The 57671-nt window shown below is 45.3% G+C and carries 52 protein-coding genes (1 of these 52 running past the window's edge); 35 read left to right on the top strand and 17 right to left on the bottom strand.

The genetic code is table 11. The features are described from left to right. The 9 genes from dnaA (at position 1) to pyrE (ending at position 8911) form a co-directional block, all read left to right on the top strand. The gene (gene dnaA / locus AC8GFK_RS00005; protein WP_506625194.1) at positions 1-1404 is read left to right on the top strand and encodes a chromosomal replication initiator protein DnaA; all 1404 of its coding nucleotides are present in this window, start codon (positions 1-3) and stop codon (positions 1402-1404) included. 359 nt (positions 1405-1763) lie between these two features. Beyond that, the gene (gene dnaN / locus AC8GFK_RS00010) at positions 1764-2894 is read left to right on the top strand and encodes a DNA polymerase III subunit beta (RefSeq protein ID WP_506625195.1); all 1131 of its coding nucleotides are present in this window, start codon (positions 1764-1766) and stop codon (positions 2892-2894) included. Between the two features lie 12 nt (positions 2895-2906). Further along, positions 2907-3992 (top strand): DNA replication/repair protein RecF, encoded by a 1086-nt coding sequence (gene recF / locus AC8GFK_RS00015; RefSeq protein WP_506625196.1) that lies wholly within the window; start codon positions 2907-2909, stop codon positions 3990-3992. Then, on the top strand, positions 3989-4441 hold the full coding sequence (locus AC8GFK_RS00020; RefSeq protein ID WP_506625197.1) for a DciA family protein: 453 nt from the start codon (positions 3989-3991) through the stop codon (positions 4439-4441). The genes recF and AC8GFK_RS00020 overlap by 4 nt, the downstream gene beginning before the upstream one ends. Positions 4442-4660: 219 nt before the next feature. Next, a complete protein-coding gene (dnaK, locus tag AC8GFK_RS00025; RefSeq protein WP_506625198.1) occupies positions 4661-6496 on the top strand; it encodes a molecular chaperone DnaK in 1836 nt (611 codons plus the stop codon). Between the two features lie 43 nt (positions 6497-6539). After that, positions 6540-7037, top strand: coding sequence for a nucleotide exchange factor GrpE (grpE, locus tag AC8GFK_RS00030; protein WP_506625199.1), 498 nt, complete (start codon positions 6540-6542; stop codon positions 7035-7037). Between the two features lie 3 nt (positions 7038-7040). Then, a complete protein-coding gene (locus AC8GFK_RS00035; RefSeq protein WP_506625200.1) occupies positions 7041-7970 on the top strand; it encodes a DnaJ C-terminal domain-containing protein in 930 nt (309 codons plus the stop codon). Then, positions 7967-8362, top strand: coding sequence for a heat shock protein transcriptional repressor HspR (locus AC8GFK_RS00040; RefSeq protein ID WP_506625201.1), 396 nt, complete (start codon positions 7967-7969; stop codon positions 8360-8362). The genes AC8GFK_RS00035 and AC8GFK_RS00040 overlap by 4 nt, the downstream gene beginning before the upstream one ends. Before the next feature lie 15 nt (positions 8363-8377). After that, on the top strand, positions 8378-8911 hold the full coding sequence (pyrE, locus tag AC8GFK_RS00045) for an orotate phosphoribosyltransferase (protein ID WP_506625202.1): 534 nt from the start codon (positions 8378-8380) through the stop codon (positions 8909-8911). A gap of 3 nt (positions 8912-8914) precedes the next feature. On the opposite strand, the gene AC8GFK_RS00050 is transcribed toward pyrE, so the two are convergent. Continuing rightward, positions 8915-9565: a DedA family protein gene (locus AC8GFK_RS00050; RefSeq protein WP_095672936.1), complete on the bottom strand. Its 651-nt coding sequence runs from the start codon at positions 9563-9565 to the stop codon at positions 8915-8917. 23 nt (positions 9566-9588) lie between these two features. Between AC8GFK_RS00050 and AC8GFK_RS00055 the strand changes: the two genes are divergently transcribed. After that, on the top strand, positions 9589-10890 hold the full coding sequence (locus tag AC8GFK_RS00055) for a glycoside hydrolase family 32 protein (protein ID WP_506625203.1): 1302 nt from the start codon (positions 9589-9591) through the stop codon (positions 10888-10890). On the opposite strand, the gene AC8GFK_RS00060 is transcribed toward AC8GFK_RS00055, so the two are convergent. Beyond that, positions 10853-11854 (bottom strand): LacI family DNA-binding transcriptional regulator, encoded by a 1002-nt coding sequence (locus AC8GFK_RS00060; RefSeq protein WP_506625204.1) that lies wholly within the window; start codon positions 11852-11854, stop codon positions 10853-10855. The genes AC8GFK_RS00055 and AC8GFK_RS00060 overlap by 38 nt on opposite strands. A gap of 256 nt (positions 11855-12110) precedes the next feature. Here AC8GFK_RS00060 and AC8GFK_RS00065 point away from each other — a divergent pair, with 256 nt between their 5' ends. The 3 genes from AC8GFK_RS00065 to AC8GFK_RS00075 all read left to right on the top strand — a co-directional run bounded on the left by AC8GFK_RS00065 (position 12111) and on the right by AC8GFK_RS00075 (position 15475). Beyond that, positions 12111-13409, top strand: coding sequence for an ABC transporter substrate-binding protein (locus AC8GFK_RS00065; RefSeq protein WP_506625205.1), 1299 nt, complete (start codon positions 12111-12113; stop codon positions 13407-13409). Between the two features lie 138 nt (positions 13410-13547). Then, positions 13548-14531, top strand: coding sequence for a carbohydrate ABC transporter permease (locus AC8GFK_RS00070; RefSeq protein WP_506625206.1), 984 nt, complete (start codon positions 13548-13550; stop codon positions 14529-14531). 2 nt (positions 14532-14533) lie between these two features. Continuing rightward, positions 14534-15475, top strand: a complete 942-nt coding sequence (locus tag AC8GFK_RS00075; protein WP_506625207.1) for a carbohydrate ABC transporter permease — start codon at positions 14534-14536, stop codon at positions 15473-15475. Positions 15476-15525: 50 nt separating this feature from the next. On the opposite strand, the gene AC8GFK_RS00080 is transcribed toward AC8GFK_RS00075, so the two are convergent. Then, positions 15526-16899, bottom strand: a complete 1374-nt coding sequence (locus tag AC8GFK_RS00080) for a GH1 family beta-glucosidase (RefSeq protein WP_506625208.1) — start codon at positions 16897-16899, stop codon at positions 15526-15528. Between the two features lie 135 nt (positions 16900-17034). Between AC8GFK_RS00080 and AC8GFK_RS00085 the strand changes: the two genes are divergently transcribed. The 5 genes from AC8GFK_RS00085 to AC8GFK_RS00105 all read left to right on the top strand — a co-directional run bounded on the left by AC8GFK_RS00085 (position 17035) and on the right by AC8GFK_RS00105 (position 26393). After that, complete coding sequence (locus AC8GFK_RS00085) at positions 17035-19320, top strand: sodium-translocating pyrophosphatase (protein ID WP_506625209.1); 2286 nt, start codon at positions 17035-17037, stop codon at positions 19318-19320. 71 nt (positions 19321-19391) lie between these two features. Then, a complete protein-coding gene (topA, locus tag AC8GFK_RS00090; protein ID WP_506625210.1) occupies positions 19392-22154 on the top strand; it encodes a type I DNA topoisomerase in 2763 nt (920 codons plus the stop codon). Positions 22155-22179: 25 nt separating this feature from the next. Further along, positions 22180-23148, top strand: coding sequence for a UDP-glucose 4-epimerase GalE (galE, locus tag AC8GFK_RS00095; RefSeq protein ID WP_506625211.1), 969 nt, complete (start codon positions 22180-22182; stop codon positions 23146-23148). A gap of 41 nt (positions 23149-23189) precedes the next feature. Further along, complete coding sequence (gene tmk, locus AC8GFK_RS00100; protein WP_506625212.1) at positions 23190-25238, top strand: dTMP kinase; 2049 nt, start codon at positions 23190-23192, stop codon at positions 25236-25238. Further along, a complete protein-coding gene (locus tag AC8GFK_RS00105) occupies positions 25239-26393 on the top strand; it encodes a DNA polymerase III subunit delta' (protein WP_506625213.1) in 1155 nt (384 codons plus the stop codon). Here AC8GFK_RS00105 and AC8GFK_RS00110 read toward each other — a convergent pair. The 6 genes from AC8GFK_RS00110 to AC8GFK_RS00135 form a co-directional block, all read right to left on the bottom strand. Continuing rightward, positions 26390-27088 (bottom strand): HAD family hydrolase, encoded by a 699-nt coding sequence (locus AC8GFK_RS00110; protein ID WP_506625214.1) that lies wholly within the window; start codon positions 27086-27088, stop codon positions 26390-26392. The two genes, AC8GFK_RS00105 and AC8GFK_RS00110, sit on opposite strands and share 4 nt — an antisense overlap. Beyond that, complete coding sequence (locus AC8GFK_RS00115; RefSeq protein ID WP_506625215.1) at positions 27081-29081, bottom strand: glycosyltransferase 87 family protein; 2001 nt, start codon at positions 29079-29081, stop codon at positions 27081-27083. The genes AC8GFK_RS00110 and AC8GFK_RS00115 overlap by 8 nt, the downstream gene beginning before the upstream one ends. Then, positions 29078-29665, bottom strand: a complete 588-nt coding sequence (locus tag AC8GFK_RS00120) for a PI-PLC domain-containing protein (protein WP_506625216.1) — start codon at positions 29663-29665, stop codon at positions 29078-29080. The genes AC8GFK_RS00115 and AC8GFK_RS00120 overlap by 4 nt, the downstream gene beginning before the upstream one ends. Next, positions 29652-30359 (bottom strand): glycosyltransferase family 2 protein, encoded by a 708-nt coding sequence (locus AC8GFK_RS00125; protein ID WP_506625217.1) that lies wholly within the window; start codon positions 30357-30359, stop codon positions 29652-29654. Before AC8GFK_RS00125 ends, AC8GFK_RS00120 begins: the two co-directional genes overlap by 14 nt. Positions 30360-30458: 99 nt before the next feature. Then, entirely contained in the window at positions 30459-32021 is a 1563-nt protein-coding gene (locus AC8GFK_RS00130; protein WP_506625218.1) for a sugar phosphate nucleotidyltransferase, read from the bottom strand. Then, positions 32021-32905, bottom strand: a complete 885-nt coding sequence (locus AC8GFK_RS00135; protein WP_506625219.1) for a class II aldolase/adducin family protein — start codon at positions 32903-32905, stop codon at positions 32021-32023. Before AC8GFK_RS00135 ends, AC8GFK_RS00130 begins: the two co-directional genes overlap by 1 nt. Positions 32906-32996: 91 nt before the next feature. Here AC8GFK_RS00135 and AC8GFK_RS00140 point away from each other — a divergent pair, with 91 nt between their 5' ends. Next, positions 32997-33641 carry a VOC family protein gene (locus AC8GFK_RS00140; RefSeq protein ID WP_506625220.1) on the top strand — a complete coding sequence of 215 codons (645 nt, stop codon included), beginning with the start codon at positions 32997-32999 and terminating at the stop codon, positions 33639-33641. Positions 33642-33685: 44 nt separating this feature from the next. On the opposite strand, the gene AC8GFK_RS00145 is transcribed toward AC8GFK_RS00140, so the two are convergent. The 3 genes from AC8GFK_RS00145 to AC8GFK_RS00155 all read right to left on the bottom strand — a co-directional run bounded on the left by AC8GFK_RS00145 (position 33686) and on the right by AC8GFK_RS00155 (position 36425). Next, positions 33686-34420, bottom strand: coding sequence for a 3-hydroxyacyl-CoA dehydrogenase family protein (locus AC8GFK_RS00145; RefSeq protein WP_506625221.1), 735 nt, complete (start codon positions 34418-34420; stop codon positions 33686-33688). Next, positions 34417-35196, bottom strand: a complete 780-nt coding sequence (locus AC8GFK_RS00150) for an acyltransferase (protein ID WP_506625222.1) — start codon at positions 35194-35196, stop codon at positions 34417-34419. Before AC8GFK_RS00150 ends, AC8GFK_RS00145 begins: the two co-directional genes overlap by 4 nt. A gap of 185 nt (positions 35197-35381) precedes the next feature. Next, positions 35382-36425 carry a hypothetical protein gene (locus AC8GFK_RS00155; protein ID WP_506625223.1) on the bottom strand — a complete coding sequence of 348 codons (1044 nt, stop codon included), beginning with the start codon at positions 36423-36425 and terminating at the stop codon, positions 35382-35384. Positions 36426-36902: 477 nt separating this feature from the next. On the opposite strand from AC8GFK_RS00155, the gene AC8GFK_RS00160 reads away from it, so the two are divergent. From AC8GFK_RS00160 to dmpG, 4 genes are read left to right on the top strand one after another with little or no spacing between them, the layout of a single operon-like run. After that, positions 36903-37862: an NAD-dependent epimerase/dehydratase family protein gene (locus AC8GFK_RS00160; RefSeq protein ID WP_506625224.1), complete on the top strand. Its 960-nt coding sequence runs from the start codon at positions 36903-36905 to the stop codon at positions 37860-37862. Beyond that, entirely contained in the window at positions 37849-39702 is a 1854-nt protein-coding gene (locus AC8GFK_RS00165) for a thiamine pyrophosphate-binding protein (RefSeq protein ID WP_506625225.1), read from the top strand. Before AC8GFK_RS00160 ends, AC8GFK_RS00165 begins: the two co-directional genes overlap by 14 nt. Beyond that, on the top strand, positions 39699-40604 hold the full coding sequence (locus AC8GFK_RS00170; RefSeq protein ID WP_506625226.1) for an acetaldehyde dehydrogenase (acetylating): 906 nt from the start codon (positions 39699-39701) through the stop codon (positions 40602-40604). The genes AC8GFK_RS00165 and AC8GFK_RS00170 overlap by 4 nt, the downstream gene beginning before the upstream one ends. Continuing rightward, entirely contained in the window at positions 40601-41593 is a 993-nt protein-coding gene (gene dmpG / locus AC8GFK_RS00175) for a 4-hydroxy-2-oxovalerate aldolase (RefSeq protein ID WP_506625227.1), read from the top strand. The genes AC8GFK_RS00170 and dmpG overlap by 4 nt, the downstream gene beginning before the upstream one ends. Positions 41594-41596: 3 nt before the next feature. Here dmpG and AC8GFK_RS00180 read toward each other — a convergent pair whose 3' ends face one another. Genes AC8GFK_RS00180 through rfbH form a run of 3 tightly spaced genes read right to left on the bottom strand, consistent with a single transcriptional unit; the run spans position 41597 to position 44636 of the window. After that, the gene (locus tag AC8GFK_RS00180) at positions 41597-42562 is read right to left on the bottom strand and encodes a glycosyltransferase family 2 protein (RefSeq protein ID WP_506625228.1); all 966 of its coding nucleotides are present in this window, start codon (positions 42560-42562) and stop codon (positions 41597-41599) included. After that, positions 42552-43334, bottom strand: a complete 783-nt coding sequence (locus AC8GFK_RS00185) for a sugar phosphate nucleotidyltransferase (protein ID WP_506625229.1) — start codon at positions 43332-43334, stop codon at positions 42552-42554. The genes AC8GFK_RS00180 and AC8GFK_RS00185 overlap by 11 nt, the downstream gene beginning before the upstream one ends. Beyond that, positions 43335-44636, bottom strand: a complete 1302-nt coding sequence (rfbH, locus tag AC8GFK_RS00190; protein ID WP_506625230.1) for a lipopolysaccharide biosynthesis protein RfbH — start codon at positions 44634-44636, stop codon at positions 43335-43337. A 69-nt stretch (positions 44637-44705) separates the two neighbouring features. Between rfbH and rfbG the strand changes: the two genes are divergently transcribed. Continuing rightward, entirely contained in the window at positions 44706-45764 is a 1059-nt protein-coding gene (gene rfbG / locus AC8GFK_RS00195) for a CDP-glucose 4,6-dehydratase (RefSeq protein ID WP_506625799.1), read from the top strand. A 6-nt stretch (positions 45765-45770) separates the two neighbouring features. Next, positions 45771-46490 (top strand): FkbM family methyltransferase, encoded by a 720-nt coding sequence (locus tag AC8GFK_RS00200; RefSeq protein WP_506625231.1) that lies wholly within the window; start codon positions 45771-45773, stop codon positions 46488-46490. Positions 46491-46503: 13 nt separating this feature from the next. Here the strand turns inward: AC8GFK_RS00200 and AC8GFK_RS00205 are convergent, their stop codons facing one another. Beyond that, positions 46504-48273 (bottom strand): hypothetical protein, encoded by a 1770-nt coding sequence (locus AC8GFK_RS00205; protein WP_506625232.1) that lies wholly within the window; start codon positions 48271-48273, stop codon positions 46504-46506. Positions 48274-48429: 156 nt separating this feature from the next. On the opposite strand from AC8GFK_RS00205, the gene AC8GFK_RS00210 reads away from it, so the two are divergent. From AC8GFK_RS00210 to AC8GFK_RS00255, 10 genes are read left to right on the top strand one after another with little or no spacing between them, the layout of a single operon-like run. Next, positions 48430-49416 carry an NAD-dependent epimerase/dehydratase family protein gene (locus AC8GFK_RS00210; protein ID WP_506625233.1) on the top strand — a complete coding sequence of 329 codons (987 nt, stop codon included), beginning with the start codon at positions 48430-48432 and terminating at the stop codon, positions 49414-49416. A 9-nt stretch (positions 49417-49425) separates the two neighbouring features. After that, the gene (locus AC8GFK_RS00215; protein ID WP_506625234.1) at positions 49426-50967 is read left to right on the top strand and encodes a PfkB family carbohydrate kinase; all 1542 of its coding nucleotides are present in this window, start codon (positions 49426-49428) and stop codon (positions 50965-50967) included. 7 nt (positions 50968-50974) lie between these two features. Next, positions 50975-51967, top strand: a complete 993-nt coding sequence (locus AC8GFK_RS00220; protein ID WP_506625235.1) for an NAD-dependent epimerase/dehydratase family protein — start codon at positions 50975-50977, stop codon at positions 51965-51967. Then, positions 51964-52572 carry a hypothetical protein gene (locus AC8GFK_RS00225; protein WP_506625236.1) on the top strand — a complete coding sequence of 203 codons (609 nt, stop codon included), beginning with the start codon at positions 51964-51966 and terminating at the stop codon, positions 52570-52572. Before AC8GFK_RS00220 ends, AC8GFK_RS00225 begins: the two co-directional genes overlap by 4 nt. Continuing rightward, entirely contained in the window at positions 52569-53510 is a 942-nt protein-coding gene (locus tag AC8GFK_RS00230; RefSeq protein ID WP_506625237.1) for a hypothetical protein, read from the top strand. The genes AC8GFK_RS00225 and AC8GFK_RS00230 overlap by 4 nt, the downstream gene beginning before the upstream one ends. Then, positions 53503-54357: a transketolase gene (locus tag AC8GFK_RS00235; RefSeq protein ID WP_506625238.1), complete on the top strand. Its 855-nt coding sequence runs from the start codon at positions 53503-53505 to the stop codon at positions 54355-54357. Before AC8GFK_RS00230 ends, AC8GFK_RS00235 begins: the two co-directional genes overlap by 8 nt. Next, positions 54354-55274 (top strand): transketolase family protein, encoded by a 921-nt coding sequence (locus tag AC8GFK_RS00240; protein WP_506625239.1) that lies wholly within the window; start codon positions 54354-54356, stop codon positions 55272-55274. The genes AC8GFK_RS00235 and AC8GFK_RS00240 overlap by 4 nt, the downstream gene beginning before the upstream one ends. Positions 55275-55288: 14 nt before the next feature. Further along, a complete protein-coding gene (locus tag AC8GFK_RS00245) occupies positions 55289-55954 on the top strand; it encodes a class I SAM-dependent methyltransferase (RefSeq protein ID WP_506625240.1) in 666 nt (221 codons plus the stop codon). Between the two features lie 12 nt (positions 55955-55966). Beyond that, the gene (locus AC8GFK_RS00250) at positions 55967-57016 is read left to right on the top strand and encodes a zinc-binding dehydrogenase (RefSeq protein ID WP_506625241.1); all 1050 of its coding nucleotides are present in this window, start codon (positions 55967-55969) and stop codon (positions 57014-57016) included. 10 nt (positions 57017-57026) lie between these two features. Then, positions 57027-57476 carry a WbuC family cupin fold metalloprotein gene (locus tag AC8GFK_RS00255; RefSeq protein ID WP_506625242.1) on the top strand — a complete coding sequence of 150 codons (450 nt, stop codon included), beginning with the start codon at positions 57027-57029 and terminating at the stop codon, positions 57474-57476. A gap of 7 nt (positions 57477-57483) precedes the next feature. On the opposite strand, the gene AC8GFK_RS00260 is transcribed toward AC8GFK_RS00255, so the two are convergent. Beyond that, positions 57484-57671 carry the 3' end of a CatB-related O-acetyltransferase gene (locus AC8GFK_RS00260; RefSeq protein ID WP_506625243.1) on the bottom strand. The gene runs 475 nt beyond the window's last position, so 188 of the gene's 663 nt are visible here — the last part of the coding sequence; the start codon falls outside the window, past its right edge — the gene reads right to left on this strand; the stop codon is at positions 57484-57486.

Consider the following 57671-nt stretch of genomic DNA (forward strand, 5'->3'; position numbering starts at 1 on the left):
ATGGCAGTAGTTGGCGTTGAGCTAACCGAGCTCTGGGATCGAGTCGTCGAGCATGTCTCGGCTGGCGAACCTCAGCATCGCGCATTTTTAGCGATGACTAAGCCCCTAGGTCTTCTACAAAACGAAGGTGGCGCCACCAGTCTCTTGGTCGCAGCGCCCAATGCCTTCGCAAAAGATGTTCTCGAATCCCGACTTCGCACTGTTGTAAACGAAGTGCTGACAAAAGAGCTCGGTGAGAAAGCAAATATCGCAGTGATGGTCGATGAAACTATCGAGCTCGCAGATCTGCCGGCACCAACTGTTGCAATTGAAGCTGCAGCACCACGTCCGGGCACAGGCCGTGAAGATGAAAGTGTTCGCAAATCTGACGAACCATCACAACTTAATGCGCGCTACATCTTTGAAACATTTGTTATCGGTGCATCAAATCGATTCGCACATGCCGCAGCAGTTGCAGTCGCTGAAGCGCCAGCGAAAGCATATAACCCGCTCTTCATCTACGGCGAATCAGGTTTGGGTAAGACTCACTTGCTTCACGCAATTGGTGCATATGCAAAAGAGTTATACGGCAACGTTCGCGTGCGTTACGTTTCCTCTGAAGAATTTACCAACGACTTTATTAACTCAATCCGTGACGATAAAGCAACAGCTTTCCAGCGCCGTTATCGCGACCTTGACATCTTGCTCGTCGATGACATTCAATTCTTAGAGAATAAAGAACGTACCCAGGAAGAGTTCTTCCATACTTTCAATACGCTTTATAACGCTAATAAACAAATAGTTATTTCATCAGACCGCCCACCTAAGCAGTTAACAACTCTTGAAGATCGTTTACGTTCACGATTCGAGTGGGGTTTGATCACAGATATTCAGCCGCCTGAACTTGAAACCCGTATTGCGATTCTTCGTAAGAAAGCTGCGCAAGATAAATTAAACGCACCCGATGATGTTCTTGAATTTATCGCGTCAAAGATTTCTACCAACATCCGCGAGCTCGAAGGTGCGCTGATTCGCGTTACCGCTTTCGCATCACTCAACCGCCAAGTTGTTGATATGGGTCTTGCTGAGATTGTTTTGAAAGATTTGATTCCAAATGAAGTTAACTCTGAAATCACTGCGCCAACGATCATGGCTCAAACCGCGGCGTATTACAGCCTGACTATTGATGACCTTTGCGGAACATCTCGTTCACGCGCGCTGGTAAATGCGCGCCAGATTGCGATGTATCTCTGCCGCGAGCTGACTGAACTTTCCTTGCCGAAGATTGGCCAGACATTTGGCGGACGCGATCACACCACTGTGATGCATGCCGACCGAAAGATCCGCGAGCTCATGGCTGAGCGCCGCTCGATCTACAACCAGGTCAATGAGTTGACCACCCGCATCAAGCAGCAGACTAAATAACCCTAGAAAGCGGTTTTGTCCGTTTTCACCCTCTTTACCCCCAGATGGGGATAACCTGTGGATAACTGTGGATATTGGCGCTATTTATGTGGGTAACCACAGTTGATAAGCACACTAAGAGATCGGAGGGTAGGAATGGCTACAACACCACACATCTTTACCCACAGCTCACTCGGCGTTTCCCACAGCGCTGCACAGGTAAATCAAGGCTCTGACCAGCACTTTTACCTAATTTCCACAGCTTTCCGCCGCGGTTACTACTACTACCTTTATATATACAAATCCCGTTTCCAAGCGGACCGCTTCCACATTAGATTTCCACTACTACAAATCACTTACATGGATCCGAGGGCTACGGCGTGAAATTTACTGTTGATCAAAATTCTCTAACAGATGGAGTGAATTGGGTTTCTCGAAGCCTCTCCACACGCCCTATTAAAACCGAGCTCCTCGGAATCAAGATTGATGCAACCGGTGATGAAGTAATCCTTAGCGGTTCAGATCTAGAAACATCTTCTAAAGCAAACTTTAAAGCAGACATCTTTGAAAAAGGCGCAGTGTTAGTTCCTGGAAAGTTGCTTGCGGAAATCTGCCGCTCACTTCCGAATAAGCCAATCACTATTACTTTGGATGGCTCACGAGTATTAGTGACATCAGGTTCTGCAAAATTTACTCTTCCAACACTGTCACTTTCTGAATACCCAAATCTTCCTGAACTTCCTGAAACAACCGGAACAGTTGCAAGCGATACTTTCGCAACAGCAGTTGCGCAAGTTGCAATCGCTGCCGGCCGCGATGATTCACTTCCAACACTTACTGGTGTTCATGTTGAAATCACTGAAGAGACAATCACTCTTGCTGCAACAGATCGCTACCGTCTTGCAGTCCGCGAATTTAACTGGAACCCAGCAACACCAGGTTTCTCAACATCAGCACTCATGCGCGCTCGCACATTAGCTGATGCTGCTAAATCACTTGTTGGTTCTAAGAATGTTTCACTTTCATTTGCACCTACAACATCAAATGATCGCCTCGCTGGTTTTAGTGGCGATGGTAAAACAATGACCTCGCGTATGTTGGATGGAACATTCCCTCCATACCGCCACCTACTACCAACCGAATCAGTAACTACTGCAGTTGTAGAAGTTGCACCGTTCCTCGACTCTGTTCGCCGCGTCGCGCTCGTTACAGATAAAACTGTTCCACTCCGTCTTGAATTTAAAGATGGTGGTGTTTCACTCGAAGCAGGTGCGGGCGAAGAAGCACAAGCAACTGAAACAATCGACGTGCTACTTAACGGTGAACCAATTTCAATTGCATTTAACCCTGTCTTCTTAGCTGATGGTCTCCAAGCAGTCGGAACACCATTTGTTCAGATCTCATTTACCGGCTCCAACAAACCAGCGATCCTCACTGGCCGCACCGAACCAAACGGCGCATCCATCGAGAACTACCGCTACCTGTTGATGCCTATGCGTTACGCCTCTTAACAAGGCACCCACATGCGCGTAACTCGGCTAGCGCTGACCAATTTCCGCTCCTATAAAAACCTCGAGCTGGAATTTCCCGCTGGCCCCACAACCTTCATTGGCAACAACGGCAGCGGTAAAACAAATATCGCCGAGAGCCTTATCTATCTCGCCTACCTATCTTCACACCGCGTTTCAAATAACCAACCACTGATTTCGTTGGGTGCAGATCAAGCAATCATCCGCGCAGAGATTGAGAGCCAAGGTCGCACACTGCAAGTGGATCTTGAGATCAATGCAAATAAAGCAAACCGCGCACGACTTAATGGCAACCCAGTTAAATCACAGCGCGAAATTTTAGGCGCTCTCCAAATTATCTACTTCTCCCCCGAAGATCTCGATTTAGTTCGTGGCGAACCCACACACCGCCGCGACTTTTTAGACAAATTACTTATTGCTCAATCACCACGCCTTGCTGGAGTTATCTCTGATTACGAGCGCGTTGTAAAACAACGCAACACTTTACTAAAAACCCGCGCTCCGGAAAATGCTTTAGTTCCATGGACAGAACAACTCATTACATATGGAGCACAACTATCGGCTGAGCGAATTAAATTAGTTGATGATTTAAACCCTTATGTCACTGCAAACTACAAGAATCTCAACGAAGTAAAACCCGCATCTATCTCATATAAATCTTCAACAGAAAACTTATCCGCAGACGTTACACACAATGTGGAAATCTTAACTGCCCGCCAAATTGAAGTTGCGCGACAAGAACAAGAACGTGGTGTTTCATTGATCGGCCCACACCGCGACGATCTACATTTACAACTCGGTGACTTTCCTGCAAAAGGTTATGCCAGCCACGGAGAATCCTGGTCGATGGCAATCTCATTGCGTATTGGTTCATATAATTTACTTAAATCAGAAGGCGCAGAACCCGTTTTAATTCTCGACGATATTTTCGCCGAGCTCGACACTGCGCGCCGCCAACAATTAACATCGGTTACACAGATGGCCGAACAAACATTTATTACTGCAGCTGTTGAAAGTGATTTACCCGTCGAGTTACTATCGACCAAGTTCTATGTGACTCCAGGGGAGGCGAAGAGATGAGTAAACGCGATCTCGCCCACGACCTCTTTCAAAGTTATAAAACTGGATTTACTAAAAAGAAGAAGGTCATCGAAGAGCGCACCCAAACCCCTGGTGACCCAACCCTGATTGCCAATGTTCTCAGCGACCTGATCCAACAACGCGACTGGGATTCCGGCCTCGCCGAAGGAACCTTGTTCGCTACCTGGGCTCAAGTCGTCGGCCCTGAAATCGGCCAGCACACCACACCTTTATCCATGCTCGACGGGCGCCTTCTGGTCCAATGCTCATCAACCGCCTGGGCCACCCAACTCAACCTGGTCGGGCCATCGCTGCTCGAGAAGATCCGCTCAAGCGCACCAGGCGCCTTGGTTGAATCCCTCGACTTCATCGGCCCCCAGGCTCCATCCTGGAAGCGCGGCCTGCGCACCATCTCCAACGGGCGCGGCCCCAGGGATACATACGGCTAGAAGGATTTATGTAGCAAGGAAGGCTGAAAGCAAAAGTTGGGCGCGAAGCAACCAGTTTTGCGGAGCCTTCCTGCGGAATAAATCCGCGGCAGCCATAGTTACACCCTATGTAAACCTGAGTCGCCTCGACTCAACTCTTTGCGTAGAATCGACTCAGGTTACGAGCCTCAACCCAGATTGGCTTGAGAGAAGAAACAGATTCAACGAAGGAGCAACACAATGGCTAGAGCAGTCGGAATCGACTTAGGAACAACAAATAGCTGCGTATCAGTACTCGAAGGTGGAGAACCAACGGTTATTGCAAATGCAGAAGGCGCTCGCACAACCCCATCGATCGTCGCATTCGCAAAGAATGGCGAAGTTCTCGTCGGTGAAGTTGCAAAGCGTCAGTCAGTGACAAACGTCGAACGCACAATCCGTTCCGTTAAGCGTCACATGGGTACTAACTGGACGATGGATATCGACGGTAAGAAGTACACACCACAAGAAATTTCAGCGCGCGTTCTACAAAAGTTAAAGCGCGATGCAGAGGCGTATCTCGGCGAGACAGTAACGGATGCTGTAATTACAGTTCCTGCTTACTTCAACGATGCACAACGTCAAGCAACAAAAGAAGCTGGCGAAATCGCGGGCCTCAATGTTCTTCGTATTATCAACGAGCCAACTGCAGCAGCACTTGCATACGGTCTTGATAAAGCAGATCAAGAACAAACAATTCTCGTATTCGACCTTGGTGGCGGAACATTCGACGTTTCACTCCTTGAAATCGGCGACGGTGTTGTAGAAGTTAAAGCAACCAATGGCGATAACAACCTCGGTGGCGATGACTGGGATCAATCACTTGTTGATCACCTTGTAAAGACATTCGGATCTGCAAATGGCATCGACCTTACAAAAGACAAGATGGCGATGCAGCGCATCCGCGAAGCAGCTGAAAAAGCGAAGATCGAACTTTCTTCTTCACAGTCAGCAACAATCAACCTTCCATACATCACAGTTGATTCAGAGAAGAACCCATTGTTCTTGGATGAAACAATTACTCGCGCACAGTTCCAGTCATTGACTGCAGATCTTCTCGAGCGATGCAAGAAGCCATTCCAAGCGGTTCTTAAAGATGCTGGAATTCCAATTGCAAATATTCACTCAGTAGTTCTCGTTGGTGGATCAACTCGTATGCCAGCTGTCGTTGACTTAGTACGTGAACTTACTGGCGGAAAAGAGCCAAATAAGGGCGTAAACCCTGATGAAGTAGTTGCAGTTGGTGCATCACTTCAAGCTGGTGTTCTTAAGGGTGAAGTAAAGGATGTATTGCTTCTCGACGTCACACCACTTTCTCTTGGTATCGAAACCAAGGGTGGAGTAATGACAAAGTTGATCGAGCGCAACACAACTATTCCTACAAAGCGTTCTGAAATCTTTACAACTGCTGATGACAATCAGCCAGCTGTACAGATTCAGGCTTACCAAGGTGAGCGCGAAATGGCTGCATATAACAAGAAGCTCGGAATGTTTGAGCTCACTGGTATCGCACCAGCTCCACGCGGAGTCCCACAAGTTGAAGTAACTTTCGATATCGATGCAAACGGAATCGTTCATGTATCTGCGAAGGATCTTGCAACAGGTAAAGAGCAGGGAATGACCATCACTGGTGGTTCAGCACTTTCTAAAGATGAGATCGCAAAGATGATGGCTGATGCCGAAGCACACGCAAATGAAGATAAGCAGCGTCGTGAAGAAGCAGAAATCCGCAACACAGGTGACTCACTCGTCTACCAGACAGAGAAGTTCCTTACCGATAACGCAGATAAGTTCACCGAAGGTGAAGCTGCAACCAAGAAGGCTGAACTTGATGAAGCACTTGCTGCGCTAAAGACAGATCTTGGTGGAGCTAACTTCGAATCAATTAAGTCAAACACTGAAAAGGTTTCGACAATCTCACAGGCACTCGGTGCACTGATGTATGCAAACGCATCAGCTCAAGCAGAGGGCGCATCAGCAGGATCTGAAGATCATGTTGAAGATGCAGAAGTAATTGACGCGGAAGACGAGGCATAAGTGAGACACAAAAGTGTCGAGCATTTGGAATGGGTGTAAATAGGTGACTACTGAAAACGAAGAGCTAATCGCTACTAATGACGTAGTAACCGAAACTGTGGAAGAAGCGGCTGCACCGGTTCAGGAGACTGACCCGGTTGCAGCGCTCACAGCTGATTTACAACGACTTCAGGCTGAATATGCCAACTACCGCAAACGTGTAGAACGCGATCGCGCAGTTGCTCACGAGCTAGCTATTGGTTCAGTACTTACTGAACTTCTCGCAACCCTCGATGACATCGACCGTGCTGCCGACCACAACGAACTTACAGGCGGCTTCAAGGCTGTTGCAGATCAAATCTCTGCGATCACCAACCGTTTCGGACTCGAAAAGTACGGAACTGAAGGTGAAGAGTTTGATCCTCAGATCCACGAAGCGTTGTTACATGACACATCTGTTGATGTGAAGGTTTCAACTGCATCAAAGATTCTGCAACCTGGATATAAGTACAAAGAACGCATCTTGCGCCCAGCGCGCGTTGCAGTGACGGACCCAGAATAAAAAATGGCCGCTAAAGACCTTTACGAGAAGGACTTCTACAAGATCTTGGGTGTAGATAAGAAAGCATCTGCCGATGAGATTAAGAAGAAGTACCGTTCTTTAGCGCGCGATTTACACCCTGATAAAAACCAAGGTGATACCGCACTCGAAGATAAATTCAAGGCTGTCTCTGAGGCATATGACATCTTGTCTGATTCCAAAAAACGCGCTGAATACGATGAAGCCCGTTCATACTTTGAACGCGGTGGATTCCGTGCACCACAAGGCGGCGGAGGACAGAACTTCCAAGGTGGAGATTTCTCCGACATCTTCGGTGGAGGAAACCCACAAGATATCTTCGCTAATTTATTTGGCGGCGGTGGTCGTCGTGGACCACGTAAAGGTAGCGACTTACAAACTGAAGCAACCATTTCATTTAAAGAAGCAGTCTTCGGTACAACACTGGATTTGAAACTCAACACCGATGGAAATGGACCGCAGACTATTTCTGCGCGCGTTCCTGCTGGTGTAAATGATGGTGCAAAGATTCGTGTTAAAGGAAAAGGTGCACCAGGTGAAGCAGGACCTGGTGATCTCTTCATTGAGCTAGAAGTAAAGCCCCACACTACTTTCTCTCGCAAAGGCGAGAACTTGTTATTAACTCTTCCTGTTACATTTGCAGAAGCAGCGCTCGGTGCAGATATTAAAGTCCCAACGCTTTCTGGTGATGATGTCACTGTGCGTTTAGCTGCAGGGACACCAACTGGCCGAGTGCTTCGCGTTAAAGGTCGCGGTATTAAGAAGGGCGCAATTGTTGGTGACCTACTTGTCACTGTTGAAGTTCAGGTTCCTCGTCGCGTTGAAGGAAAAGCCGAAGAAGCAATCAAGGCATTTGCGGCGGCAACCTCAGATCACGATATCCGTGCAGAGTTTGTAACTAAGGCAAAGTCATGACAAAAGACTTGCCACACGAAGAACATCCTGATGACGATGCAGGACTTTATGTAATTTCAGTTGCTGCAGAACTTTCTGGTCTGCATCCACAAACTCTTCGCCAATATGACCGCTTAGGTTTAGTTTCACCAGATCGCACAGTCGGTCGAAACCGCCGTTATTCACTTCGCGACATCGCATCGCTTCGTATGGTGCAGCGACTTGTCGGCGAAGGAATCAATCACGCCGGCATTAAGCGCATCATCGAACTTGAAACTGCAATGGCAAACATGGCCGTTGAAGTCGCAAAACTACGCATCGAAGTTGATGCACTGATTGAGCAGAACCCACCAAAGGGATTGCCAACACGTAAGAAGTCAGATGTCATTATTTACAAAGAAGAAGATAAGTAGAGATAAGGTCACACCATGAGCGCACGCGAGAATCTAAAGAACGAAATCGTTAAGAAGGCTGTTGTCCACGGCAAAGTTATTTTGTCTTCAGGCAAGGAAGCCGATTACTACGTCGATCTTCGTCGCGTAACTCTTGATCATGTAGCAGCACCTCTTGTTGGCGAAGTAATGCTCGATCTAACAAAAGATCTCGAATACGACGCAGTGGGCGGACTAACTTTGGGCGCAGACCCTGTTGCCACAGCGATGATGCATGTAGCTGCCCGCAACGGTAAAAACATTGATTCTTTTGTAGTTCGTAAGGCTGAAAAGGCACACGGACTTCAGCGCCGCATCGAAGGTCCAGATGTAAAGGGCAAGAAGGTCTTAGCTGTTGAAGATACTTCTACAACAGGCGGATCAGTTCTTACCGCTGTTGAAGCGCTCAAAGAAGCGGGCGCAATTGTTGTTGGCGTTGCAGTTATCGTTGAACGCGGTGCAAAGCAGACGATTCTTAATGCAGGCTATAAGTACTACGCCGCTTACTCGCTCGAAGATTTAGGTCTGTAAGACTTACGAGTGATGCTTGCGAGTACTCCACTCGCGGAAGAATTCGATTGCAACGGGTACAACGCTCACAATAATGATGAGCCCCACAACCGGCAGAAGATACTTATCTACTGAACCTTCCAGCTTTTCACCGAGCAAATAACCAAGACCAATAATTCCTTGTGTCCAGATAATTGCGCCCAAAACATTCCAGAACATAAATTTCTTTGCAGGAACACCAACAATGCCAGCAAGTGGATTAATCAGCGTGCGAACAAATGGAATAAAACGAGCTAACACCAGCGCTTTTCCAGTGCCGTATTTGTTCAACCACTTCTCAGTTGCTTCAACCTTTGATTGCGTGAAGAAGCGACCGTCAGGACGGCTAAATAACTTGCGCCCATATTTTGCACCGAACCAATAACCAACCTGCGAACCAATAACAGCAACGATGGGCGCACCGATAAAGAGCGCAACTGGATCAAGAGATGCTCCACCCAAGATTGCAGCCCCTGAACCAGAGGCGGCCACTCCTGCAATAAAGAGAAGTGAATCGCCAGGGAATGCGAGCCCTACCAACAAACCAGTTTCCGCGAAGATGATTGCCAAGACACCGATAAGCCCAAGGTCGCCAACAATTGAATGGGCATCAAAGAGGTTTGCAGCAATGTTCATGACTCGAGGATAAGGTAACGGCCGTGAATATTCATCCCAATGGCGAGTTAATGAATGAAAAATATCGCCCACAGTTTCATTTCACCCCTATTCGTAATTGGATGAATGACCCCAACGGGTTGCTCTATTACAAAGGTAAATATCACCTATTTTTCCAACATAACCCGCAGGCAAATGTCTGGGGAAATATGTCATGGGGACATGCAGTCAGTAATGATCTTTATTCTTGGCAAGAGTTACCAGTTTCAATTAATTGCACACCAACATCTGGAATCTTTTCTGGAAGTGCTGTAGTTGATTTTGAAAACACATCAGGTTTTGGAACTACAGAGAATCCACCGATTGTTGCTATTTATACAGAACATCAAAATGATGAAAGTAATCAATCACAATGTTTGGCATATAGCGTCGATGAAGGTCTGACATTTACAAAGTACGAAGGTAATCCTGTTCTTGATATCAACCTTCCCAACTTTCGTGATCCAAAGGTAAGTTGGATTGATGGTCAATGGATTATGACTCTGGCGCTTCCACAAGAATTTAAAATCTCTTTCTACTCTTCACCCAACTTAAAAGAGTGGACACACTTAAGCGACTTTGGCCCTGCAGCTGAAGTTGGAGGAATCTGGGAATGCCCGGATTTATTCCAGCTCGGCGATAAGTGGGTCTTGATTGTTTCGCTCAACCCAGGTGGATTCCAGATTGGATCGGGAACTCAATATTTCGTTGGCCAATGGAACGGCAAAGAATTTATCGCAGATGATGTGCAGACACGTTGGATTGATTACGGCCGCGATAACTATGCAGGTGTCACATTCTCTAACGCCCCAGAAAACAAACGAATCTTCTTAGGTTGGATGAGCAACTGGGATTACGCAGTCAAAGTTCCAACCGATCCATGGCGAAGTGCGATGACAGTTCCGCGCGAACTTTCACTAAAAGGAAATACTCTGGTGCAGACACCGATTGAAAAACCAGGTGGCTTCCCAGAAGTTTCATTTACAACAAGTTCTGGTGCAATCCGTATTCATGAAACCCCAGATCGTTTTGCCGAAATCGGCGTTCGCAACGGAAAGATTTATGCCGATACATCCAATGCCTGGAATGAAATAGCAGCGCCACTGGCGCAAGAAGTCCCCGCACCAACGAGCGAGGTCGACTTCAGAGTCATTGTGGATCGGGGCTCAATCGAGGTTTTTGCCGCTGGTTCCACCGTCTGTTTCACAAACCTTGTGCTTGTTGATACTTCGCTGCACTATGTCGAAACAATTGGCGAAGTGAATAACCTTAAATTGCAGCAGTTGTATCGCGAACAACAAGGCTAAGCGGAACCAAAATATTCTTATGCTCACTTACTGGGTGAGCGATTTCAGAGATAGCTGCAGCTGCAGCAACTTGTCCTTCAAATTGAGGCGGCTGCGCAACGGTTGTTAAACCCACATACTGTGCAATCAAGTGATCATCAAAGCCAATCACTGACATATCTTCAGGAACGCGCAAGCCTTTCTTGCGAATAGCTTTCAGCGCGCCGAATGCCATTTCATCAGAATGACAGAAGAGCGCTGTCGGCAACTTCTTCCTCTGCAAGAAAGCTTCCATAGCAATCTCTGCGGTGTAGATATTAAAGTCGCCACGGATTTCAAAATCAGGATTCCATTCAGCGCCAACTTCATTGAGCACTTCAATAAAACCTTTGGTGCGATTATCTGAGACATCAAAGTTATAAGCAGTTTCGCGCTGGCCAGATAGAACCGCAATCTCGCGATGACCTAAATCAGTTAAGTGTTTTGTTGCTACGCGCCCACCCATCACATCATCGATTGCAACGCTTGTACATCCTTCATGAATAAATCCAATTGTTGTAATGGGTATTCCCAAACTAAGAAGTGATTCAAACTCTTCATCTGTCGGCGGCATACTTACAACAATTAACGCATCAACTTTTCCGCGCAACTGCTTATGTTGAAAAATTCTCTGTCGCGCTTCAACTTGAGAAAAGTTATATAGAAGTAGATCCATTCCAGCTTCGCGCAAACTCTGTTCAATTCCATTAATCGCTTCAGCAAAGTACCAACGAGATATATACGGAGCGATGACACCGATTCGATTTGTGCGTTGAATAAGTTCGCGTGGAATTAAATCTGATCGCAACGGATAATTAAGTTCCATTGCAGCTGCAACAATCTTTGATCGCGTAACTTCATTAACGTGGTGCAGACCTCGAAGCGCGCGAGAAACCGTGGCTGGTGAAACCCCAGCCTTTTCGGCGATCTCGACGACTCCAGCCATCTGCCCACCCCTTCGCTTGCCGACTGCAAATTCCTGCAAAACCTCTGCAAAAGGTACCCCCGAGACCCCCTTTTTAGATAGCCCACCCCCGCACTTTGAGCGTAGAAACCAGCGCCCCGCACCGTTTATAACGCTTTTATTACCTTCCGCCCCGCGCGCTAGCGACCTGCGAACGATTAGCAATACCGTTGCCTCACGTTCGCGGCTCAAGGCCTGTCCCCATAGCCGCTACACCCTCAATAGAAAAGGTATCCACATGCTAAAGAAAAAGGGTCTACTTGTTGGAGCTGCAGTTGCAGTTCTATCACTCGTAGCAACTACTTTCACAGCAACATCAGCATCAGCTGCTGGCTGTGACGAATATTCAAAGTGGAAGGGCACAGGAACAGTAAAGATTTTCGCTGGTATCCGTGATCCTGAAGCAACAACAATGGAAAAGATTTTCGCTGAGTTCACAAAGTGCACAGGCATCAAGATTGCTTACGAAGGCACAGACCAGTTCGAAACTCTTCTCCCAGTACGCGTTAAGGGCGGAAACGCACCTGACCTCGCAATCATTCCTCAGCCAGGTTTGGTAGCAACAATGGTCGCAACAGGTAAGGCTGTCCCAATTTCAGCTGCAACTCGCGCAAACCTTTCTAACTACTACAACCCAGCTTGGGCATCATTCACAACAATCAACGGACGTATCTACGGTGCACCATTCGGCGCATCTTCAAAGTCACTCGTTTGGTACTCACCAGCACAGTTCAAGAAGCTTGGCGTTTCAATTCCAGATACATGGAAGGAAATGGAAGCAGTAGCTACCAAGTTCGAAAAGGCTGGAGCTAACCCATGGTGTGCAGGAATCGAGTCAGGTGCAGCTACAGGTTGGCCAGCAACTGACTGGATCGAGCAGATGGTTCTTCGCGAACAGGGTCCAAAGAAGTACAACCAGTGGTGGCAAGGCAAGCTCAAGTTCTCATCACCAGAAATTCTTGGTGCAATGAACAAGGTAGCTGCTTGGCTCGGAACTAAGGACCAGGTCGGTGACCTCAAGTCTGTAGCAACACGTAAGTTCCAGGATGCAGGCGTTCCAGGACTTAAGAACGGTACTTGCGGCATGTTGCAGCAGGCATCTTTCTACTCATCAATGTTCCCAGCAGGAACAACATTCGGTCCTGCAGGTGACGCAGATGCGTTCTACCTCCCACCAACAAACTCTAAGTTTGGTAAGCCAATCATGGGTGGCGGAGAGTTCCCAGTCGCATTCTCAAAGAAGAAGGAAGTTGGATTCGTCCAGGATTACCTATCTTCACCTGTATACGGCATTGAGCGCGCGAAGGCAGGCGGATGGACATCAGCTAACACTGGTATCCCACTATCTTCATACTCAGATCCAGTTCTTAAGGTTGTCGCAGCACAGCTTCAGAACAAGTCTGGCGCAATCGTGTTCGACGCATCTGACTTGATGCCAACTGCAGTAAACGGTGCTTTCTGGAAGGAAATGACCAAGTTCTACGCAGAAGGTAAGTCAATGAAGGAAGTTGCATCTTCAATCGACGCTAACTGGTAATTAATTACCAATAGCTCATTGCAGTTAAGCAATAAGAAGTAAAGATGCCGGGGTCCACACCTTGTGGGCCCCGGTCTCTTCTTAGATAATCACCACCTAATAAAAAATATTTACCGAGCTGAAAGGATGTAAACGAAAATGACATGGTCAAGTTTGCTCAACAGCTCTGGTCCGAAAATTCTTCAGATCCTCGCAGTGCTCGCTATCTTCTTCGGTTTCTACGGAGTCGCATTTGCAGCTGGAGCACGCGTTCAAGGCAAGAAGCAAAATATTCTTGCACTCTCACTCTTCTTAGTACCTGCACTAATCCTTGCCGCTATCGGTCTTGGAATTCCTGCAATTCAAACTTTTATCGAATCATTTAAAAACGCTGACTCATCACAATGGGTTGGCTTTGCAAACTACACACGCGCTTTCCAGGATCCAGACATCCTCCTTGCATTCCGTAACACCATGCTCTGGATCATCATCTCGCCAATTGTCGTAACAGCACTTGGCTTGGGTCTTGCAACAATGCTTAACAAGATGAAGCGCGAAGCACTCGCTAAGTCACTGATCTTTATGCCGATGGCAATCTCATTCGTTGGTGGTTCACTTATCTGGAACTTGATGTACCAATATCAAGAACCAGAGATGAATCAGACTGGTCTTGTTGGCCAGCTCATGAAGTCACTTGGAATTCCTCTGCAGCACCTTCTGTTGTGGTCACCATGGAACAACTTGTTCCTTATGGCCGTTTACGTATGGGGAACAACCGGCTTCGGCATGGTGATCTTGTCTGCGGCTATTAAGAACATTCCTTCTGATATCGAAGAAGCAGCCCAGCTCGATGGCGCTTCCGGATTCACACTCTTCCGCACAGTCACAGTGCCAATGGTCAAAACCACCATCATCGTTGTTCTTACAACTGCGATGGTTGGCACGCTCAAGCTCTTCGACGTCATCCACACAATGACCGGCGGAAACTTCAAGACCGACGTGCTTTCCAACCGTATGTTCGACGAGCACTTCGTCTATCTCAACAACGGCCGCGGATCTACGCTCGCAATCTTGATCTTCTTGGGCGTTTTACCTATTACTTACTACAACATCCGCTCTATTCGCGCAGAACGGAAGCACTAACCATGGCCAAGCTATCTTTGAAGAAGAACAAGCCGCTCCTAGCCGAGCACGGCACCAAGCCATTCACCTCACCAATCGCATCAGCGGTTGTAACCGTGATTGCGCTTTTGTGGACAGTTCCAACTCTTGGACTTGTCGTTACATCTTTCCGCACCAAGGAAGACATTCTCTCTTCAGGTTGGTGGACATCATTTAGCAATCCAACATTTACTCTCGACAACTTCCGCGCAGTTCTGCTTACAGGTGGCGGTTCACTCGGCTCAGAAGGAATGATTCCTTTTGCAGTGAACTCACTTGCAATCACAATTCCTGCAGTTGTTCTCTCTGTTGGTTTCGGACTCATGGCTGCATACGCACTTGCCTGGATCCCATTCCGCTTTAGCAACCAAGTCTTCTACTCACTCTTTGCGTTGCAAGGTGTTCCACTACAGCTTTCACTCTTGCCGCTTCTTACATTCTTCGCAACTGGTGTTCAAATCGGTGGAACACAAATCATTCCACCACTTGGAATCGTCGGAACTTTGGCTGCAGTCTGGTTCCCACACGTAATGTTCGGTCTTCCACTTGTTACATACTTACTTCACAACTTCGTTTCAGCACTTCCTCGCGAACTTCTTGAAGCAGCGCGCGTCGATGGTGCAAACCACTTCGAAGTCTTCCGCAAGATTGTTCTTCCACTTTCACTTCCTGCAGTTGCATCGATTGCAATCTTCCAGTTCCTATGGATCTGGAATGACTTGCTCGTAGCCCTTGTATTCGCAGGCGGAACAGATGACGTAGCTCCACTCACACTTCACCTTGCAAACCTTGGTGGTTCACTCGGTTCTAAGTGGGAGAACGTAGCTCCTGCAGCGTTGTTCTCGATCATCATTCCGTTGATCGTCTTCTTCTCACTACAGCGCTACTTCGTCCGCGGACTCCTTGCAGGTTCTGTTAAGTCTTAATGTCGGGGCGCAAAGCCTTCAGTTATTGGGCAGGGGTTCCTCGTTAACTCTTAAATATCGGAACCATTTGTTCTAATCGTGTCCGCATAGAAGTAACCAGAATCCTTAATAGTGCGCTTCTGTGTATCGAAATCAACGTGCACAATTCCAAAACGCTTCTCGTATCCCAGCGCCCATTCGAAGTTATCCATCAGTGACCACTCGTAATAACCCTTAAGTGGCGCACCTTCTGCGATTGCTTCGGCAAGGGCAGCAAGGTGAGCTTGTAAGTAATTCACACGACGTTGATCATGGCACTTTCCATCAGCACTAATTCCTTCATCAAATGCTGCGCCATTTTCGGTGATGTAAAGATCAGGAAGCGCACTTCCATATTCTTTATGCCAACGCACCAAGAGATCCCTAATACCTTCTGGAGTTTGTGGCCAACCCATATCGGTTAGATCTCCAGGTGCTGCTTCATCGATATCGAGTTCAAAGAGTCCGGCGATTGAATGCCACTGCATTGGCTCACCCTTTGATGCATGAATGAAGTTATCGAAGTAGTAATTAATTCCAATAAAATCATTCTTCACTGTTGCTGATTCAAGGTCGCCCGGCTTAATGACTGCACCGAGTTCGTCACCGAACTCATCGAGCAAGATTTGTGGGTATTTACCCTTCATAAATGCATCCATCCAGAATGTATTCAAGTGGGCATCACTTACTTCGTATGCATGGCGCTGAACTGGATCATTCATATCATCTGCACGGAAGTTGGTCTGGTTTAGTACCGGACCAGTCAAAATATCGCTACGCACTGCGCGCATTGCATTCGTTGATGCAACATGTGCCAAGACGGTGTGGTGCGCTGCCGCAAAGGCAGATTTACGATCCTTCACACCTGGTGCGTGAATTCCAATTCCATAGCCAAGCCATGAAACTACCCACGGTTCGTTAATCGGTGTCCACTTCTTTACGCGATCACCAAAGTGTTCAACAACGGCAGTTGAGTAATCCGCAAACGCCTTAACGATGTCGCGGTTAGTCCAGCCACCCTTATCTTGCAGAGTTTGTGGCAAATCCCAGTGATACAAAGTTGCCAGCGGTTCGATTCCTGCTTCAAGCAACGCATCGATTAATCGATCGTAGAAAGCAAAGCCACGTTCTTCGCGCACGCCATCGCCGTTGGGAAACATACGAGGCCATGCGAACGAGAATCGGTAGGACTTAAGACCAAGTTCCTTCATCAGCGCGATATCTTCGAGATAGCGGTGATAGTGATCATTGGCGACGTCTCCTGTATCGCCGTTGGCTACCTTGCCCGGCGTCTTACAGAATGTGTCCCAGATCGATAGCCCGCGGCCATCTTCATAAGCTGCGCCCTCGATTTGATAGCTGGAGGTCGCAGCGCCCCAGATAAAGTCCTTTGGAAATGTGGCCATGGGTTGAGCGTACTTTCACATGTAATAAATATGTATAGATTTGCTAAAAAGCCCCCTCCAGACCCTAAACTTCGCAGAGCCTGCGCGCCTCTCCCTCAACTTGGGGCGCCCTGACTCTCCAATGGAGGAGAAAACATGACAGCTTCTGCTGCCCTATCGACCGTGCAAGTGACCGGCTCCAATCTCAACATCACCTATGTGGTTCTTGCAGTTGCGCTCGGCGCACTCGGAATCGCCTTCGCTCTTCGCCAGCAAGTCTTGGCAGCAAGCGATGGAACAGACAAGATGCGCGAGATCGCTGAAGCTGTCCAAGAAGGCGCTGCGGCATACCTTGCCCGCCAGTTCCGCACACTTTCATATTTCGTAGGAATCGTCTTCTTCCTCCTACTCGCACTCCCAGCTGACACCACCGCACTTCGCGTTGGTCGCTCTGTCTTCTTCCTCCTTGGCGCAGGTTTCTCTGCACTCGTTGGATATAACGGCATGTGGCTCGCAGTACGCGCAAACGTTCGCGTCGCAGAAGCTGCTCGTCAGAAGGATGGCAGCAAGGCTGTTCAAATCGCATTCCGCACAGGCGGCGTTGTCGGTATGACAACTGTTGGTCTCGGACTTGTTGGTGCATCCCTCGTTGTAATTCTCTTCCGCGAGAACGCACCAGTTGTTCTCGAAGGTTTCGGTTTCGGTGCTGCAATGCTCGCGATGTTTATGCGCGTCGGCGGCGGTATCTTCACAAAGGCAGCTGACGTCGGAGCAGACCTCGTCGGTAAAGTTGAAAAAGGTATTCCAGAAGATGACCCACGTAACCCTGCAACAATTGCAGATAACGTCGGCGATAACGTCGGTGACTGCGCTGGTATGGCTGCAGACCTCTTCGAGTCATATGCAGTAACACTTGTTGCAGCACTCATCTTGGGTAAGGCCGCATTCGGTAACGAAGGCCTTATCTACCCACTGATTGTTCCTGCAATCGGAATCATCACAGCAGTTATCGGAATCTTCGCAACTCGTTTGCGTTCAACAGATAAGTCAGCAATGAGCGCAATTAACCGCTCATTCTTTATGTCAGCAATTATCTCTGCGGGTCTTACCGGTCTTGCAACATTTACTTACCTTCCAGGTAAGTTCAATTTGCTTACAAACTACTCACCAACAGTTCTCGAAGAAGCTGGCAATATCAACCCACGCGTTCTCGCATTTGGTGCAGTAATCATCGGAATCGTTCTTGCAGCTGCAATTCAGGTACTTACAGGCTTCTTTACTGAAACCGGCAAGCGCCCTGTAAACGATGTAGCAGCTTCATCTCAGACAGGTGCAGCAACTGTAATTCTCGCTGGTATCTCAGTCGGTTTCGAATCAGCTGTTTACTCAGCACTTCTTATCGCTGCAGCAGTATTCGGTGCATTCTTGCTCGGTGGCGGATCAGTTGTCTTGTCACTCTTCGCAATCGCACTCGCAGGTACTGGATTGCTTACAACAGTAGGCGTCATCGTTGCGATGGATACATTCGGCCCAATCTCAGATAACGCACAAGGCATTGCAGAAATGTCAGGCGACGTTAAGGGTGAAGGCGCACAGATTCTTACTTCACTTGATGCAGTTGGTAATACAACTAAGGCAATCACTAAGGGAATCGCAATCGCGACAGCTGTTCTTGCAGCAACTGCGTTGTTCGGCGCATTCACCGATGCAATCAAGGAAGCAGTTATCAAGGCAGTTGGCGAAGGCACAACAGTTGCTCTCGAATACCAAGGGGTTCTTGATATCGCATCCCCTCGCAACCTCGTCGGTTTGATTATCGGTGCAGCAGTTGTATTCCTCTTCTCAGGACTTGCAATCAACGCAGTATCACGCGCAGCTGGTGCAGTTGTTGTTGAAGTTCGTAATCAGTTCAAGCTTCACCCAGGAATCATGAAGGGCACAGAAAAGCCTGAGTACGGTCGCGTTGTCGATATCTGTACTCGCGATTCACTACGTGAACTTGTCACTCCAGGACTTCTTGCAGTGATGGCTCCAATCGCAGTCGGCTTCGGTCTCGGCGTTGGCGCACTCGGTGCATACCTTGCAGGTGCAATCGGCACAGGTACTTTGATGGCTGTCTTCCTCTCTAACTCAGGTGGAGCTTGGGATAACGCAAAGAAGATGGTTGAAGATGGACACCACGGTGGCAAGGGCACAGATGCCCACGCAGCAACAGTTGTTGGTGACACTGTCGGAGATCCATTTAAGGACACTGCCGGCCCTGCAATCAACCCACTTATCAAGGTGATGAACCTTGTTGGTCTCTTGATTACACCTGCGATTGTTAGCTTCGCACTTCCAACACAATCAACAAAGTCACTGCTCATCGCAGCGGTTGCAGTTGTTGTGATTATCGGAGCTCTTATTCGTAACCGTCGTCAATCGACAACTATCGACTACTAATACGGACGGAAATTCAGGTAATCAATAGTGCAATTCTTCCCTAGTCACCATTGTGTCCACCCGAAGTAGTTATGGCAAAAGATCTCAAGAAGCTGGTGATTGTTGAATCACCAGCGAAGGCACGCAAAATTGGCGGCTACCTCGGCGATGGTTTTATCGTCGAGGCTAGCGTCGGTCATATTCGCGACTTGCCACAGCGCGCAGCTGATATCCCTAAAGAGGTAAAGAAGCTCGCCTGGTCTAAAGAGGGCGTCGATATCGAAAACGATTTCGCACCTTTATATGTCATCAACCCCGACAAAAAGGCGAAAGTTGCCGAGCTTAAGGAGTTGATGAAGGACGCTGAAGAGATCCTTCTTGCAACTGACGAAGACCGCGAAGGCGAAGCAATCGCATGGCACCTCGTTGAAGTATTACAACCAAAAATTCCCATTAAGCGCATGGTCTTTAACGAGATCACTGAAGAAGCAATCAAGGCAGCCGTTGAAAACACTCGCGACCTTGATTACAACCTCATTGATGCGCAAGAAACTCGTCGCGTACTAGATCGTCTCTACGGATACCGACTTTCACCGGTTCTCTGGAAGAAAGTTATGCCGCGCATTTCAGCAGGGCGCGTGCAATCTGTTGCAACCCGCCTCATCGTTGAAAAAGAACGCGAACGCATGGCCTTCATCTCATCTTCTTGGTGGGATCTCAATGCAAAGACAGAGCTTGGCTTTACTGCATGCCTGCTTTCAGTAGATGGCAAGAAAGTAGCCTCTACCGCTGACTTCGGAGCTGATGGCGCAGTCAAGGAAAAGTCACTGAAAGACATTCTCTTACTTGATGAAAAACAAGCAACAGCGCTCACTGAATCGCTAAAGAACACTCCACTAACAGTTAAGTCGATGGAAGAAAGTCCACGCACTGAACGCCCTAAGCCACCATTTACAACATCAACAATGCAACAAGATGCTGGTTCACGTCTTGGTTGGGGCGCACAAATCACGATGCGTATTGCACAGCGCTTGTACGAAAACGGTTACATCACCTACATGCGTACCGACTCAATCAACTTATCCGACCAAGCAATTAAGGCTGCACGCGCTGCCGCAACATCGCTCTACGGAAAAGATCACGTCTACGAAACTGCACGCCTCTATCAAGGTAAATCTAAGAACGCGCAAGAAGCGCACGAAGCGATTCGCCCAGCAGGAGATGTCTTTAAGACACCAGGTGAGCTAGCACCAGAACTTTCTCGCGATGAATTTGCGTTGTATGACCTCATCTGGAAGCGCACTGTTGCTTCCCAGATGGCTGATGCCAAGAAGATGCAGATGCGCGTTGACTTTGACGCGCAAACTGCAGATAAGAAAGAAACAATCTTCCGCGCAAATGGTTCTGTCATTACATTCCCTGGCTTCTTAGCCGCATACGATGACATCGCAACTGATGAGAACAATGATGAAGAATCCGAAGACCGCCGCTTACCTGCAATGACCGTTGGTCAATCAGTTAAGGTCGATGAATATTCTTGCGAAGGCCATGACACCAAACCTCCTGCGCGCTACACCGAACCAACTCTCGTTAAGAAACTAGAAGAACTCGGTATCGGCCGCCCATCAACATTCGCATCAATCATTCAAACTATTCAAGACCGCGGCTATGTCTATAAGCGCGGTCGCGCACTGGTTCCAACCTTCCTCGCATTCTCAGTAACTGGCTTGCTCGAAACCCACTTCACCAAGCTCGTGGATTATGACTTCACAGCATCAATGGAAGAAGATCTCGACAAGATTGCTTCCGGTGAAGCAGGCCGCGTCGATTGGCTCCGCGATTTTTATTACGGCGTCGATGGCCAACCAGGGCTTAACGAACTCGCACTCGACCTCGGTGTTATCGATGCACGCGCTACCAACACAATGAATTTATCTGACACCATCGAAATCCGTGTTGGCCGCTACGGTGCGTACTTACAAGAGAACATCCCAGATCAAGATCGCAAACTTGCCAACATTCCTGAAAACCTTGCACCCGATGAACTCACTCTTGAAAAAGCAATCGAACTACTTGCAGCTCCATCGGGAGAACGAGAACTCGGTGTAGACCCAAAGACAAACTTCGAAGTTGTTGCAAAGTCAGGACGATTCGGTCCATACATCACCGAGATCTTCCCTGAAGAACCTGTCGAGCTTAACGACAAGGGTGAACCAAAGAAGAAGCGCAAGAAAGCTGATGCGCCAAAGCCAAAGACCGCATCCCTGCTCTCCACAATGAACCTCGACACCATCACACTCGATGATGCACTCAAACTCTTATCTCTTCCTCGCGTACTTGGCACCAACAGCGCAGGCGATGAAATCACCGTGCAGAACGGCCGCTATGGTCCGTACTTAAAGGCCGGCGCAGATTCACGCACACTCACATCTGAAGATCAACTCTTCTCCATCAATCTCGATGAAGCACTCGAAATTTACTCAAAGCCAAAGGAACGCCGCCGTGGTGTTGCAAAGCCACCACTGAAAGAACTCGGTGTTGATCCCGGCAGTGAAAAACAAGTCATTATCAAAGATGGTCGCTTCGGTATGTATGTCACCGATGGTGAAACCAATGCAACGCTTCGTCGCGGTGACACCCTTGAAGCAATGACTCTCGAGCGCGGACTCGAACTCCTTGCAGGCCGCCGCGCATGGGAAGCAGAAAATGGCCCATCACCTAAGAAGTCCCGCAAGAAGGCAGCAAAGGTAAAGCCAGGAGACGCTGCCCCAACACTTACAAAGAACACCGTAAAGAAGGCAGCAACAAAGAAGAAAGCTGCCAAGAAAGCCACAGGAAAAGCGAAGAAGGCTTAACTACTTCGCCAAGTAGACTCCACTCATGACTCAAGAGACGTGGTTACTTACCGGAGGCGCTGGATACATCGGCACACATATCGCTGATGAATTCATCCGCAACGGCAAGAACGTCGTCATCTATGACTCGCTCTACCAGGGCCTTGAATCCCGCATCGTTTACCTGCGCGCAAAGCACAACGTCGAGATCCCACTGATCAAAGCTGATATCCGCGATTACAACGAGATTGAAAACGTAATCCGCACCCACAAGATTGATGGCATCGTCCACACCGCAGCACTCAAAGCCGTGGGTGAATCTATGGAAAAGCCAGATGAGTACTTCGAAGTAAACCTCGATGCCACAACAGAACTTCTTGAAATCGCGAAGCGCAACGGCGTTAAGAAATTTATCTTCTCATCCACTGCAGCTGTCTACGGCAGCCCAGATTCAATGGACCCTTGCAAAGAAGATGGCGATAAGAAACCAATCTCTCCTTACGGTGACTCTAAGTACCAAGCAGAATCCAAAGTCACCGACTTCATCAACACTGACGGAAACCACGGAACATCACTTCGTTTCTTCAACGTCGTAGGAGCCGCAGCCCCAGAACTTCTCGATAACTCAGTTGAAAACCTTGTCCCTATCGTTCTTGGCAAACTCAACAAGGGTGAGGCACCAACAATCTTCGGAACCGATTACCCAACACCTGATGGCACATGTATCCGCGACTACGTCGATGTCCGCGATATCGCCCGCGCACATTTAGCTGCCGCAAATGCCACCACTAAACTTCCACCTGCAATGAATATTGGCACTGGCCGCGGCGCATCAGTACGTGAAATCATCAAGCTCGTACTTGAAGCGACCAACAAGGCCGATACCAAGGTCAATGAAGTCGAACGTCGCGCTGGCGACCCAGCCTTCTTGTGCGCAGATATCAACCTCGCCAAGTCAGCGATGGCCTTTACCTCGCAATACTCTCTCGAAGAGAGCGTCCGCAGCCTCTTTTAGCCCTTTCTAGGCGTATCAGCTGCGCCCGATAGACTCACTCCATGCCTGCAAGCCTGCCAACCCCCGCTGCTCCAGCGCCGGATGCACGCCGCAGCGTCTTAGCAATCCCAGCCTTTCGCAGGCTCTGGAACTCGATGCTCTTCTCATCCCTTGGTGATTGGCTCGGCCTTCTTGCAACCACGGCGCTCGCACAACAACTCTCTGGCGGCTCATACGCAACAGCAAACTTCGCAATCGCCGGCGTCTTTATCGCTCGCTTACTTCCTGCAGTATTTCTCGGCCCCATCGCCGGAGTAATCGCCGATCGCTTCGATCGCCGCCGCCTTATGGTCTCAGTCGACATCATGCGCGCAGCTCTCTACATCTCTATTCCAATCGTTCACACATATTTCTGGCTCTACACCGCAATGATTCTCGTCGAGTGCCTAACTCTCTTCTGGTCACCTGCAAAGGAAGCATCAGTTCCCAACCTTGTCCCACGCGACAAACTCGAGAATGCAAATCAAGTTTCACTCCTTGCTGCATACGGAACTGCACCAATTGCAGCAATTCTCTTCTCACTTCTCACACTTCTTTCAGGTGCGCTCGCAGCAATCAGCCCACTGATTCCAAGCAACTCAATCGATATCGCCCTTTATGTCAACGCACTCTCATTCTTATTCGCCGCATGGACAATCCGCGGCCTCAAGGAAATACCAAAGGGTTCTGCATCTAAATCAAATAAAGATGAGAACGTCGGACAATCCTTGATTCAAGGATGGAAAGCTGTCTCTGAATCAAAAATCATCCGCGGTCTCATCATCGGAATGGTCGGCGCATTCTCAGCAGCTGGCGCTGTTATCGGTCTTGCCCGCACATTCGTAGGCGACCTTGGTGGCGGAGATGCCGCATACGGTGTTCTCTTCGGCTCTGTCTTTACTGGTCTTGCGATCGGTATCGCATTCGGCCCTAAAGTATTTGCACAGTTCTCGCGCCGCCGTTTATTCGGCGCAGCGCTCACAACATCTGGTGTTTTCCTTGTTCTCTTAGCTCTTATCTCAAACCTTGTTCTTTCGGTCTTTATCGTCGCAATCCTCGGAGCCTTCAGTGGAATCGCTTGGGTTACCGGCTTCACCATGCTCGGCATGGAAGTCACTAATGATGTTCGCGGCCGCACCTTCGCATTCGTACAGTCATTGATCCGCATTACTTTGGTGGCAGTTCTAGCAATCGCTCCAATCATCGCCGCCACAATCGGTGAACACCGCTATGAATTCCAGACAATCGTTCTTAACTACAACGGCGCACAGATCACGATGCTCATCGCAGGAATCATCGCTGCTCTCATTGGTTCTGTTTCATATCATCAGATGAAAGATCGCCCAACAGTCTCTCTCTGGTCTGACATCCTCGCAGCCCTTCAAGGCGAACTCGGTGCAATCACCGGCACGCAATCAAAGGGAATCTTCATCGCATTCGAAGGTGGCGAAGGCACCGGTAAATCAACACAATCACAACTTCTTGCAAAGTGGCTTGAACAAGAAGGCGAGACTGTTGTTCTATCGCGCGAACCTGGTGGAACAGATCTTGGAAAAGACTTACGCAAAATTCTTCTCGGACATGAAACAGGAATTATTAGTCCACGCGCAGAGGCTCTTCTCTATGCAGCAGATCGCGCCCACCATGTCTTCTCTGTAATCCGCCCAGGCCTTGATCGCGGAGATGTTGTCATCACCGATCGCTACTTCGATTCTTCTGCGGCTTACCAGGGCGCTGGTCGCGTACTAAATCCATCGGAAGTTGCACGCATCTCTCGCTGGGCAACAGAGAGTTTGTACCCAACACTCACAATCCTTATCGATGTGCCTGCGGAAATCGGACTTGGCCGCCTTCAATCACGCGATCGCCTTGAAGCAGAACCCACAGAATTCCACGAGCGCGTTCGCCAAGAGTTCTTACAAATTGCAATGATGGATCCTGAGCGTTACTTCGTGGTCAATGGCACACAAACTGTTGAAGAGATTCACGCACAAATCATTGCCCGTGTTGCAGAACTTCCAGAACTTAAGCGCAATGCAGAAGAACCTAAGAAGAAAAGATTTAGAAAGTAAATGACATCTGTCTTTGACGACCTCGTCGGTCAAGAACACATCATCGAGATCCTGCAGGGAGCCGTTGCTGCTTCTCGGACAGGTGAAGAATCACAAGAAATGACGCATGCCTGGGTCTTTACAGGCCCCCCAGGATCAGGGCGTTCATCAGCTGCAGTCGCCTTTGCTCAGGCACTAATCTGCCCTAACGATGGTTGCGGCACCTGCAATGACTGCAATTCAGCGAAAACTCATGGCCACCCCGATGTTGAAATCATTCGCACCGAAGGTCTCTCAATTAAAGTTGAAGAAGTCCGCGAACTTCTTACCCGTGTTGCATGGGCTCCATCCATGGGCGGCTGGCGAGTAGTTGTCATGGAAGATGCTGACCGACTTACCGAGTCCGCTGCCAACGCACTTCTTAAAGCAATCGAAGAGCCAGGCACTCGCACAGTCTGGTTACTCTGCGCACCCACACTTCACGATGTATTGCCAACTATTCGTTCACGTTGCCGCCACCTACAACTGCGCACACCAAGCCTTGAAGCAGTCACCAAGGTTCTTATCAACCGCGACCACATCGCTCCAGGCATGGCAGATTTCGCAGCTCGCGTTAGCCAAGGACATATTGGCCGTGCAAAATATTTAGCAACCAACGAATCCGATCGCAGTAACCGCAAAACCATCATGCATCTGCCGCTTCAACTCGGCTCACTCGCTGCCGCATTCCAAGCTGCACAAACGCTTGTAGATCTAGCAACAACAGAAGCGAATGCCTCATCTGATGAGCGCGACGAGAAAGAAGTTGAGAAGCTTCAAGAAGCTTACGGAAAAGGAGCAACCGGCCGCGGTATGGCAACCGGCGGAGCCAAAGCCGTTAAAGAACTTGAGAAAGAGCAGAAGTCTCGCTCGACCCGAATGGTCCGCGACTCCATAGATGGGGCACTACTTGATATTGCCACCTTCTACCGCGATGTCATGATGGTGCAATCGGGCAGTATAGATTCAATGATCAATATTGATATGCGCGAACAGATCGAAAGTTACGCAGCCAACTCACCATCACACTCAACAATCAATAAAATCAACGCCATCATGGACGCCCGCGAAAATCTCGCACGAAATTCAGCACCGCTCGTTATATGTGAAGCGCTGATGTGCAAGCTTTCTCGCTAGCTCGAGCTTTGAATTAATCCAATTAAATCATGAAAGTCGCTAAATTCCATCTCAAGTTGCGATAATCCCTTAAACTTCCCAGAAGGAACTTTCCTGAAAAAGTAGGAGGAAGACGGAAACAAGTGGTCAGCTTGCGAATCGCCTATTGACCACGTCTTACCAATTTCCGGTTCAACGTATTTCTTGACCATTAATTCTGACTTACCAGTCACCTTGTCCCCACCAGATTCCTCAGAAGTTACGATTAGATCGAAAGATTTCTCTAACCCCAACCAGGCTAATTTTCTAAGCTGAATTTGAGTGGATAGGTCTGTAACAAGAATTAGCTTAACCTGATTCAATCGAAGCAAAGATATGAAAGCCTCCACTCCATTAAATAGAGTCATTTTGTCAAAGTAACCACGCCAAAAAACTTGTTCGCATTCAAGTGCGAAAGTAGCGTAAGTGGGGAATTTATTTGAGTTCAAAAACTCACGAATATACATTAGGCGGCTGTGCGCGGACGCGCTAAGTCCCAAAGTCTCTTTGACCTGCACGCGCGCAGCCGACCACAATTCGTAGAACTCATTTTCAGAGATACGCAAGTTATCTTTCAAATGCTCCATTAAGTAATGTTCGCCAGCCAAATTGGCAACATTATAATCGTAAAGAGTATTGTCTAAATCGAAAATAACTAACTCAGGAGTATCAAACATAATTTCTACGTTTTCTGAGTAAATACAAAATCGAAATCAAGGAAAGTACCCCCACTGAACCATCTGAAAAGACAGGACTTGAAGTAAACAATTGTTCAGGTGACTCCAAGTTTCGATTGAGTATAAGAACTGCATCTTGATTCTTGAAATAAGTCGGATCTATTTCCAACGACATAGCGTTGTGAGATCTTTGAAGAATACTTGGAGTGCTCAAGACTGCATTCAATAGTTGACTAATTTCCCTTACGAATGCGGAGTCCTTGGACTCGAGAACAACACCTAGTCTTAGAGGCGAAAAAGAAATACATTTCATATGAAAATGTAAGTCTGAATCGTGAAGCTGAGGCAGAACAAATTCTTGATAATGTGCAGCCCGTTCGACAATCGATTTTCTAATTTCAGCCTCATTCGCATAGTGCCTTGAAGCCATGTCCCGCGATATTTTTAGCTGTACACGAAGATCGTCATCCATACTCATAAAAATTTTCAGGTCTGCAAGTTCAGAACCTGGAATTAGAATGGAATGTATTCCATTGGCAATAACTACTTGTGAAGAGTTTATTCCTCTCGGTAATGTGAATCGACCCACCCTATGGTCATAGTGTTTAACGAAAACCCTCTCATCATTCAATAGCTTCTTGAAGTCCTTACCCATTCCTTCGAGATCGTTTGAGTCAGTTGATAAATGTGTTGTGCTTAACCATGAGGAGTCTCCCCTTTCATGTAAGTGATAGTCGTCACCAAGCAAAAGAGCCACTTCTTGGTCTCCAAAAAGTCGTGCAATCTCATTGGTCAACGTATCTTTGCCAACCCCGGAATCCCCCGCAATGTTTATGGCCAGAGGCTTTTTTGAGAGAGAATAAATATCTCCAAGCTTGCCAGCTTCGTGCATTATCTTTAATACAAGTACCACCCCGAGGACAACCAAAGATGTGAACAACAAACCGCTGAGTAAGTTAATCTCTGAGAGATTAACTCGGACATCACCAAAGAAACGGCTCACCAAAACAGTTTCCGCACTTAGGAAAAAGAGAACCACATTGAGCTGCCAGATATAGTACAGAGCAAGGGTTCGGGTGGAAGATTTTCGAAGTGTGAAGAGAGCGAAGGGTAGCGACCAGTAATACCAACCAACCGAGGAAGTTTGAGTAAATGCCAAAACGAGATATCCAATGCCTACATATGAGACCAGAACAAATGTTGAAATATGATTCAAGCTCCAGAACGCAAGAATCACAATCAGGTACACCACGGGAAGCAAGTACAAAACTGATATGCCCAATTGAATTTGAGCATCTAAGGTTTTAAGGACCTCGGGTGTTTCTAAGACCATAACATGATAGCCTTGTGAATATATCGCGGGCAGAAGCAAGAAAAATAGCCCAGGTATCAATCCAAGAACAAAACTCGATCCAGCTTTGCGTTTGGAACCTCTTGATAAGAAAAACACTAGAAAAAAAGGTATTCCCAGAACGAAGCTAAACTTGGCAGCGCATGCAAGCCCAGCCATTAATCCGGCTTTCCCCCAATGATTTCTCATGGCGAAAAGAGCAGAAGCAAAGAAAAGTGCCGATGGGATTAAATCTATTTGGCCGTGCACGTACGATATATAGATGCTCAATGGGGAAAAGATTGCAAACCACGGCCAAGCGCCCTTGCTTTCCATGTCGAACACCCTTACTGCCCTAAATATGAAAAACTCAATAAGTAAAACAGTAGTAAGAATTAAATAGCTGAAGCCCATTTCTATAGAAAATGACTGAAGTATTTTGTGAGTAACAATGGCAGGGAGAAACACCAAATACATCACTAATCCATAGGGGAATGCATCACTTCTCCCAGATGAATTTACCCATGCACTCCATGGGTCATGAAAATTAAATCCAGTAATTGTAAAAAAGGGAACAAAGAGCTCCTCTTGAATTGAAGAAGAGAAAAAAACAATGAAAATTAATCTCACAGCTAACCAGGACAGAATTTTCAATTTCTTCATACTTCCCAGCTCTTGGCGAACTTTGTGCAGACCCCATCGATGATTAATTCTTCTTTCCGAATTAGCTCATGCAGAATGGACATTTCACTAGATTCATCACCCCGCTGCAGTTCGGGTGAGACCAAACATGACTTCTGGCCATTCTGGGAAATCGCCCTTACTGCAGTCGGCAAATACGACCAATCTCCTGAAAATGAATCGAGCCAAACCCACTCCGAACCCGACTTGAGACAAGTGTCCAAATCTTCGAAATCACTCACTCGTGTTGCTAACTTATTAACCCCCATAGCTATCGTCCGTCGAATCGACGGGTAATTCTGATCCAAAAAAAAGTAGTCTGAGATACCAAGAGGATTTAGTGCCTCAATAATTGCATTCTCTAGTGAATCTTCTTTCACATTGAGAATCAGCGATTGGCCTTTCCAAGATTTGAGCCAGTCCGAAAAAAGTTCTCCACCGACAAAAGGATCGTGCGCAAGGATTAAATTACGATCCTGGGATCTAAGGTCAATTTCAACACCATAATGAGCCGGAATCCTTTCCAACTCAGATCTCGAATTAATTCGGTGGCTATAAATTTTCATTTAAAATTTTCCTTAAATTGATCGAATACTTACAGGTGCGAACAATAAACTTAAATCTAGAGATAATTCCGAGATTCCATTTGGAGTGCCCAAATTGACGTGGAAGAAATCTAACGCAAATACGCCTTATTTCTAATTGTTTGCGTGACGCCTCGAGTAAAACATAAAGGTCGAGGGAGAAATCATTTGGCGGAGACACCCACATTTCGTAAAATTTTCTACGGAAAATGGTTGGCTGGGCATTGATTTCCTCAAGACTAATCTTGAATAATCTGGATTCAAATATTGACATCCCTCTGGAGAAGAACCTTTCACTCCATTTTCTTCCAGTCCGATGACCTTTCACAAATTCTGCGCCGTCCTTAATCTTAAGTAAACCGTTGAGACAGTCAATTAAAGGGGTTTGCAAATCAGCATGCGTCCAACCGATGATCTCGGCAGAACTAACCTCGAGGCCAGCCTTGATCCCACCCCCATACCCTTGGTTTTCAGGTAATTCCACTATTTTGAAATTTCGCTTATCCCCAACCAATTTCAGAAGAAATTCTCTAGTTCTATCCTTTGAGCCATTATCAACAAGGATGAATCCCAGTTCATGGTTAGAGGCGTTGATAACTGAAATACATTCCTGGATCAGTTCAGGCAAACCTGACTCTTCGTCAAAGCAAGGAATCACAATTTCTGCGTACATCATTTCGAAATCTCCTGGTGAGTAGACTTGTCAATACACAAATAGAGTTTGTTTACCAAAACTACACGTGCTCCCCAAAAAGTACGGGGCATCACCCGACCACTAACTCGGAGAATCATCATTAACCAATAAATCTGGACGGATTTGAAAAACAGATTCCCAGTATCTATATGTTTCGTATTCGTCCGGAGTCCCTAGACTTACAAACAAATCTGGAATTACCCCAAACACCTTCCAACCCTCTTGGGCCGCAAAACCAAGTAGTGAATCCAGGTAATACTCCCCATTTACGGTCTCACCTTCATCCAGGAAGGTACGGATCAAGCTACTGGCTTGCACATCATCTCCGAAATAGAAAGTACCTGTAATCACATAAGTCTCGTCTTTAGTCAGGGGTTTCTCTTTCACCCAAGAATCGGAAACTCTCCCATCTCGATCTAAAATCACCCACCCGAATTGCTCCGGGTTCTGTGTTGCATATTCAGTTGGCCGGGTGACCCAGACGTAAATCGTTTTTCCGCGTCGAGGTGACTTGAACTGAGCTCCTGGGAAAACAAGTGAATCGCAAGTTCCGACAATACAGCTGCCAACCGATTCCGCAGCTAAAGCAATCAGAGCGGACTGCGCCTGTCCCTTTGTCAAACCTTCCACTGAGCGAATCTCAATGTGATCCCGACTCAATACTTTCTCAAATCTATCTGGGATGGCAAATCCCTTCTGCAGAAGAATCCCCTTTGAGAGCAGCGGCTCACCCATGGAATTCAACGCTGTAGTTGCTAAGAAATCTTCACCAACTGGCAGGCAAGGCTTTATCACTCGATAGCCCGCTCTAGAAAATCTTTTCCCTTCACCTGCAGCCAGTATCTCAATTCTATCGACGTCGATATCTTTCGATTTATTGGTTGACTTTCGAGTGAAGAATTCTTTCTGCCATTTAAATTCTTCAAAGTCTTCAGGAGTTCCCCACTGAAAGAATTTCTCAATTTCAAAATTTCTAATGTCCAGCCCAGAGGAAATCATATTTTTATAGGTCAAACTGATATAAAACTCGTCGTTAAAACTGTCCGCGTTTGAAATTTGATTTTCAATTGCCCTAATTAGGATTTTTCCGGTGGCAAAACCATAAGTCCCAGAAGAAGCGTGCTCGCTCATTGGATTGATTGTGAAAGACAACTTTTCTCTTATGTCTGTTAACCTCCCGGAGTTATCGAGACTTAGGTATGCATACTTAGAATTTCTAATCATGTGCGGATGAAATCCCGTGTATGTAGCAATCAGTCCATCAATTCCAGACTCAAGCTGGCTTCGAAATGCGTTGAAATCCCACAGACAAGCAAAATCGCAGTAGTTAACTACTACTGACGAACTAAGGTCAATGTATTCACTCGCTTCTTTGATTGCCCATCCCGGCCCCAGATTATGTGAATCTATAACTGCAATTTGTGCGTTAGGAGCAAACTTTCTCAATTCTTTTTCAAGTTGAAGCTCAGGATCTTCAAAGTGTCTTCGATTTACAATAAACAGAATTTCCTCGACGCCGGGGTACATCTCTACCACGTGTTGAACTATTGGTTTTCCCGAAATTGGAATCAAGGGTTTCGGAATACGGTAACCCTTTTCCTGGAATCGTTTCCCAGTACCAGACATAGGAATGACAAGTTGCATTAATTTGCCATCTGAATTCTCTTCTTCTCTCTATCCCAGTTCAAAAGAGATTCAACCTCCTGGCTAGACAGGTAGCAAATGCGAGTCTTCTTCTCAACAAGTTTGGCAACCCTAGAATAGAAGTATGCCATTTCTATTCGATCTTTCGAAAAATAAGACGGGAATAACAATTCACCGAAACTGTTTATCGAAACAGATTTCTCTGATGGCGAATTGGATTCAATGAAAGGCTTAGGGCCGAGAAACACGGCCTGATCCGGAGTCAACACACCAGAGACTAGAATTTCAACCCAGCTTGGGAATTCCTCGCTTTTTTCCAGTTCGCCAAAAATGAGTTCCACGTTATTTTCAAAAGTATTAATCTTTTTTTCTATTTCTTCTAAAGTTCTTGCCGTGAAGATCACGCCATGATTCCGCAATAGGAGGGTGTGATCCTGAAAGCCTTCGATTTTGTAAATGGCATTTGCAAGATCGACCCCTGGTCGGGCATACGGGACGATCCTTATCTCGCTGTTATTGAGTCTTGACTGAGTCAGTTCACTCGAGATACCAAGAGATATGGCACCTAGAGAATGGAGATGAGTCACAAAGTTGCCCTCTAACATTAAATGGAAGTTTGTCTCTATAGAAGGCAAAATTTCATTACAAAGATAATCTGAAAAATCATGCTTGTCTGCAATCTGTTTCGCAGTGAGTGAACCAAGTTTTATTTCAGCAAAAATATTTTGAATGTGTGCGTCTTTCAAACGAAAACCTGAACCTTTAACCCACATGCAAGATCCATTTTTGTAAGATGTGTTTCCGCCTGACGCTTGAACCAGGTCTGGGTTGGACCCAACTAGAGCAGAATGACTTTTTAGCCCTGCAAGTCCATTTTGATCCATATGCGGAGTTTAATCATTGGATCGGTTAGTATCTGAGTTTAGGGGATTATTAGTGGTAATTCCCGCTCCAAATGTAGTGCAAAATACGTCCATGCGCCTAGATCACGTTTCATACGTAACCTCCCACGACCAGCTCGCCGATACTGTACAACGATTGGGTTCGCGTCTAACGACTACCTTCGTGGATGGTGGCATCCATCCACGATTCGGCACGCGCAACTTCACCGCGGCACTTCAAGATGGTCAGTACATAGAAGTAGTTTGTCCTCTCGATCATCCAGCGTCCGAAAATACCCCTTGGGGGAAAGCGGTTTCTAAAAAAGCTCACGAGGGTGGTGGCTGGTTTACTTGGGTATTCAGCACTAAAGATATTGCACAAATAGAATCAAAATTTGGTCGGGGTGCAATTGAGGCCCATCGCACCCGACCCAACGGAACTGATTTAAAGTGGAAGCAGATAGGTGTAATGGAGATTGCCGATTCCCGCGAGCTCCCTTTCTTTATTCAGTGGCTGTCTGAAGACCATCCATCAAAAGATGGCACCGCTCTTGCAAAGATTAAAAAAATTGCAATTGCCGATGAGGATGAACTATCTGACTCCTGGTTTAAAGATGAGATTCTATCCTCACTTGAAAATGTCAGCATTGATTGGCTACGTCCAGATACCTGTGATAACCAAGTCGGGATAATTTCCGTTCAGTTTCACACACCGGGCGGATTAGTCACGATAGAGTAACTTTCGTTAGTTCAACAGGAGACTTGAGTTTACAAAGAGAAACCCTAGTTATAGTCCAAAAAGCCAGATTTAGTCTTTCTGCCAAGTTTGCCGTTTTCTAGTAGCTGGTCAAATATGTTTGCAGGCTTAAAGTTCCTTGTCGAATCTTGCAAATAGAGATTTTGAAGAATCACCTTACACGTATCAATTCCAATCAGGTCCATCGTTCGATAAGGTCCAATTTTATGCCCGAGGCTTAAACAGATAAGATTGTCTAATTCGACGGCAGACATCTCAGACTCCTCTAACAATAATGCGGCACGATTAAGCATTGCGAACAACAAAGCATTTACAACAAATCCTGGTTTGTCTTCGACCAGTACGGCTAATTGTCCCAAATCTGTAATCCACTGGCTCACGAAATCTACAGTTTCAGGTTGCGTTGAATGGCCCTTAACCAACTCAACTGAACGAATTTGACTGGGAGGATTCATGAAGTGGATACCTAAAAATTTTGAGTCAAAATTTAAATGTTGTTGAATTTGTGTGATTCCCAAAGATGAAGTGGACGTTCCAATTATGGCATTAGGATTCATTAACCGGATTTTTCGAATAACCTCAACCTTAGTTTCAAAGTTTTCGACTACACACTCAATTACTAAATCTAAATTCGAAAAAGCTTGCAAATCAAAGCCAGTAGAAAATCTAGGATTAATGAGTGTCGCATCCTGATTTTTTGACACGAGTAATCTGAGAATCCCTCTTGCCATTAACCCGCTTCCAACCACTCCTATTTTCATTCGAACTTAATCCTTGCCGGGTCAGATTTTAATTCGTTGTAGAGATCTCCCAAGTTTGGTGGATAGCCCCTATTGAAGTGAAGCGCCCATGGGTAATGAGAATCGCCACCATTAAAAGTCTTAATTTCTCTGATGTTCTTAAGAATTCTGGCAGGGGTTCCTACTGCAAATAGTTCGTCCGGGAGGTTTTTGTTCAAAAGCGAGTGAGAACCAAGAAAAGATCCGAAACCTACTTTTATGCCAGGAAGTATCGTGGCCATTGTCGCTATCACCGCAAAATGTGAAATTTCGACACCTACCAGTAGTTCACTTGGTGGATTTGGATCGTTTGTAAGGACGACATATGGATACAACCAGGCATACATTCCAATAACTGACCCTTTTCCCACATGGACATTACTGTGTAACTTTGAGTAATCACCAATTCGGCAGTCTCCTTGAATGTCACTTAGAGTACCAATCTGCACACTGCATCCGATTCTAGAATTCTCTCGAACGGTAACACCATGACCAGTCACCATACTGTCACCACAATTCGAACCTAAGTAAAACCTTGAGTGAGATCTAATCGTGGACCCAGAACCGATAGATAGTGTTTTCGAGGATGCTAAACCGCTATCAATCCCGAGATCGCAATGGCTCCCAACTGTCACACCATCACCAAGAGTCACACCACTTCTGATAATGGTAAAGGCTTCAATATTGCAGTTGTCTCCAATGTACACACCAGGTTCTATTAATGCACTTGGAGATATTTTACAAGATCTAGATATCACCGGAAACCCCTAACCGTAAGAACGACTCAAATCTATCATTGAGAGTGATAGGTCACGCCATTTTGCTGCCAAATTAAATGCAAGATTACAAACAATAAATCTTAGCTTGGTGTGTATTCATCGGAACCTGTCCCCAGAAAAAATGTCCATCTACTTAATAGAGGAATCCAGTGAGGCCCACTCTCTCAAGGGAAAAAAAGTCGGCGCAGTACAGACCAAGATTCTACGATATCGCCCTCCCGCCAAACCAAGAAGCAAGGCAGTAGGCACATTCCGACAATTTCCCACTTTGATAGGCGCAACCCAAATTCGGTTATTTCGCGTTTAATGAACCAAAAAAAAGTAGGAGCCATTAAACAAAGTGCATCTCGAGTGGATTCCGTAGTTACGATTCCAAAAAAACATGGTATCCATATGCACCAACCAACCACCCATAACTCTCGGGATTTGATTGAATGACCTATGCGCTTAAAAATCTTAGGAATTAGAATTACTAGGGGACCGAGTACGGAATAGAAATAGAGCATTGGGCTTACGACCAAGAAACCTTTTACTGAATAACTCCACATACTAGGTCCAAACTCCTCTGTCCGACCCATTCCACCGAGCCACATCCGTTCGAAAATCCAGATTAGAACTACCAAAGCAAAGGGGGCGAAGTATTGAAGCCGAACTTTTATTGGTTTATTTGAGATGAGTGAAAGTGCAATCGAAAACAGAAAAGTCGCAATCAACGCCTGGGGAGTATTGCCAGAGGCCATTATTGCAGCACCGACTATGCGGGTAGGGGTTGAGGTTCCACATCCTAAGATAATCGCACCCAAGATTGTTATGACATCAAAGTAGCCGATTTCTTGCATAATCATCATTGTAATTGGGCACGCCGCAAAGATCACAAAAAGTGTTTTTCGTTTTTCGTTGTCAAGATTTGATGTATGAGAAAACAGAATGAGTAGCATGAAATAGATCAGAGACAAACCAAGATGTAAAGAAAACCAACCCACTCTTGAATCGATTCTTAAAAGGTGTGCCAATGCTAAATCCCCAAAGTTTTCTACTGAAAATACAGAACTAGGGTGAGGCCAAACCTTTGCCCAATCGAGTGCATAAAAATCATAACCCCAAAAATTTAAACCATTCCTAAGCGTCACTGATATTCCTATGACAGGCACTACTGTAAACGCCCAGGAGTAAGGGGAATTTTTCAACTTAGACAAAATGGAACTCATCGTTACCCCTTCAATCTCTTCTTTGGGACAGCGAAACTTTTTAGCGGAGTCAAATGTATCACTTAGAAATATGCCAAAAGGGTAGAAGTCAGTGAATCAGTTGAAAACTTCGAACCAAATTATTGCAGCATTGACTTGTTTCGGAGGTTTTGTGACTCAAGCTTCCCCGCTTTTGAATCATTTGTGACTAGACAAAAACACTTCAGGATCAAGCAACTCTTAGGTCTGACTCTGCCCACAGATTAAATTTTTTGTGAACCTTAGGCTCATGGACGAGACACCTCTATGGTTGAGCGAGAAATAGGGTTTTAGAGATCTTTAGGTTGAGCTATTTCTATTCATGACTGTGTCGAATCCACTTTAAGATAAGAACCACATTTCTGATGTTAAGATTTCTGTAGTCGGCGATACCACTTTTACTGAAAAAAAATGGTCCGTTTGAACATTTATTCTAAATAACTAGCATGGCAGAAAGCGATGCGTACAATGAAAAATGACAGAATATCTAACCTACTAGTTACAGGCGCAAATGGATTTGTTGGCCAAGCATTTCTGGACATGCTCGAGGAATTCGACTACAACCTGAGACCAAATAAGATAACGCTGGTCGGACGGTCAGATAGATGCCCTCGGGACCTGTCGAACTTTGGTAATTCAATCACCTATATCTCAGCAGACCTTACGAAAACATGGGATTTTGATTGCGGAAGCGCATACGTCCTAAATCTAGCTGCGGATGGAGGACCTACCTCTTATAGCGACACCGCTGCTCAGGATTTTGAAAAGATTAATCTTAATTTGTCTACCTGGGCGATCAAGAATAAACCTTCTATTGTGGTTCATGCATCTACCGGAGCATGCTTTGGGCTGAAGCAGTTACAAAATGAAGAGATTAGAAATCAAGATGCAACAGTAGAGTTACTTAGAAAGAAACGGTTTATTGAGTCACGCATTTTGGCAGAAAAGACCCTCCAAAAATTACAAGCGGAGTTTGGAATTCCAGTAAGTGTCTGCCGTCTATTTAGTTTTGTGGGAAAGCGATTGCTTGAGAAGAAGCAATACGCAATTTCTTCATTCATCGATTCTGCAATTAGAGAAAAAAGAATCATAGTAAAGGGTAATCCCAAGACAGTTCGCAGCTACTTGAGCGAACAAGACATGAGCACATGGCTTTGGTCTGCCTTAAAATTGCCGGCTTCGGATGAGATTCTCTCTGTTGGTAGCAGCCGCGGAGTCACCCTTGGTGAACTTGCGCAATATATCGCGGGCCAGACAGATTCAAGTATCATTTATGAGAATCCAGACGCTTTCGGTGACGAATATGTTGCCGATAACTTGAAGACACTCGATTTCTTGAATGTTTCAGAGGGTAAACTTTGGGAAGAAAGCACACTTGAGTGCATTGATTTCTTGAGAGGAATACATGAACGAGGTTGAAAAGACAGGCGCCGATATTCTCGTTGATTTTTTAATCTCTCGCGGAGTAAGTATTGTTTTTTGCATCACGGGTGCTGGAAATCTAGCAATCGTTGATGCAATAGTTCGAGATGGCAGAATTAAATTGATTTACTCACATCATGAGCAGGCAGCGGTAATGGAAGCCCAAGGATACTCACGTATTTCTGGTGAACTTGGCGTCGCATTAGTGACCACCGGAGGGGGCATCTCAAACGTAGTAACGGGTGTTTTAAGTGCTCATCTCGACTCTATTCCTACGCTGATCATTTCCGGCAATGAAAGTTCCTTCCACTGCGAAAATCAATCTCAACTTCGCGCTTATGGAGTTCAAGGATTTGATTCCGTATCTGTGCTCCGCCCAATTACTAAATTTTCGGAACGTATAAAAGATGTCTCTGAGACTATCGCTGTAATGAACCACGCAGCAGATTCAGCCATGGCTAATCGAATGGGACCTGCCCATGTCGATTTCCCAATGGATTTACAAAGGAAAAAAACTACGTTTAATAACGAACAGAATCACATAGTAACAGTCCCCTCACCTCAAGCAAATCCAACCGAGATTCAGGAATTCGTAAATCGATTGACTTTAGCTTTAACACAAAGCATCAAGCCGACTCTTTATCTTGGAAATGGATGCCGGGAACCCGAGATATACAATCAGGTTCAACGTTTGATCAAAGAATTTCAAATCCCTTATTTTATTTCGTGGTCAGCGATGGATTTATTCCCAGATGCAGATCCATTGAACTTTGGAAGGGTCGGAATTTATGGAGACCGTGCAGCCAATATTCTTCTCCAGAAATCGGATCTTATTCTGACATTAGGGACTCGACTCGCGATTCCACAACTTGGATATGACCGAGCGGATTTTGCCAGAAAAGCAAGCAAATGGGTTATTGAAATAGATCCTACTGAATGTCAGAAATTTTCCGGTCTTAACTGGAATGTTCTAAACTTGGACGCCAAAGAATTTTTGGATTACATAATCCCGGCTTATGCTTCCAAGAAAGTGGCTGAAACTAGATTCTCAGAATGGATCCGTGAAGGGGGCTTGCTTTGGGAAGAACTCCCACGTCGGGATCAAGTTGGGCCGATGGGTTCGGAAAACCTAGACTTTCTACACTCAGCCGAAGTAATTGAAGTCTTGAACAGAGAACTTGCTGAAGACGCAATTCTTTCGACCGATGTGGGAGCAGGTCTCCTCACAGGCCACTATATGTATGAACAGAGCGGAAACCGTCGATTATTCACTTCGCAAGGGCTTGGAGAAATGGGATTTGGTCTCCCGGGGGCTATAGGCGCTCATTTTGCGGACCAAACAAAACAAATTGTTTGCTTGAATACTGATGGTGCAATTATGTTTAATCTCCAAGAATTGCAATTAGTTAAAGAGCATCAGATACCACTAAAGCTCTTCATCTTTAATAATTCAGGATATTCAATGATTAGAATTTCTCAGAATAACCTGTTTGATTCCCGAGTCGCAGGTTCTACAACTAGTTCAGGAATCAGTTTCCCAGATTTTGGAAAATTAGCCGATCTCTTTGGTTTAGAACACGTCGTTCTTGAGAAAGCGAATGAATGGAAGATTCAATTGACTGAAGGGTTAAAGTCCACCGCTGCAGTTCTTTTTGAAGTAATTATGAATCCTGAACAAAAGTATCTTCCTCGACTGGCCACAAGTAAGTTATCTGACGGCACTCTTATTTCACCACCACTTGAAGATTTAGATCCGCTATTGGAACTTAGTGACTTAGAGAAATTTCTTGGGTACCCAGCCCATCAAAACTCTAGACGCGCTCGTGGAATGCAATGATTTCTGAGAATATCCGAGTTGCAATTATTGGGACAGGGAATATTGGTTCGGATTTATGTGCCCGAATGCTCCGAAATCCAGAATTTGAAGTAGTCGCGCTCTCGGGAAGGAGAGCAGATAGTCCAGGGTTACTAATGTTCAAGGGCCAAGTTCCAAATTTACTGTCAAATGGCTTGGATGGCCTTGTCGAAATTAAGAATGAATTCGATGGTTTTTTTGATGCAACATCAGCATATGACCACCCACTACATTGGGAAACACTAGGGGCTCTAGGGAAGTGGGCAATTGACTTGACGCCTTCTCAAATTGGAAAACCTATGGTTCCGGAATTGATTGAAAATTTGGTTCAATTCTCAATCAATGCTGATGAGGCCCTAAATTTCTCAATGGTTACATGCGGGGGTCAATCTTCAGCACCTTTGATTTATGCACTGTCAAAGAATTCGATCGGAATTTCTGAGGTCGAAGTATCGTCGAGCATTGCTTCTAAGTCAGCTGGGCCTGCAACTAGGCGAAATATTGATCAATATATCCAATCGACAGAGAATCTCGTTAGTCTCATTTCTGGTTGTGAATCTGTTAAAGCCATTTTGGTTCTAAACCCAGCAGAGCCTCCAGTAATGATGAGAACGACAGTGCAAATGAAAGTTGTTAATTGCGACGTAAATACTGCAATCAATGACTTAAATTCCGTAATCGCCCGAATTAATACTTACGTACCTGGATACCAAACCGTTGTAGAACCACATTTTTCTAGTCCTGGTGTTGTTTCAAGCACGGTTAAAGTAACTGGAGCAGGCTATGTGTTACCAGAGTATTCCGGAAACTTGGACATAATAAATGCAGCTGCGGTAGAAACTGCAATAAAAGTGTCTGCGCTGAAAAGGCAGGGTCTTTTATGACTCACTATTACGATGTAACACTAAGAGATGGTAATCACGCTCTTCGTCATCAACTCAGTTCTGAATTCGTAAAAAAGTATTGTGAAATCTCGGACACCTCAGGAGTGTGGGCTGTAGAAGTAGGTCATGGGAATGGCTTAGGTGCCTCTTCTTACTTAGTAGGTAAATCTTTTGAGTCCGATGAAGTCTTGCTAAGCGCGGCAAGAGAAAAACTAAAGAATTCGAAACTGGCTGTGCATGCAATCCCAGGATTTGCCACCATTAAACGAGACCTAAAACCAGCAATTGATCTCGGAGTGGATATTTTTCGCGTCGCAACGCATTCAACTGAGGCTTCTACGGCAGAAAAACACATCAATTTCTTAGCTGAATCCGGCAGGACGGTTCATGGGGTTTTGATGATGAGCCACATGAACACAATATCTGGGCTGGTTGAACAAGCTACTTTGATGGCTTCCTATGGTGCGACAGCTGTGATTCTAATGGACTCTTCAGGGCATTTCTTGCAGACGGAAGTTAGTGAGCGAGTGGACGCAATAAAGAATGTATTGTCCATCGAAGTGGGCTTCCACGCACACAATAATTTAGGATTAGCGGTTGCCAATGCTCACGCAGCAGTTTCCGCGGGAGCATCGATTGTTGACGGAGCATCGATGGGTTTAGGCGCCGGAGCTGGAAATGCACAATTGGAAAACATTATTGCGGTGTCAAAACGCAATTCCTCCGAGACCAGAGAACTTGAAAATTTCTTGGAGATGAGTGCACTTGTAGAATCAAGTTATCCCGATAAACTACCTAGGACTTCTGGATCAAGCATCCAGAGTGGAATGGCGGGCGTTTTTAGTGGATACGCTCCGCAAGTAAAAATAGTTTCTGAAGAACTAGGAATAGAGATAAATACTTTGTGGCAAGAGATGGCAAAGCGAAAACTTGTTGCAGGTCAGGAATCGATGATTAGAGAGATAGCCCAAGACTTAATGAATCTATAGGTCTTAGTTTAATTTCTCGGAGACAATGTAAAGAGGACGCTGCTTCACTTCTTCGTAAATAAGCCCCAAGTATTGGGCTAATATTCCTATTGAGAGCATAGTCAGTGAAAATCCAAGTGAAATTAATCCAACAATAGAACCGTATCCAGCAAATGGAACACCACTTAGAATCCAGATTATTGAAGATGCAATCAGACCTACAAATGAAAGCGCGCTTGCGACAACCCCGAAAAATGACACAAACAATAAAGGTGTTGCACTGTAGGCGAGGATACTTCTTGAAGCTTGTGCAATAACAGATACAAGCGACATTCCGATCCACTTAGATTCACCAGCAAATCGCGGAGGGCGATCGATTTCAATATATGTCGTCCTGAACCCAACCCAAGAGCCCAAGCCACGCAGAAAACGATGACTTTCTCTTAACTGACGTATCGCCGAATATGTTTTTTTGCTTACTAAGCGAAAATCACTTACAGATTCGGGCAACATCCCGCCCGTCATTTTCTTTGCCGTCTTGTAGAAGATCTGTGAGAGGATTCGACGAAGAAATGGGACGGAGTCACGCGAACGTATCCGCACTAACACCTGCTCGTACCCATTCTCAAACTCCCTCAACAATGCAGGTATAGCCTCGGGGGGATCTTGCAAGTCTGAGGTCATTATTATCGCGATGTCTGAAACCGCGTGGTCTAGTCCGCAGGTAAAGGCAGCGTCTAATGTGAAATTTCTTGACATTCGGAAGCCAGTAATTCGCGAATCTTGCTTGGCGTAGTCTTCGATAATGTCCCAAGTCTTGTCAGACGACCCATTATCAGCAACTAAGATTCTAAATGTGTAATTAGGCTCATTCTCAAACACTCTGCGGACGCGGCCAAATAATTCAGGAAGACAATCTTCTTCATTAAATGCGGAGGTAATGATGTCTACGCTGGTAATTGTCTTTAATGGCTCAGAGCTATTTGACATGTGAAAACCTCAACCAGGGTGGGATTGGCATTGTTGCATACTTAGATAGCTCCTGTTTTTCTCGAAGCGTATCCATTGGCTGCCAAAAATCATCGTGGTGGTACGCCATCAATTGATTTTCTTTGACTAATCTGGGTAATGCTCCCGACTCGAATGGTTCAGAGTCATCGTGTACATAATTGGCTACTTCTGGTTCGAGAACGAAAAAACCGCCATTGATCCAACCAGCGTCGGATTGATTCTTTTCACCGAAATTCGAAACGCGGGAACCCTCGATTTCGAGATTACCGAATCGTGCTGGAGGGCGCACGGCAGTAACAGTTGCTAACTTGCCATGTGATTCATGAAACGCAATAAGTTTCATGAGATCTACGTTTGCTAAGCCGTCCCCGTAGGTCGCAATTACGCGTTCACCAGGGAATGACTTCATGCATTGAGCGATGCGCCCACCTGTTTGAGTATTGAGGCCGGTTTCTAGAGCCGTCACATCCCAAGAAAGTTCTGAATTCTTTCGAAGGTGATGAAGTTCTTTGCTAAGAGTGTTAATTCTGATGTCACCAGAAAGATCGTTCAAGTCCAACAACCAACGTTTAATCACATCACCTCGGTAGCCGAGCGCTAAAACAAAATCGTTGAACCCTTGCACGCTGAAAATATTCATAAGGTGCCAAAGAATTGGTTTGTCGTCGACAAGCACCATAGGTTTTGGCTTGTTCTCAGTCTCTTCTGATAAGCGGGTGCCAAGACCGCCGGCGAGGATAATCACTTTCATTTAATCAGCCAAAATTTTGTGAATTGACTCAATGACATAATCCAACATTACAAGATTTAAACCAGGCCAGACCCCTACCCAAAAAGTGTCGTTCATGACTATGTCGGTATTTTTCAGGTCACCATGGATTCGGCGGGGTGTGCCCTGAAATGCGGGTTGCCGAAGAAGATTACCTCCAAAAAGTAGGCGTGTAGCAATATTCTTTTCATTAAGCCGCTGCACCATTTCATTTCGCGTAATTCCTGAAGAATTTCGCATTGTGAGAGCGAATCCGAACCATGATGGATCACTGAACTCAGTGGCTTTCGGCAAAATCAAATGGTCTTCCAAGTCAGATAAACCATCCGACAAATATTTCCAATTTCTTTTCCGAATCTCTACAAAAGACTCAATTCTATCCAGCTGCGCTAATCCGATGGCCGCTTGAATGTCCCCAGATTTGAGGTTGTAACCTAAGTGAGAATACGTATATTTGTGATCGTAGCCATCTGGTAATTCACCCAACTGCCAGTCGTAACGTTTTAAGCAAGTATTGTCACACCCAGGCGCACACCAGCAATCCCTACCCCAGTCACGGAAAGATTCTACGAGCACTTTGTGCGCAACTTTTTTTACAAGCACTGCTCCGCCTTCACCGGTCGTGATGTGGTGTGCGGGATAAAAACTGAAGGTAGATAGGTCACCAAAACTGCCAAGATTTTGACCATTATATGTGCCACCCAGAGCATCACAGCTGTCTTCGATTACCCAAAGATTATGTTTTGCCGCCAATTTCTGTACGAGATCCAAATTGAAAGGATTTCCTAAAGTGTGCGCCATCATGATGGCTTTAGTCTTGGGTCCAATCGCGCTCTCAAGAGCTTCTTCATTTGCAACATAAGTTTCAAGATCCACATCCACATAGACAGGTACTAAATTATTCTGAATTATGGGCGTCACTGTCGTTGGGAATCCGGCCGCCACAGTGAGAACTTCATCATCGGGACGTAACGCTCTGTCTCCAAGTTTTGAGCTAGTCAATGCAGACAATGCAACCAAATTGGCAGATGAACCCGAATTAACCATAAACGCATGGCGCATTCCAACCAACTTTGCAAAACGACTTTCGAATTTCTCAGTATACGGTCCCGCTGTTAACCAGAAATCGAGACTCGCATCCACGGCTGCAGCTAATTCTTCTTCACCAAAGATTTTGCCTGTAACAGGTACTGGAGATTCGCCCGCGATAAACATGTTTTGTGGGTGACGCTTTTTGAATTCCGAAGCAATTGTTGCTTCCAAAGATTGGTAATTCTCGTCCAAGAAACACCCTCAGGATCTCTAGTAGTGATTTAACTGAAATTACTTACCTACTATAGTTGATATGTGGACATGGAACTGGGAGAGGGGCTGAAAGGCCTACCGGGTCCCATCCTTGTCACAGGCCACACCGGATTCAAGGGATCCTGGTTAATGATGTTGCTGAATCATTTAAGCATTCCAGCTGTTGGATTTTCACTCCCTCCTGAACCAGAGAGTCTTTACCTTCGTGCAGACCTTTTTGGGAAAAATAGAGAACATTTCGGAGATATTCGCGATTTGTCTGAAGTAGAAAAAGTCTTTCAAATGTTCGCCCCATCGGCTGTTCTCCACATGGCAGCGCAACCGCTAGTCCTGAAATCTTATGAGGAACCTCTCGAGACTTTTGATATTAACATTATTGGTACAGCTAATGTTCTGACAACTGCTTTAGCTACTCCGGAAGTTAAAGTCATTGGCGTCGTTACTACTGACAAAGTCTATAAGAATGAAAATTCAGGGGTCTCGTTTCGGGAGAGTGATCCACTCGAAGGCAAAGATCCCTACAGTGCCAGTAAAGTTGGCACGGAAGCCGTGGTTTCTGCCTGGAGGAATATTTCGGAATTAAATTGCGGACCACAAATTATTTCCCTGAGAGCTGGAAATGTTGTTGGAGGCGGAGACTTTGCTGAAAACCGGTTGCTACCCGATTTAATTCGCGCGCAAATGAATCAGGAATCACTGGTTGTGCGAAATCCGAAAAGTACCAGACCTTGGCAACACGTGCTGGACCCCCTCTGTGGATACGTGAGCACCCTTGACAAGGCTCTTTCATTGAAAATCTCTAATGCATACAATTTTGGTCCAATGGCTGAGAGTTTGAGTGTGGAAAGAGTCATTGGTATCGCTAAAGAGCTCTTAGGTGATTCAATTCAAATCGTCGCAAGTGATAATCCTGTTCACGAAGCAAATGAGGCTGTGGCTCTTTCAATCAATCCCTCAAGGGCCTATAAAGAACTTGGCTGGGAACCTCTCTGGACTCAAGAAAAAGCTATAACCATGACATTAGAGTGGTGGGATAAAGTTCTAAATTCTGGAGTGTCTGCCATCGAAGCCTGTGCGCATGACATTGCATCGATTGATCGTGGTTAGACGCCAATGTTGATTTCGATCAATGAGCTTGTGAATGACTGGAACGTGAATCCTGAGTCAGTACTTCACGTTGGTGCCCACGAAGGGGAAGAGTCTACAGAATACGAACGCCATAACTGGACTCCAGTGATTTGGATTGAAGCCCAGCCGAAACTTGTACAGCAACTTCGAGAAAAATTGAATCCTGTGAATCATACAGTCATTGAAGCAGCAGTATTTAACGTAGACGATATAGAACTGGAGTTTAAGATTTCGTCAAACTCTCAATCTTCTAGTTTGCTAAATTTCGGTACACATTCCAGAGATTATCCCGAGATTACTTTTGTTGAGAAGTTGAAAGTGAAGACATCGAGGCTCGACACAATACTTGAATCTGGCAACATCCCAGAATTCATCAATTTAGACATCCAAGGAGTAGAACTCCCTGCCTTGGAAAGTCTTGGCGACTTAATCAATAAAGTAAGATTCATTTACACTGAGGTAAATCGGATAGGAGTTTACGAGGGCTGTTCACTCATTGGCGAAATCGATGACTTCCTAAATTCTCATGGATTTAAGAAGCTTACTTCCCGATGGCATTACCTCGAGGGCTGGGGCGATGCTCTCTATGTGAGAAAAGAGCAAAAACCTCAATCAATTGTCCAGCTGTTAAGGTCCAAATTCAGATTGATTATGTTTTATAAACCCCAGTATAAATCCATTCTCAGAGCATTTCTAAAAAAGTAATTCTATTTTTCGTTTAATCTTCCTCTATCGTGGACTTCCAAATAGTCCAGACCTGGTTCGGATCCGCTCGATAGCTGACATTCGATTTCTCGGTACTCAAAACATTATTTAATACTTTTTGTTGGACTCTTTCACTCTCACCTTGCAACTCTGAAACTCGATTCATTGAACAAGTAACTACGACGTTAGGTTCTGAGTCATTAACCTCACGCATAATTAGAGAGTCATTCGGCATATTTACCCAGAAGACAAAAACACGAGTTGCAGATGAGTAACTTCTATCCGCGAAAAAAACATTCGCATTTTCACACAAATTCAAAATTCTACTTCCCGAAGGTATTTCCTTTTCAAAGAAATTTTGCAGTTTTCTCTCGGCCACTGCTTGGCTTTCGGGAACATAAAGCTGACGACTTATTTCTGTAGGGAATTGAACCCGTGCTTCAGAAAGTTGACTGATCATAGGCAATGCATTACTTAGGACAGCGACCACAATAAGAACAGCCAAGACCGTCCGTTGCCTACTTTCCTCATTAATCAGTGGGCCAAACTTTTCAAGCGTAAACAGGACAACCAAGACCACCCCTGGAACCGACCCCCACCAGAAATGCATTTGATCAAATAATGGAAATATCTGGATTTGCGAAGCCAGTGAAAGTAGCAGAAGAACATTCCTGACTGCTAACTTCACTCCCACATGTCCCAAATTTTTGCGCTCCAAAAAAGTGAGTGCAAACTGAGAAAAAATCGAATAAATCAAAACCGCCAAGTAATAGCAGATCCAAAATCTGCGAGTAATTACCGTCGAAACATCAACTATGCCCAGGCCACGAGAATTCAGATATTGGATGCTGAAAGTAAATACACCAGTAAGCGAAATAGCAGAAAACAGTAACAAAGAGCGATATCTAGAAATTAATTTAATTGCTTTAGGAACTTCCGCAGTAAGTCGAAAGATTGCAAGAAAAATCAAAGTTCCAACAATAGTGAAGATTGGCAATGGGTAAGAACTCTTATCTCCCCTCAAATAAACTGATCCGAAAATGAATTGGTCACTTAATGCGTCCGCAAGCCAGCCATGTGCAGCCAGAAATAACATCATTACAACTGTAATTGAAATGAAACCCAGAAAGAAAGTCAGGCTAAGTTTGTATTTCCTCGAAATCAGTAGAGCAGCCAATGAAATAATTAGTGTACTTAATCCAACCTGGATGCGACAGAAAAAAACTAGTGCAATCAGGATGCCAGCTAGAAATATCTTCACATTCGCCATGAAATCCTGGTCTGGTTTACTCAACACATCTACATGTATTAGAACTATTCCCGCAATGAGAGGCATAACTAGTGAGGATGGCCATGGCACGAGGTCTGAGCCAAAATCGGTTACAAATGGTTGTGTAAAAAAGAACAGTAACAAAGTGAGAAATGAAGTCCTGGCGCCCGATAGTTTGAGGGCAGTTTTCCAGACTAGGAAGGCAGTCAACAAGTAGGAAAGGATCGTTATCATGCGGAGAACAAGAAAAATCCATGTATTTGGTACGAACCAAGTCAGCCCCCCAAAAATCAAAAGCCAAGAAGGTCCATACTGATTGAAGGGCCAGTCAGAATTTGAATGTAACGCCTCTCGAAATTGATGTACAGACGTGAGAATCAAGCCGTCATGGTGTGAATCAAAACCGATGAATGCTAGAGGTATCCAGATGAGGACCTCTAGACAGAGAACAAATCTCCACCAAACAGGAATCTGACGAGTTTTGGGTACGTCCACCGACAAAATTTTACTCATGGATTGAATTAAATACCATTAATCTTGCTCTGCCTAGCTCAGCAGGATATCTACTGTAATATATCTCTAACGCAATTTTACCAATCATTATTGGCGAAATCTCATCTGTAAACAAAGACCTTCGGTGAGATCTAACATGTTAGTGGGAATCAAACAATGAAATGTTTAGTTACCGGTGGTGCTGGTTTTATTGGGAGCCACCTAGTTGACCTCCTTCTTAAAGAAGGCCATTCGGTCATAGCTCTAGATAACTTGAGTGTTGGCAATATGAAAAATTTAGAGAATGCTTTAAGGCAATCAAATTTTGAATTTCACTTGGCTGATGTATCCTTGAAAAGCGAAATCGAAAGATTCTTTTGTGACGTGGAAATTGTCTTCCATCTTGCGGGACTAGCAGACATTGTGCCATCCATCGAAAATCCAGATGGATACTTTAATGCGAATGTTATTGGCACTTACAACGTTGCACAACTTTCGGCTTCCGCCAATGTTAAGAAAGTTGTGTATGCGGCTTCTTCCTCTTGCTACGGGATACCAGAACAGTTCCCAACAAGCGAAGGATCTGCGTGTAATCCACAATACCCGTATGCGTTAACCAAGTATCTTGGCGAACAAGTGCTTATGCACTGGAATTTGGTCTATGACTTGCCTGTGAACAGCCTTCGTCTTTTCAATGTTTACGGACCGAGGGCGAGAACATCCGGTACATACGGCGCAGTATTTGGTGTTTTTTTGGCTCAGAAATTGGCTGGCAAGCCATTCACGCGTGTAGGAGATGGCAGTCAGACTCGCGATTTTACTTATGTCTCTGACGTAACTAGGGCCTTCTACATGGCAGGCATTACCGACAAAGTTGGATTGATTATGAACGTCGGCTCTGGAGGCACCTATTCTGTGAACAGAGTTATTGAACTACTGGGTGGGCCAGTTGTGACTTTGCCCAAGCGCCCAGGGGAACCTGATTGTACTTTTGCGGACATTTCTACAATCCGCAAAGAACTATCGTGGGAGCCGTCAGTTGACCTATCTGAAGGAATTTCAAAATTACTTGAGCATATAGAAGACTGGAAGGATGCGCCGCTCTGGGATGTTGAGAGTATCGAACGGGCCACAAAATCTTGGTTTAACAGTCTGGGCAGATAGTATTTCACAATGAGGTCTAACGCCCAAGAGATTCAAAAAAAGGTTGTCTCTTCTGAAGAAATCAGTTCGATATTTGAATCCATCCGCAAATCAGGAAAAACGGTGGCGATGTGCCATGGTGTATTCGACTTAGTTCACCCAGGCCATATTGCACATTTTGAGGCAGCGATGAAGATTGCTGACATTCTGGTTGTGAGTATCACTGCAGACAAATTTGTAAATAAAGGCCCAGGCAGGCCTCTATTTACAGAAGAGATCAGAGCAAATTCAATTGCGGCCCTGGTTTATATTGACTATGTTGTTGTGTCCAACAGTGCAACCGCTCTTGAGATGATTTCAAGCGTTAAACCAAATTTTTATGTTAAAGGTTCGGACTATTCCAATGAATCCGAAGATGTCACGGGCATGATTTCAAAGGAAAGAGCTGAAGTTGAACTGCATGGGGGCGAGTTGGTTTTTACCGATGAGCTAACATCAAGTAGTTCTAAACTGATAAACAACTATTTTTCAAACTTAACCAATGAAGCGCAAAGTTGGCTACAAGAATTTAAGCAGGCAGATGGTTATTCACAAGTGGAGCAATGGCTAAGCAAAATTCAAGACAAGAAAGTATTGATAGCTGGCGAAACCATTATCGATCGCTACACAGTCTGTAACCCTCTTGCAAAATCGAGCAAAGACCCGATCCTCGCTTTTCAAATTGGAGATTCTAATTCATTTCCTGGTGGCGTACTCGCGATTGCAAATAATTGCAAGAGCTGGGCAAGTGATGTCTCCGTTGTGACGTTCCTCGGAGAGAACCCAGGTGAAGCACTTGAATTATTTAAGACAATCAACCCTGAATTACATATACAGAATGTTTCGATTGCTGGACGTCCTACAATTTTGAAGCATCGGTTCGTGGATGAAAAGTCCAACTCCAGAGTTTTTGAATTTTATGACTTCGCAAATAAAGACCTGCGAGAAAGTGAGTACAATGAAATTGGAAAAATTCTCGGTGACGAGCTTGCAACGTCCGATGTTTTAATCGCAGCAGATTACGGCCATGGTTTCTTTGGGAATAAACTCATTAGTCAGATTGCCAAGGATTCCACTTTTCTAGCTGTAAATACCCAATCTAATGCAGGTAACCGTGGGTACAACACAATTTCAAGGTATCCCCGCGCTGATTTGGTTTGCTTAAATAGCGGTGAATTGGAACTTGAGTACCGGGAACGTAATTTAGATTTCAGGCGGATTGTTCCGGAAATCCTTAACCGGATGAGTGCTTCTTATGGAGTTGTAACGCTTGGTGGTGATGGATTGCTAATTTTTGGAAAGAAAGGTGAGTATTCCCATGTTCCTGCGTTCGCGACGAAGGTAATTGATAAAGTTGGTGCAGGGGACGCCGTGCTTGCCATGGCTTCACTTTTGGCTTCGGTTGGCGCAACTGTGGAGGTGATTGGTTTTGTAGCAAATTTGGTGGCTGCCCATGAAGTTTCTCAACTTGGCCATCAGTCGTCACTCACTCTCGGTGCAATCAGAAAGCAAGCAAAAGCCATTCTAGGATAGGGGAGTTATGAAGAACCGATTGGTAGTTGTAATTGGAGGAGCTGGTTACGTTGGGTCAGAACTAGTTCAATTCTTGCTTGACGATGGTTACCAGGTAAGGGTATTGGATACCTTTTGGTACGGCAGAGAGCATTTAGAACAGCTTCAATCCCAAAGTCTTGTACTTGTCGAGGGAGACATGCGTGATCTAAACGTTATTGAAAAAGTTCTAGAGGATGTTACCGACGTGATTCACCTAGCCTGCATTTCAAATGACCCTTCATTTGATTTAAACCCCTCACTTGGAAAATCAATCAATTTGGACAGCTTTGAGCCAATCGTACTAGCAGCCAAAAGAGCCGGAGTTAAGAGATTTATTTACGCCTCATCCTCATCGGTCTATGGCGTTAAGTCAGAAAGCAAGGTGACAGAGGAGCTTTCGCTTGAACCGCTGACCGACTACTCAAAGTTTAAAGCCGAATGTGAAGGAATTCTACTGCTACACGCAGATGATCAATTTGTATGCACGATTGTTCGACCGGCAACAGTATGTGGAGTTTCGTCAAGACAGAGATTTGACCTCTCGGTAAATATCTTGACAAATCATGCAATAAATATCCGGAAGATTACTGTCTTCGGTGGTTCACAACATCGCCCCAATCTCCACATTAAAGATATGTGTAGGGCATACTTAACAATTTTATCCAAACCTTCGGACATTATTGCGAATAAGATTTATAATGTGGGTTCGGATAACTTGACCCTTGATGAAATTGCATCAAGAGTTAATCAATTTGTTAGCCCTACAATTCCAGTTGTTCATCAGGATACAAATGATTTACGTTCATATCGTGTTGATTCCGAATTCATAAAACAAGACTTAGGTTTTGAACCTATTTATAAAGTGGACGATGCGATAAAGGACTTAGTCCTAGCTTTCAACAAGGAGTATTTTGATTCGCCACTCGAAAATTCTAGATACTTCAACATTAAGAAAATGAAGGAATTAGGATTGGGATGAAGAATGGTCCCCAAAGCTTTGGGTTCGACCTGGACAATACGCTAATTGATTATGGGCCTTCGGTCGTTGAGTTCTGTAGGATGCGGCATTTGCCAGAAATGACCTCAGTGCAAGATCTAAGAAGATACCTGCGGGAATCCTTGGGAGGTGATGATTCCTGGCAAGAAGCGCAATCTTTTCTCTATCTAGATGGTCTGAAATTCGCTCGTCCTGCGGATGGTTCTATGGAGTTCCTCGATCATGTGTCGAAAATAGGAGTAAACCTATTCATAATCAGTCACAAGACGAGGACCACCCAAACAAGATTTGGAAGTCTGGATTTACGTACTCCCGCCCTTGAGTGGATAAAGAATTCGGATTTCAGTAAATTTTTTAAAGCTTCAAACAATATATATTTTGCTGAGACGCGAGTAGAGAAAATTCAGGAAATCAGCTTCCAGAGACCTAAATGGTACATAGACGACCTCGTTGAGGTATTAGCCGATTCATTCTTCCCCATCGATACGATTCCTTTTCTCATTGGAACTAGTGAGTCAAATAAAAATAATATAACCACAGTCCGAGACTTTAATGAGTTAAGGAAAATTTGGAAGCCAAAAACGTGAGTGAAGAGCTAGCTGGCTTAGGAATTCCCAGTTCTTCGATATTCGAACGATTTGTGGGAGGGAATAGCGAAGTAATCAAATTCAAAAATCATCAGGAAAAATTGCGCGCTTTGAAAGTATATAGAGGAGATCAAACAAGAGTATCTCAAATGATTGAGAAGGAAACTAAAGCGTTAAGTTTTCTCTCCGATAACGGATTTAAGAATGTGCCACAGCAAGTCGTCTCACACCCAAGTTTAAAGGCGATTGAGTATGACTGGATTGAAGGTGAAATAGCTGACACGACGGACGCTTGTCTAGGAGCGATAGCAGAGATGCTGAATAGCCTTATGAAATTGTCCTCACGAAACTATGTGTTCGATCTAGCTGTGGATTCGATTGACGCCCCATCAGAGTTATTGGCACAAATTCAAAGCAGAATAAATAGATTGGAGGACAAAAACTCCAAGTACGTAAATGAACTCCGGGAGAAGATAGAAGTCTTCAGAAACACAAAAAATATAGGCCTTCCTTTTGGTCAACGAATACTTAGCATGTCGGACTTAGGTTCGCACAACATGATTGCACAGAACGATAACTACTTTTTTATCGATTTTGAATTTTTTGGTTATGACAGTTTCGCAAAACTTTGGGGCGACTTCCTCTTACATCCCAGGAATCACTTCTCGGCAGCGCAAATTTCTCTGGTTCAACCTTCAATTGATGTTGATTGGGAACTAGTCTGGCTAGAACTTGAGAAATGTGTACCCGCCTTGGCGCTCAAATGGTCTTTAATTACACGGGGCAGAGCAGAGCGAAATCTAGGTAGCGGCCAGAGCGATGATGAAACCAGCAAGTTATACTGGAGGAGTGAAAAGTATCTCGACTTCTTTGATTTCCTACAAGATCATAACGATGGCACACCTCTGATGACTTTTCATGAGTATATAAATGCATAACAGCCCCGATTCAGATTTTAGAGTTGATGCACTGGATATCAAACTCGACGGTAAATCGAGGGAACTTCGAGAAATTGTCTTAATGGCTTTGGAAGGAGGCGGTCGGGGCCACTTGGGGCCGGCACTGTCGTTGCTAGAAATTCTTCGGGCACTATATGAAAATGTATTACATCATGATCCCGCCAAACCGACTTTGGAATCTAGAGATAGATTTATTCTGAGTAAAGGCCATGGAGTTTTAGGGCTCTATAGCGTGCTCGCATCTCAAGGTTATTTTGATCAATCCGAATTAGTGGATTTCTGTAAATACGATTCGCGATTTCCTGGACACCCAGAAGTTGGCCAGGTTCCAGGCATTGAGTTTTCGACGGGATCATTAGGACATGGCCTCCCGGTAGCAGTGGGTGTAGCTGCAGCAGCGAGAATTAAGAATCAGAAATGGAGAACCTTTGTTCTGATAGGTGATGGTGAAATGGCAGAAGGTTCTATTTGGGAAGGCGCTCTGCATGCCGCAAAACATCGCTTGGGGAGTTTGCAAGTAATCGTGGATTACAACATGATGCAGGCTTCGGGAGACATCAGGAACGTCCTCCCACTCGGAAATATTCTGGATAAATGGCGCGCATTCGGATTTGAAGTTGATGAGGTAAACGGACATGATGTTGAGGCAATAACAGAATGTCTCAGTAAACCATTCCACCCTGAGGGTCAACCAAAGTTTCTTCTGGCACATACAATAAAAGGGAAAGGGTTCGCTGAGGCCGAGAATTCAACTCGCTGGCACCATAAAGCTAAAATTTCGCCTTCAGAACTTGCAAATCTGAGAATTTCGGATGTAAACAGATGAGACAAGCTGCCCTCAATCATGTTTTTACCTTGGCTAAAAGGGATAATCGAGTAGTTTTCGTTGGATCCGATTTGGGAGCAGGAACACTCTCTGCAATGAAAGAAGAATTCCCATCAAGGTTTTTTATGGAGGGAATTGCTGAACAGCACATCGTGGGGTTCTCGGCCGGTTTAGCAAAAGAGGGGTTTATTCCTTATCTGAATACCATAGGCACATTTTTTTCTCGACGATCATTTGAGCAAATTTCGATTGATGTTGGACTTCACAAACTTCCTGTAAGAATAATGGCTAGTGGAGGTGGAATGGTCTATGCCCCTCTTGGACCAACTCACACCGCTATTGAAGACTTAGCTTTGATGTTAAGTATTCCGGGCATGAAAGTATTTGCACCCGCGGATGCTGACGAGATGATAGCCGTGCTTGAATATTCACTATCTGATGCTTCACCAATGTATATAAGATTTGGTAAAGGTGGAGAAAGGATTGTGACTAGCGGTAGTAAACAACCTGTCACTCTTCCCAAAATATTTGGTAATGAATCTTGTGAGATCCTTATCTGCACTACCGGCATAGTTCTTCAGCACGCACTTGATGCCAGAGAGATCCTCAGTAAAAGTGGCGTTGAAGTGACAGTGGCTCATTTTCCGTTTCTAAACGATCTCAGAATAGATTCGCTTAAATCAATACTTGCTCGAAGACCCAAAATGTTTGTTGCAGAAGAACATGTGCCGGTTGGAGGGTTATTCACACAATTCCTGCACCAGTTACACGGGTCGGGCATCGATTCCACTGGGTTAGTTCAACTGAGTTTAAAAAATGAATTTAGCCATAAGTATGGATCTCAGATAGACCATCTGGAGAGAAGTAATCTGACAGGCGAAACGATGTCCAGATTTATACTCGGATTACAGAAATAACCTAAGATAAACCCATGGGAATCGAACGGAATTTTGTTACAAGCCTGCATATGTCTACGAAGCGTGATTATTTGGGTCGAATGATTGACTCAAAGGTAGAGGCTATGAAGGTTGCCAAGAGATATGACTCCGAATATTGGGATGGCGATCGCAAGTTTGGGTATGGTGGTTACAAGTACATGCCGGGAAGATGGGCAAAAACGGCCCAACAGATGATTGATACCTATCAGCTGAAAGCCGGAAGCAAAATCCTTGATGTAGGTTGTGGAAAAGGGTTTCTCCTATATGAAATGCAGTTGATCGAACCTGGCCTAGAAATCCATGGATTCGATATCTCGGAGTACGGATTGGCCAATTCTCACCCAGAGTTAAATGCAAAACTATTTATACATAAGGCACAAGAGATTTTTCCGTATGAAGACAAATCTTTCGACTTGGTAATCTCACTTGGAACTTTGCATAATTTGCATGTCTATGAGCTGGAAACCGCCGTGTCTGAAATAGCGCGAGTTGGACATCAAAGCTACATAATGGTGGAAAGCTTTAGGAATGAGCTTGAAATGTTTAATCTGGAGTGCTGGGCATTGACAGCAGAGTCCATCATGGATGTCGAAGAATGGCTTTGGCTTTATAAAAAGTTTGGATTTACTGGTGACTATGAATTTATTTTCTTCGAGTAATTCAACTTACTAATGAAGATCAAAACCACCGAGGCTGCCATCCTGGTTGCATCCAATTCAGACTTAATTCTTGATGAAATACAATTCCCGGAGAAGTTGTCCTCTGGGCAAGTACTCGTAGAATTGATTACTAGTGGGATTTGCGGGGCCCAGATTAATGAAATCGATGCAGTTAAAGGGCCAGACCGATTCCTCCCTCATTTACTTGGGCATGAGGGGTATGCACGGGTTCTTGAAGTTGGTGACAGTGTTTCCACCGTAAAAGAAGGAGATGAGGTCGTCATGCATTGGCGCCCAGGTTCTGGAGCGGAATCAAAACCGCCTAGTTACACCTGGAGAGATAAACCTCTTAACGCTGGTTGGGTGACGACATTCAATAGACATGCAATTGTTTCTGAAAATAGGTTGACTCAGATTGATGCAAACGACGTTAACCCAAATCTGATTCCGCTTCTTGGATGTGCTTTAACAACTGCACTCGGGGTCTTGGAAAACGAGGCCAAAGTCAATTTCCGGGACCACCTTCTTATTTTTGGAGCTGGTGGAGTTGGTTTAACGCTATTAAAGGTTGCTAAATTTATGAATGTATCGAAAGTTACAATCGTGGACATTAATCAGGAGAGGCTCGCCGTGGCTCGTGCGCTAGGTGCGGATAGAGCAATTTTATTTGAGAGTAAAGAACAAGTGTTGAGTCAAATATTTGCGCACAAGGATTGGGGCCTTCCAAATGTTGCAATCGACACCTCGGGCAATGTATCAGCCATTGAAATTTGCTATGAGAGTACACAGCCAGAGGCAAGAATAGTTCTTGTAGGCGTTCCTCGATTTGGTGAGACGGTCAAGATTTATACTCTGCCTCTCCATTTCGGAAAATCTATGATTGGCTCAAAAGGTGGCGGATCTATTCCTAATACGGACATACCCGCTCTCCTGGGATTGCTAAAAGCGAAAAGGATTGATTTTAGTGATTTCCCTACAAAGTCTTTTGAATTTCAGGAGATAAACAATGCGTTAACTTCCTTGCGAGAAGGCCTCGTTGGAAGAGCCATTCTTAAGTTCTGAGACTCCCGCCATGACGATTTTTCAAAATAAAGGAATCGAATTTGCCTCGGGAATTTTCCACGCATTAAATTGGGATACTGATTTTTCAGAGAAGAATCTCGAGGAACTTTTTGCGGAGGCTAGGAAGAGTCAGAAGAATAAAGCAAGATTTTGTCTTCATCCGTTGGCTAGCGATGTTATGCAGGTGACAGTACTTGCATTTGTTAGCCCATATTCTGATTTAGTGCACAAGCACCCACATCGCCCAGAAGTGATTTTCCCAATCCGCGGGAAAGCAACACACCAGACCTTTGATCAAGATGGTGCTTCAGTCAAGAGCGTGCTTCTTGATTCAGAAAACCCAACGCTTCTATCTACTGCGGCGCATAGGTGGCATTCACTTGAGGTGCAGTCAACCGAATTTGCTATGATAGAAATTGGAACAGGTCCATTCCTGGAGGATTCAACAATTTTCAGGTAACAATGAACTACAACTTTTCTTTAGGGGAAAAATTCGCAGGGTTAGCGAAATCAAGACCAACTAATTCTTCGATGTCCGATTCCCACCAGCGCGTTTCCAGGAGCCGTAAAATCAAATCTTCACTAAACCGAAAACGGATTACTCTTGCTGGATTTCCAACCACTATTGCATAAGGTGGCACATCTTTTGTGACCA

Source organism: Planktophila turicensis (SeqCode) (genome assembly GCF_965234405.1).
GTDB lineage: Bacteria > Actinomycetota > Actinomycetes > Nanopelagicales > Nanopelagicaceae > Planktophila > Planktophila turicensis.

What these genes read in the sequence shown, in the direction of transcription:
- dnaA (WP_506625194.1), top strand. Translation starts at nt 1, where the DNA reads ATGGCAGTAGTTGGCGTTGAGCTAACCGAGCTCTGGGATCGAGTCGTC.
- recF (WP_506625196.1), top strand. Translation starts at nt 2,907, where the DNA reads ATGCGCGTAACTCGGCTAGCGCTGACCAATTTCCGCTCCTATAAAAAC.
- AC8GFK_RS00020 (WP_506625197.1), top strand. Translation starts at nt 3,989, where the DNA reads ATGAGTAAACGCGATCTCGCCCACGACCTCTTTCAAAGTTATAAAACT.
- dnaK (WP_506625198.1), top strand. Translation starts at nt 4,661, where the DNA reads ATGGCTAGAGCAGTCGGAATCGACTTAGGAACAACAAATAGCTGCGTA.
- AC8GFK_RS00035 (WP_506625200.1), top strand. Translation starts at nt 7,041, where the DNA reads ATGGCCGCTAAAGACCTTTACGAGAAGGACTTCTACAAGATCTTGGGT.
- AC8GFK_RS00040 (WP_506625201.1), top strand. Translation starts at nt 7,967, where the DNA reads ATGACAAAAGACTTGCCACACGAAGAACATCCTGATGACGATGCAGGA.
- pyrE (WP_506625202.1), top strand. Translation starts at nt 8,378, where the DNA reads ATGAGCGCACGCGAGAATCTAAAGAACGAAATCGTTAAGAAGGCTGTT.
- AC8GFK_RS00050 (WP_095672936.1), bottom strand. Translation starts at nt 9,565, where the DNA reads ATGAACATTGCTGCAAACCTCTTTGATGCCCATTCAATTGTTGGCGAC.
- AC8GFK_RS00060 (WP_506625204.1), bottom strand. Translation starts at nt 11,854, where the DNA reads ATGGCTGGAGTCGTCGAGATCGCCGAAAAGGCTGGGGTTTCACCAGCC.
- AC8GFK_RS00065 (WP_506625205.1), top strand. Translation starts at nt 12,111, where the DNA reads ATGCTAAAGAAAAAGGGTCTACTTGTTGGAGCTGCAGTTGCAGTTCTA.
- AC8GFK_RS00070 (WP_506625206.1), top strand. Translation starts at nt 13,548, where the DNA reads ATGACATGGTCAAGTTTGCTCAACAGCTCTGGTCCGAAAATTCTTCAG.
- AC8GFK_RS00075 (WP_506625207.1), top strand. Translation starts at nt 14,534, where the DNA reads ATGGCCAAGCTATCTTTGAAGAAGAACAAGCCGCTCCTAGCCGAGCAC.
- AC8GFK_RS00080 (WP_506625208.1), bottom strand. Translation starts at nt 16,899, where the DNA reads ATGGCCACATTTCCAAAGGACTTTATCTGGGGCGCTGCGACCTCCAGC.
- AC8GFK_RS00085 (WP_506625209.1), top strand. Translation starts at nt 17,035, where the DNA reads ATGACAGCTTCTGCTGCCCTATCGACCGTGCAAGTGACCGGCTCCAAT.
- topA (WP_506625210.1), top strand. Translation starts at nt 19,392, where the DNA reads ATGGCAAAAGATCTCAAGAAGCTGGTGATTGTTGAATCACCAGCGAAG.
- galE (WP_506625211.1), top strand. Translation starts at nt 22,180, where the DNA reads ATGACTCAAGAGACGTGGTTACTTACCGGAGGCGCTGGATACATCGGC.
- tmk (WP_506625212.1), top strand. Translation starts at nt 23,190, where the DNA reads ATGCCTGCAAGCCTGCCAACCCCCGCTGCTCCAGCGCCGGATGCACGC.
- AC8GFK_RS00105 (WP_506625213.1), top strand. Translation starts at nt 25,239, where the DNA reads ATGACATCTGTCTTTGACGACCTCGTCGGTCAAGAACACATCATCGAG.
- AC8GFK_RS00110 (WP_506625214.1), bottom strand. Translation starts at nt 27,088, where the DNA reads ATGTTTGATACTCCTGAGTTAGTTATTTTCGATTTAGACAATACTCTT.
- AC8GFK_RS00115 (WP_506625215.1), bottom strand. Translation starts at nt 29,081, where the DNA reads ATGAAGAAATTGAAAATTCTGTCCTGGTTAGCTGTGAGATTAATTTTC.
- AC8GFK_RS00120 (WP_506625216.1), bottom strand. Translation starts at nt 29,665, where the DNA reads ATGAAAATTTATAGCCACCGAATTAATTCGAGATCTGAGTTGGAAAGG.
- AC8GFK_RS00125 (WP_506625217.1), bottom strand. Translation starts at nt 30,359, where the DNA reads ATGATGTACGCAGAAATTGTGATTCCTTGCTTTGACGAAGAGTCAGGT.
- AC8GFK_RS00130 (WP_506625218.1), bottom strand. Translation starts at nt 32,021, where the DNA reads ATGCAACTTGTCATTCCTATGTCTGGTACTGGGAAACGATTCCAGGAA.
- AC8GFK_RS00135 (WP_506625219.1), bottom strand. Translation starts at nt 32,905, where the DNA reads ATGGATCAAAATGGACTTGCAGGGCTAAAAAGTCATTCTGCTCTAGTT.
- AC8GFK_RS00140 (WP_506625220.1), top strand. Translation starts at nt 32,997, where the DNA reads ATGCGCCTAGATCACGTTTCATACGTAACCTCCCACGACCAGCTCGCC.
- AC8GFK_RS00145 (WP_506625221.1), bottom strand. Translation starts at nt 34,420, where the DNA reads ATGAAAATAGGAGTGGTTGGAAGCGGGTTAATGGCAAGAGGGATTCTC.
- AC8GFK_RS00155 (WP_506625223.1), bottom strand. Translation starts at nt 36,425, where the DNA reads ATGAGTTCCATTTTGTCTAAGTTGAAAAATTCCCCTTACTCCTGGGCG.
- AC8GFK_RS00160 (WP_506625224.1), top strand. Translation starts at nt 36,903, where the DNA reads ATGCGTACAATGAAAAATGACAGAATATCTAACCTACTAGTTACAGGC.
- AC8GFK_RS00165 (WP_506625225.1), top strand. Translation starts at nt 37,849, where the DNA reads ATGAACGAGGTTGAAAAGACAGGCGCCGATATTCTCGTTGATTTTTTA.
- AC8GFK_RS00170 (WP_506625226.1), top strand. Translation starts at nt 39,699, where the DNA reads ATGATTTCTGAGAATATCCGAGTTGCAATTATTGGGACAGGGAATATT.
- dmpG (WP_506625227.1), top strand. Translation starts at nt 40,601, where the DNA reads ATGACTCACTATTACGATGTAACACTAAGAGATGGTAATCACGCTCTT.
- AC8GFK_RS00180 (WP_506625228.1), bottom strand. Translation starts at nt 42,562, where the DNA reads ATGTCAAATAGCTCTGAGCCATTAAAGACAATTACCAGCGTAGACATC.
- AC8GFK_RS00185 (WP_506625229.1), bottom strand. Translation starts at nt 43,334, where the DNA reads ATGAAAGTGATTATCCTCGCCGGCGGTCTTGGCACCCGCTTATCAGAA.
- rfbG (WP_506625799.1), top strand. Translation starts at nt 44,706, where the DNA reads ATGGAACTGGGAGAGGGGCTGAAAGGCCTACCGGGTCCCATCCTTGTC.
- AC8GFK_RS00200 (WP_506625231.1), top strand. Translation starts at nt 45,771, where the DNA reads ATGTTGATTTCGATCAATGAGCTTGTGAATGACTGGAACGTGAATCCT.
- AC8GFK_RS00205 (WP_506625232.1), bottom strand. Translation starts at nt 48,273, where the DNA reads ATGAGTAAAATTTTGTCGGTGGACGTACCCAAAACTCGTCAGATTCCT.
- AC8GFK_RS00210 (WP_506625233.1), top strand. Translation starts at nt 48,430, where the DNA reads ATGAAATGTTTAGTTACCGGTGGTGCTGGTTTTATTGGGAGCCACCTA.
- AC8GFK_RS00215 (WP_506625234.1), top strand. Translation starts at nt 49,426, where the DNA reads ATGAGGTCTAACGCCCAAGAGATTCAAAAAAAGGTTGTCTCTTCTGAA.
- AC8GFK_RS00220 (WP_506625235.1), top strand. Translation starts at nt 50,975, where the DNA reads ATGAAGAACCGATTGGTAGTTGTAATTGGAGGAGCTGGTTACGTTGGG.
- AC8GFK_RS00225 (WP_506625236.1), top strand. Translation starts at nt 51,964, where the DNA reads ATGAAGAATGGTCCCCAAAGCTTTGGGTTCGACCTGGACAATACGCTA.
- AC8GFK_RS00235 (WP_506625238.1), top strand. Translation starts at nt 53,503, where the DNA reads ATGCATAACAGCCCCGATTCAGATTTTAGAGTTGATGCACTGGATATC.
- AC8GFK_RS00240 (WP_506625239.1), top strand. Translation starts at nt 54,354, where the DNA reads ATGAGACAAGCTGCCCTCAATCATGTTTTTACCTTGGCTAAAAGGGAT.
- AC8GFK_RS00245 (WP_506625240.1), top strand. Translation starts at nt 55,289, where the DNA reads ATGGGAATCGAACGGAATTTTGTTACAAGCCTGCATATGTCTACGAAG.
- AC8GFK_RS00250 (WP_506625241.1), top strand. Translation starts at nt 55,967, where the DNA reads ATGAAGATCAAAACCACCGAGGCTGCCATCCTGGTTGCATCCAATTCA.
- AC8GFK_RS00255 (WP_506625242.1), top strand. Translation starts at nt 57,027, where the DNA reads ATGACGATTTTTCAAAATAAAGGAATCGAATTTGCCTCGGGAATTTTC.